The sequence below is a fragment of the Caballeronia zhejiangensis genome (assembly GCF_000698575.1).
In the GTDB taxonomy this organism is placed as follows: domain Bacteria; phylum Pseudomonadota; class Gammaproteobacteria; order Burkholderiales; family Burkholderiaceae; genus Caballeronia; species Caballeronia zhejiangensis.
The window spans coordinates 1-57,671 of the sequence record NZ_JFHD01000025.1; the positions used below are offsets into that span (position 1 = coordinate 1).

At 63.7% G+C, this 57,671-nt stretch carries 50 protein-coding genes and 2 tRNA genes (1 of these 52 running past the window's edge); 27 read left to right on the top strand and 25 right to left on the bottom strand.

Going from position 1 to position 57,671, the window contains the following annotated elements:
* The 3 genes from BG60_RS25195 to BG60_RS25205 all read left to right on the top strand — a co-directional run.
* Positions 1-1,386 (top strand): penicillin-binding transpeptidase domain-containing protein (locus BG60_RS25195; RefSeq protein ID WP_034473174.1); only part of this gene is annotated, 1,386 nt, incomplete at its 5' end.
* A gap of 206 nt (positions 1,387-1,592) precedes the next feature.
* Positions 1,593-2,177 (top strand): ComEA family DNA-binding protein, encoded by a 585-nt coding sequence (locus BG60_RS25200; protein ID WP_034473175.1) that lies wholly within the window; start codon positions 1,593-1,595, stop codon positions 2,175-2,177.
* A gap of 153 nt (positions 2,178-2,330) precedes the next feature.
* Positions 2,331-2,792, top strand: a complete 462-nt coding sequence (locus tag BG60_RS25205; protein ID WP_008349311.1) for a YidB family protein — start codon at positions 2,331-2,333, stop codon at positions 2,790-2,792.
* Positions 2,793-2,855: 63 nt separating this feature from the next.
* Here the strand turns inward: BG60_RS25205 and BG60_RS25210 are convergent, their stop codons facing one another.
* From BG60_RS25210 to BG60_RS25225, 4 genes are all read right to left on the bottom strand, one after another.
* Positions 2,856-4,202 (bottom strand): HipA domain-containing protein, encoded by a 1,347-nt coding sequence (locus BG60_RS25210; protein ID WP_051996632.1) that lies wholly within the window; start codon positions 4,200-4,202, stop codon positions 2,856-2,858.
* A complete protein-coding gene (locus BG60_RS25215; protein WP_008349308.1) occupies positions 4,192-4,509 on the bottom strand; it encodes a helix-turn-helix domain-containing protein in 318 nt (105 codons plus the stop codon). The genes BG60_RS25210 and BG60_RS25215 overlap by 11 nt, the downstream gene beginning before the upstream one ends.
* Before the next feature lie 210 nt (positions 4,510-4,719).
* Positions 4,720-7,317, bottom strand: a complete 2,598-nt coding sequence (gene clpB / locus BG60_RS25220) for an ATP-dependent chaperone ClpB (protein WP_008349306.1) — start codon at positions 7,315-7,317, stop codon at positions 4,720-4,722.
* Positions 7,318-7,491: 174 nt separating this feature from the next.
* A complete protein-coding gene (locus BG60_RS25225; RefSeq protein ID WP_034473177.1) occupies positions 7,492-8,001 on the bottom strand; it encodes an Rrf2 family transcriptional regulator in 510 nt (169 codons plus the stop codon).
* Positions 8,002-8,291: 290 nt separating this feature from the next.
* On the opposite strand from BG60_RS25225, the gene BG60_RS25230 reads away from it, so the two are divergent.
* Entirely contained in the window at positions 8,292-8,837 is a 546-nt protein-coding gene (locus BG60_RS25230) for a group III truncated hemoglobin (RefSeq protein ID WP_034473178.1), read from the top strand.
* 6 nt (positions 8,838-8,843) lie between these two features.
* On the opposite strand, the gene moaE is transcribed toward BG60_RS25230, so the two are convergent.
* From moaE to BG60_RS25245, 3 genes are read right to left on the bottom strand one after another with little or no spacing between them, the layout of a single operon-like run.
* Positions 8,844-9,308, bottom strand: a complete 465-nt coding sequence (moaE, locus tag BG60_RS25235) for a molybdopterin synthase catalytic subunit MoaE (protein ID WP_034473179.1) — start codon at positions 9,306-9,308, stop codon at positions 8,844-8,846.
* Position 9,309: 1 nt separating this feature from the next.
* Positions 9,310-9,567, bottom strand: coding sequence for a molybdopterin converting factor subunit 1 (gene moaD / locus BG60_RS25240; protein ID WP_034473180.1), 258 nt, complete (start codon positions 9,565-9,567; stop codon positions 9,310-9,312).
* Positions 9,568-9,571: 4 nt separating this feature from the next.
* Positions 9,572-10,801, bottom strand: a complete 1,230-nt coding sequence (locus BG60_RS25245) for a molybdopterin-binding protein (protein WP_034473182.1) — start codon at positions 10,799-10,801, stop codon at positions 9,572-9,574.
* A gap of 243 nt (positions 10,802-11,044) precedes the next feature.
* Here BG60_RS25245 and BG60_RS25250 point away from each other — a divergent pair, with 243 nt between their 5' ends.
* From BG60_RS25250 to BG60_RS25275, 6 genes are all read left to right on the top strand, one after another.
* Positions 11,045-11,590, top strand: coding sequence for an NUDIX hydrolase (locus tag BG60_RS25250; protein WP_008349294.1), 546 nt, complete (start codon positions 11,045-11,047; stop codon positions 11,588-11,590).
* A gap of 48 nt (positions 11,591-11,638) precedes the next feature.
* On the top strand, positions 11,639-12,370 hold the full coding sequence (aat, locus tag BG60_RS25255; RefSeq protein WP_008349292.1) for a leucyl/phenylalanyl-tRNA--protein transferase: 732 nt from the start codon (positions 11,639-11,641) through the stop codon (positions 12,368-12,370).
* Between the two features lie 112 nt (positions 12,371-12,482).
* Positions 12,483-13,310 carry an arginyltransferase gene (locus BG60_RS25260; RefSeq protein WP_033536383.1) on the top strand — a complete coding sequence of 276 codons (828 nt, stop codon included), beginning with the start codon at positions 12,483-12,485 and terminating at the stop codon, positions 13,308-13,310.
* A 96-nt stretch (positions 13,311-13,406) separates the two neighbouring features.
* Entirely contained in the window at positions 13,407-14,429 is a 1,023-nt protein-coding gene (locus tag BG60_RS25265; RefSeq protein ID WP_034473184.1) for a quinone-dependent dihydroorotate dehydrogenase, read from the top strand.
* A 113-nt stretch (positions 14,430-14,542) separates the two neighbouring features.
* The gene (locus BG60_RS25270) at positions 14,543-15,343 is read left to right on the top strand and encodes a cystine ABC transporter substrate-binding protein (RefSeq protein ID WP_008349288.1); all 801 of its coding nucleotides are present in this window, start codon (positions 14,543-14,545) and stop codon (positions 15,341-15,343) included.
* 125 nt (positions 15,344-15,468) lie between these two features.
* Positions 15,469-16,128: an amino acid ABC transporter permease gene (locus BG60_RS25275; RefSeq protein ID WP_034473185.1), complete on the top strand. Its 660-nt coding sequence runs from the start codon at positions 15,469-15,471 to the stop codon at positions 16,126-16,128.
* 35 nt (positions 16,129-16,163) lie between these two features.
* On the opposite strand, the gene BG60_RS25280 is transcribed toward BG60_RS25275, so the two are convergent.
* The 4 genes from BG60_RS25280 to BG60_RS25295 form a co-directional block, all read right to left on the bottom strand.
* Positions 16,164-17,156 carry a Gfo/Idh/MocA family protein gene (locus BG60_RS25280; protein WP_034473219.1) on the bottom strand — a complete coding sequence of 331 codons (993 nt, stop codon included), beginning with the start codon at positions 17,154-17,156 and terminating at the stop codon, positions 16,164-16,166.
* Between the two features lie 146 nt (positions 17,157-17,302).
* Positions 17,303-18,055: a FadR/GntR family transcriptional regulator gene (locus BG60_RS25285; RefSeq protein WP_008349281.1), complete on the bottom strand. Its 753-nt coding sequence runs from the start codon at positions 18,053-18,055 to the stop codon at positions 17,303-17,305.
* A 483-nt stretch (positions 18,056-18,538) separates the two neighbouring features.
* Positions 18,539-19,690 (bottom strand): glycosyltransferase family 4 protein, encoded by a 1,152-nt coding sequence (locus BG60_RS25290; RefSeq protein WP_034473186.1) that lies wholly within the window; start codon positions 19,688-19,690, stop codon positions 18,539-18,541.
* Between the two features lie 232 nt (positions 19,691-19,922).
* A complete protein-coding gene (locus BG60_RS25295) occupies positions 19,923-20,456 on the bottom strand; it encodes a GNAT family N-acetyltransferase (RefSeq protein ID WP_008349278.1) in 534 nt (177 codons plus the stop codon).
* A gap of 377 nt (positions 20,457-20,833) precedes the next feature.
* Here BG60_RS25295 and BG60_RS25300 point away from each other — a divergent pair, with 377 nt between their 5' ends.
* The 3 genes from BG60_RS25300 (at position 20,834) to BG60_RS25310 (ending at position 25,081) form a co-directional block, all read left to right on the top strand.
* Positions 20,834-21,862, top strand: coding sequence for a DUF1839 family protein (locus tag BG60_RS25300; RefSeq protein WP_051079023.1), 1,029 nt, complete (start codon positions 20,834-20,836; stop codon positions 21,860-21,862).
* 1,017 nt (positions 21,863-22,879) lie between these two features.
* A complete protein-coding gene (locus BG60_RS25305; protein WP_008349275.1) occupies positions 22,880-23,626 on the top strand; it encodes a Crp/Fnr family transcriptional regulator in 747 nt (248 codons plus the stop codon).
* A gap of 33 nt (positions 23,627-23,659) precedes the next feature.
* Positions 23,660-25,081: an undecaprenyl-phosphate glucose phosphotransferase gene (locus BG60_RS25310; protein WP_034473220.1), complete on the top strand. Its 1,422-nt coding sequence runs from the start codon at positions 23,660-23,662 to the stop codon at positions 25,079-25,081.
* A 69-nt stretch (positions 25,082-25,150) separates the two neighbouring features.
* Here BG60_RS25310 and rpiA read toward each other — a convergent pair whose 3' ends face one another.
* The 6 genes from rpiA to rnr form a co-directional block, all read right to left on the bottom strand.
* On the bottom strand, positions 25,151-25,840 hold the full coding sequence (gene rpiA / locus BG60_RS25315; protein WP_008349271.1) for a ribose-5-phosphate isomerase RpiA: 690 nt from the start codon (positions 25,838-25,840) through the stop codon (positions 25,151-25,153).
* 66 nt (positions 25,841-25,906) lie between these two features.
* On the bottom strand, positions 25,907-26,302 hold the full coding sequence (locus tag BG60_RS25320; RefSeq protein WP_008349269.1) for a SirB2 family protein: 396 nt from the start codon (positions 26,300-26,302) through the stop codon (positions 25,907-25,909).
* Complete coding sequence (locus BG60_RS25325) at positions 26,299-27,135, bottom strand: N-acetylmuramoyl-L-alanine amidase (protein WP_034473221.1); 837 nt, start codon at positions 27,133-27,135, stop codon at positions 26,299-26,301. The genes BG60_RS25320 and BG60_RS25325 overlap by 4 nt, the downstream gene beginning before the upstream one ends.
* On the bottom strand, positions 27,132-28,031 hold the full coding sequence (locus tag BG60_RS37900; RefSeq protein WP_081851883.1) for an HNH endonuclease: 900 nt from the start codon (positions 28,029-28,031) through the stop codon (positions 27,132-27,134). Before BG60_RS37900 ends, BG60_RS25325 begins: the two co-directional genes overlap by 4 nt.
* 22 nt (positions 28,032-28,053) lie before the next feature.
* The gene (rlmB, locus tag BG60_RS25335; protein ID WP_008349264.1) at positions 28,054-28,797 is read right to left on the bottom strand and encodes a 23S rRNA (guanosine(2251)-2'-O)-methyltransferase RlmB; all 744 of its coding nucleotides are present in this window, start codon (positions 28,795-28,797) and stop codon (positions 28,054-28,056) included.
* A 103-nt stretch (positions 28,798-28,900) separates the two neighbouring features.
* Positions 28,901-31,363 carry a ribonuclease R gene (gene rnr, locus BG60_RS25340; protein ID WP_008349262.1) on the bottom strand — a complete coding sequence of 821 codons (2,463 nt, stop codon included), beginning with the start codon at positions 31,361-31,363 and terminating at the stop codon, positions 28,901-28,903.
* Positions 31,364-31,643: 280 nt separating this feature from the next.
* Here rnr and BG60_RS25345 point away from each other — a divergent pair.
* Positions 31,644-31,730: transfer RNA gene (locus BG60_RS25345), tRNA-Leu, on the top strand.
* A gap of 137 nt (positions 31,731-31,867) precedes the next feature.
* Positions 31,868-31,954 (top strand) — tRNA-Leu (locus BG60_RS25350).
* 320 nt (positions 31,955-32,274) lie between these two features.
* Here the strand turns inward: BG60_RS25350 and BG60_RS38810 are convergent.
* A complete protein-coding gene (locus BG60_RS38810; protein WP_008349260.1) occupies positions 32,275-32,532 on the bottom strand; it encodes a helix-turn-helix domain-containing protein in 258 nt (85 codons plus the stop codon).
* 437 nt (positions 32,533-32,969) lie between these two features.
* Complete coding sequence (locus tag BG60_RS25360) at positions 32,970-33,398, bottom strand: hypothetical protein (protein ID WP_034473187.1); 429 nt, start codon at positions 33,396-33,398, stop codon at positions 32,970-32,972.
* Positions 33,399-33,754: 356 nt separating this feature from the next.
* On the opposite strand from BG60_RS25360, the gene BG60_RS25365 reads away from it, so the two are divergent.
* The 9 genes from BG60_RS25365 (at position 33,755) to BG60_RS25405 (ending at position 44,488) form a co-directional block, all read left to right on the top strand.
* Positions 33,755-36,247 (top strand): acyl-CoA dehydrogenase, encoded by a 2,493-nt coding sequence (locus BG60_RS25365; RefSeq protein ID WP_034473188.1) that lies wholly within the window; start codon positions 33,755-33,757, stop codon positions 36,245-36,247.
* Positions 36,248-36,301: 54 nt separating this feature from the next.
* Positions 36,302-37,729 (top strand): 3-oxoacyl-ACP reductase, encoded by a 1,428-nt coding sequence (locus BG60_RS25370; protein WP_034473190.1) that lies wholly within the window; start codon positions 36,302-36,304, stop codon positions 37,727-37,729.
* Between the two features lie 14 nt (positions 37,730-37,743).
* Positions 37,744-38,649: a MaoC/PaaZ C-terminal domain-containing protein gene (locus BG60_RS25375; RefSeq protein ID WP_034473192.1), complete on the top strand. Its 906-nt coding sequence runs from the start codon at positions 37,744-37,746 to the stop codon at positions 38,647-38,649.
* Positions 38,646-39,941 (top strand): acetyl-CoA C-acetyltransferase, encoded by a 1,296-nt coding sequence (locus BG60_RS25380; RefSeq protein ID WP_241484885.1) that lies wholly within the window; start codon positions 38,646-38,648, stop codon positions 39,939-39,941. Before BG60_RS25375 ends, BG60_RS25380 begins: the two co-directional genes overlap by 4 nt.
* 44 nt (positions 39,942-39,985) lie before the next feature.
* A complete protein-coding gene (locus BG60_RS25385) occupies positions 39,986-41,728 on the top strand; it encodes an AMP-binding protein (RefSeq protein ID WP_034473196.1) in 1,743 nt (580 codons plus the stop codon).
* Between the two features lie 17 nt (positions 41,729-41,745).
* Entirely contained in the window at positions 41,746-42,615 is an 870-nt protein-coding gene (locus BG60_RS25390) for a DUF1571 domain-containing protein (RefSeq protein WP_034473197.1), read from the top strand.
* A 194-nt stretch (positions 42,616-42,809) separates the two neighbouring features.
* Positions 42,810-43,052 (top strand): hypothetical protein, encoded by a 243-nt coding sequence (locus tag BG60_RS25395; RefSeq protein ID WP_008349248.1) that lies wholly within the window; start codon positions 42,810-42,812, stop codon positions 43,050-43,052.
* Positions 43,053-43,147: 95 nt separating this feature from the next.
* Complete coding sequence (gene surE, locus BG60_RS25400) at positions 43,148-43,936, top strand: 5'/3'-nucleotidase SurE (RefSeq protein ID WP_034473198.1); 789 nt, start codon at positions 43,148-43,150, stop codon at positions 43,934-43,936.
* A gap of 90 nt (positions 43,937-44,026) precedes the next feature.
* Positions 44,027-44,488 (top strand): DUF2147 domain-containing protein, encoded by a 462-nt coding sequence (locus BG60_RS25405; protein WP_034473199.1) that lies wholly within the window; start codon positions 44,027-44,029, stop codon positions 44,486-44,488.
* Between the two features lie 78 nt (positions 44,489-44,566).
* On the opposite strand, the gene BG60_RS25410 is transcribed toward BG60_RS25405, so the two are convergent.
* The 6 genes from BG60_RS25410 to typA form a co-directional block, all read right to left on the bottom strand.
* Positions 44,567-44,959, bottom strand: a complete 393-nt coding sequence (locus tag BG60_RS25410; RefSeq protein ID WP_008349245.1) for a transposase — start codon at positions 44,957-44,959, stop codon at positions 44,567-44,569.
* Between the two features lie 143 nt (positions 44,960-45,102).
* Positions 45,103-46,200, bottom strand: coding sequence for a cell division protein ZapE (gene zapE, locus BG60_RS25415; protein ID WP_034473201.1), 1,098 nt, complete (start codon positions 46,198-46,200; stop codon positions 45,103-45,105).
* An 82-nt stretch (positions 46,201-46,282) separates the two neighbouring features.
* Complete coding sequence (lpdA, locus tag BG60_RS25420; RefSeq protein WP_034473203.1) at positions 46,283-47,713, bottom strand: dihydrolipoyl dehydrogenase; 1,431 nt, start codon at positions 47,711-47,713, stop codon at positions 46,283-46,285.
* 89 nt (positions 47,714-47,802) lie between these two features.
* The gene (gene odhB, locus BG60_RS25425; protein ID WP_008349242.1) at positions 47,803-49,107 is read right to left on the bottom strand and encodes a 2-oxoglutarate dehydrogenase complex dihydrolipoyllysine-residue succinyltransferase; all 1,305 of its coding nucleotides are present in this window, start codon (positions 49,105-49,107) and stop codon (positions 47,803-47,805) included.
* Positions 49,108-49,191: 84 nt separating this feature from the next.
* Entirely contained in the window at positions 49,192-52,050 is a 2,859-nt protein-coding gene (locus BG60_RS25430; protein ID WP_008349241.1) for a 2-oxoglutarate dehydrogenase E1 component, read from the bottom strand.
* A 334-nt stretch (positions 52,051-52,384) separates the two neighbouring features.
* Complete coding sequence (gene typA / locus BG60_RS25435) at positions 52,385-54,211, bottom strand: translational GTPase TypA (RefSeq protein ID WP_008349240.1); 1,827 nt, start codon at positions 54,209-54,211, stop codon at positions 52,385-52,387.
* A 341-nt stretch (positions 54,212-54,552) separates the two neighbouring features.
* Here typA and BG60_RS25440 point away from each other — a divergent pair, with 341 nt between their 5' ends.
* From BG60_RS25440 to BG60_RS25450, 3 genes are all read left to right on the top strand, one after another.
* Positions 54,553-55,068, top strand: coding sequence for a MarR family winged helix-turn-helix transcriptional regulator (locus BG60_RS25440; protein WP_008349239.1), 516 nt, complete (start codon positions 54,553-54,555; stop codon positions 55,066-55,068).
* A 75-nt stretch (positions 55,069-55,143) separates the two neighbouring features.
* Entirely contained in the window at positions 55,144-56,670 is a 1,527-nt protein-coding gene (locus tag BG60_RS25445) for an efflux transporter outer membrane subunit (RefSeq protein WP_051996634.1), read from the top strand.
* 51 nt (positions 56,671-56,721) lie between these two features.
* Positions 56,722-57,671 carry the 5' portion of an HlyD/EmrA/EmrK family protein gene (locus BG60_RS25450; protein ID WP_008349236.1) on the top strand. Its footprint extends 313 nt past the window's final position, so the window shows 950 of its 1,263 coding nt (coding positions 1-950); the start codon lies at positions 56,722-56,724; the stop codon falls past the right edge of the window.

Sequence of the window (57,671 nt, forward strand, 5' to 3'; positions counted from 1 at the left end):
CGCGTGCGCTCCACGCTCGACGCGCGCCTGCAACGCTTCGCCCGCGATACGCTCGCCCGCACGCTCGCCGAACTGAACGCGCGCGCGCATCCGCGCAATGTGCACGACGCGGCGGCCATCGTGATCGACAATCGTTCGGGGGACGTGCTCGCGTGGGTCGGCTCGGCGGGCGGCCTGTCGAACGCGCCGGAAGTCGACGCCGTACTCGCGGCACGTCAGGCCGGCTCGACGCTCAAGCCCTTTCTGTATGCGCAGGCGATCGACGAAAAGCGCGTCACCGCCGCCACGCTGCTCGACGACGCGCCGCTCGATCTCGCGACCGGCGGCGGCCTCTACATTCCGCAAAACTACGATCACGACTTCAAGGGCTGGGTAAGCGTGCGAACCGCGCTCGGCTCGTCGCTCAACGTGCCGGCGGTGCGTACGCTCGTGATGGTCACGCCGCATCGCTTCGCGAAGACGCTCGTCGCGCTCGGGCTGCCTTTGTCGCAAGCAGGCGATTACTATGGCTTTTCCCTCGCGCTCGGCAGCGCGGACGTGACGCTGGCGACGCTCGCCAACGCGTATCGCACGCTCGCGAACGGCGGCGTCGCACAGCCCTTCTTCGATCTCGCGGACCATCGGCCGGCGCAGGCGGGCACGCGCGTCTTCAGCCCGGAAGCGAGCTTCATCGTCACCGACATCCTCGCGGACAACAACGCACGCACGCGCACGTTCGGCTTCGACAGCGTGCTCGCCACGCGCACCTTCAGCGCCGTGAAAACCGGCACCAGCAAGGACATGCGCGACAACTGGGCGATCGGTTTCACATCGCGCTACACCGTGGGCGTCTGGGTCGGCAATGCCGACGGCGCGCCGATGTGGGACGTTTCCGGCGTGACGGGCGCGGCGCCGGCGTGGAACGCGATCGTCAACTATCTGAACCGGCGATCGGATAGCCGCGCGCCGCAAGCGCCATCGGGCGTCGTGACGACGCGCGTCACGTATCAGAACGACATCGAACCGGCGCGCAGCGAGTGGTTCGTGCGCGGCACGCAGATGAGCGCCATCGGTCTCACGGCGAACGCGGCGCAGGCGGCGCGCGGCGCGAACGCCGACGCGCGGGCCGCACGCATCGGCGCACCGACGGACGGCACGATCTTCGCGCTCGACCCTGACATTCCGCCGGCGCGTCAGCGCGTGTGGTTCACCCGCGTGGACGGCAGCGCGCGCCTCGCGTGGCGGCTCGACGGCAAACCCTACGGTCACGACGCCCGAGCGGCATGGCTGCCGTGGCCGGGCCGACATGTGCTCGAACTGGTCGATGCAAAAGGCGAAGTCGTCGATAAAGTCGGCTTCGAGGTCCGCGGCGCTTTCGCGAAGACGTCCGCGCGCACATCGAAGTGATGCGCGCACGCCCGCTAAAACAGCGACGTCATCCGTGCAGCGTTTTGCAACGTTAAAGATTGTGCGCGGGCGCGGTGCGCGCGGCGGGGTCGTGCACAATGCGGGCGCCATCGTTCGGGACGGTTTTTTGCCCTATCCTTAACGGCATCTTCCCGATTGGCCCGAACTTATCGATTCATCCTTTCTCTCAAGCCTGGAGTGCCGTCATGCTGAAAAAGCTGCTGATGCTGTGCTTTGCGTTCGTGCTGTCGATGGGAGCGGCGTTCGCCGCGGTCGATGTCAATACCGCCGATCAAGCCGCGCTGGAATCGGTGAAGGGTCTGGGGCCGGTGAAGTCGAAGGCGATCATCGACGAGCGCACGAAGAACGGCCCCTTCAAGGACGCCGACGATCTCGCGACTCGCGTCAAGGGTCTCGGCGCCAAATCGGTGACGAATCTGGAACAGAATGGGCTGACGATCGGCGGCTCGTCGCTGCCGCCGACAGGCAAACCGTCGAAGCCCGCGACGCCGTCGACGCAAGGCGGCAGCGCCGCGCCGAACTCGACGGTCAAATCGTCGACCGCGGCCACCGGCGCGACCTCGCCCGCAGCCACGACGGCGCAGACGCCGGCCACGACGCCTGCCGCGCCAGCATCGGGAACGAAGGCGTCGAAAAAATCGAAAAAGGACAGCGTAGCGTCGGCAGCAGCGAGTGCGTCGAGCCCTTCCGCCGCGAGCGAAGCGAAGCCCGCACAATCGAAACGCAGCAAGAAAGATAAGGCCGCCAGCGCCGCGGCTGCCAGTCAGTGATTCTTCGGGGAACCTTGTCGAAGGAAACTTGCCTTCGTATGACCATCGTCGAACGGCCGCTCGCGGCCGATGCCCGCGCCGCCGCGACCGGTTCCGAGCCGAATGCGGCGGCACAGGCGAACCCACCCCGCAACCTCTCGTAGTGAGACCGTCATGAGCCTACTCGATATCCTCGCCTCCACCCTCGGCAATTCGTCGCAACAACCGGGCGGCCAACCGGCTCAGTCCGGCCAGGCCGCGCTGATCGCAGCGGCGCTCGCTTTCGTCAACAGCCAGCCCGGCGGCCTCATGGGCCTGATCCAGCGCTTCCAGCAACACGGCGCGGGCGACGTGGTCCAGTCGTGGATCGGCACGGGCGAGAACAAGCCCATCAGCCCGGACACGCTCACGAACGTGCTCGGGCAGGACAACGTCGGCGCGCTCGCGCAGAAAGCAGGCGTCTCGGGCGACCAACTGTCCGGCATGCTCGCGGCGGTGCTGCCGCATATCGTCGATCGCGCAACGCCGAACGGTGAGGTGCCGCCCGAAGGCCAGCTCGATCTGACCGGCGTTCTGGGCTCGCTTGGCGGCCTCGCAGGTCTTTTTGGCAAGAGCGAAGAGCCCAAGCAAGGCTGAACGCGCTTTCACGCATTGAATCGAAAGCCCCGCCGGCGTTGAACCGAGCGGGGCTTTTGCGTTTCAGGCGGCTGCAAGCTTGCGTGTCATGTCCTCGATGATCGTGTAGCGGATCACACGCAGACACATCAGCTCGCCGCCGAGCGTCGCAGCGAGTCCCGGCCGCTCGGCGAGCAACGCCGCGTTTTTCTCTTCGACGCGCGCGTACAGATCGGCGGCCGCGCGCACGATCGAACCTGCGAGCGCATCCAGCAGCCGTTCGGCCGTCGTCCTGGCGATACCGAGCACTTCGCCCGCCCGCAGCATCAACGCGCGATCGAAGTCGTCGTAGTAGCGCGCGCCGAGGATGTCCCACGCGAACGATGCCCGCTTCGGCCATGCGTCCTTTTGATACGACGGCGTCGCGTATGCGGCTACGCTCAGCAGGTCGTAGAACGGCGCAAGCTGAATACCTTGGCGCGAGACGAGGAAACTCAGGTTTTTCAGATGCGCGTCCGAATTGCCCACCAGCACATTGAACACGAGCCACGAAAAGAGCCGCGTGCGTGCGGACGCCTGATTTCGGCAACGCGCGGCCAGCGTCGCGAGTTGCTCGACGCTGCCCTGCTCGTACTTGAACGTGCGCGCGAGGTCGAGCAACTGGCAAGCGTCGATGCTATGCAGCCGGCGCCATTGTCCCGCCCGCGACTCGCGGTCGAAGCGATCCACGAGATACACGGGAGAAGGCACGTAGCGCCGATGCACGCCCGGAACGCCGAGGCGCAGCTTGTCGGCGAGCTTCATCACGAACCATTCGTTGATGACCGAGTGCGGATAGTCATCGGTGTCCTGATGATTCGGCTTGAGGATATGCGTCGACGGTGTGCGGCCTGCCGGCTCGAACAACGCGTCGTCGCGCAACACCACCGCCAGCTTGTGCTGCGCGCCGGCGAGCGACATGCGTTTGAGTGCGTCGTGCGTGAGCGGCAGGCGGGGCAACGCGTCGATCCGCGCCTGCAACGCTTCGTCGGGCAGCAAGCGCTCGGCGGGCGGTTGCTCGTCGCTTGCACCGGGTGGACGCAGCGTCACCGAACCCGCCGATTCGGCACCGTAGTGCGCGAGCAGCGCGAAGGCATCGGCTTCGTTGCGAATGGCCGCGTCGCGCGCGAGCAGCGTGCGTTGGCCTTCTTCCGGAAGGAGGTTGTCGAAGTACCACTGCACCGAGCGGCGCGTGCTGCCGTCGCACAACGCGTTCGGTTGCAGCGGCAGCGCCGGACTCAGCGGATAACCGTCCACGCTGTCGCGCCACGCCGGCAGATAGGAGAAAGACCAGATGTCGTCGTCGGCGTTGAGCACGCCCACTTCGACGTCGTTGATGCTCGCGATCAGATTGCGGCGGCCTTCGAGCGTCGCGATGGTCTCAGGACTCATCCGCGTCCTCTCGTGCGCGACGACGTTTCTCGGCGCGCTCGACGCGGACGTAACGCTTGACCGCCTCTCCCGCGAAAAGCTCACCCGCTTCGTCCGGGATATCGACCGTCACGCGCACGCCCAAGCCTTCGAGCACTTGGAACAGCTTGCCCCAATGCACGCTCTCAGCGCCCTTCTCGACCTTGCCGAGAAAGCTCTCGCTGACGCCGATGCTGCCGGCCGCATCGTCCTGGCGAAGCCGTTGCGCTTTGCGCGCCGCACGCACTGCGACGCCGATTTCGCTCGCCGTTCGAATATCGATTTCCATAATTTGAATCCGTGCGATCGCAGGGACAAAACCGAGTCATTGTATGAGATCACGATAATCCATGCAAACGAATGGATTTTCATTCATCGCACGTGCTCCGCGCGGAAATCCGTGCGATCGCACGGATTATAGAAACAAAAAAGGCAACGAATCGCTCCGTTGCCTTTTTCGCCCGACCGCCGCCGCGCTACCGCTACGACCGAACCGCCCTCAATGCACCACGCGATCGAACACGAACTGGCCTTCCCGCACATCGACGGGAATGACGTCCTTCGGCCCGAACCGCCCCGCCAGAATCAGCTTGGCGACCGGATTCTCGATCTCCTGCTGGATCGCGCGCTTCAGCGGGCGCGCGCCGAACAGCGGGTCGTATCCGACCTTGCCGATCTGCGCGAGCGCTGCATCCGAGACGTCGAGGTCCATATCGAGCTTGGCGAGCCGCTCGTGCAGACGCGCCAGCTGAATCTTCGCGATGGACTCGATGTTCGTGCGATCGAGCGCATGAAACACGACGACATCGTCGATACGGTTCAGGAATTCCGGCCGGAAGTGCAGCTTCACTTCTTCCCACACGGCGTCCTTCACCCTTTCCTGCGGCTCGCCGACCATGCCCTGAATGACCTGCGAGCCGAGGTTCGACGTCATCACGATCACCGTGTTCTTGAAGTCCACGGTGCGGCCTTGACCGTCCGTCATGCGCCCGTCGTCGAGCACTTGCAGCAGCACGTTGAACACGTCCGGATGCGCCTTCTCGATTTCATCGAGCAGAATCACGCTGTACGGCTTGCGGCGCACGGCCTCGGTCAAATAGCCGCCTTCCTCATAACCGACGTATCCCGGCGGCGCGCCGATCAGACGCGCGACGCTGTGCTTCTCCATGAACTCGCTCATGTCGATGCGGATCAGATGATCTTCCGAATCGAACAGGAACGCCGCGAGCGCCTTGCACAGTTCCGTCTTGCCGACGCCCGTCGGCCCGAGGAACAGGAACGAGCCATACGGACGATTCGGATCCGACAGACCCGCACGCGAGCGGCGAATCGCGTCCGCGACGGCGCCGATCGCCTCGTCCTGGCCGATCACGCGCTCATGCAGCTTCGCTTCGATCTGCAGCAGCTTCTCGCGCTCGCCCTGCATCATCCGCGAAACGGGAATGCCGGTGGAACGCGACACGACTTCCGCGATTTCCTCGGCGCCGACCTGCGTGCGCAGAAGACGCGGACGCGTCGGGTTGTTCTGCTCCTGCGATTCGGCCTGCGTCACCTGCTTCAGACGCGCTTCGAGTTCCGGCAGCTTGCCGTATTGCAACTCGGCGACCTTCTCCAGCTTGCCTTCGCGCTGCAGACGCGTGATATCCGCGCGCACTTTCTCGATTTCTTCCTTCAGTTGCGCGCTGCCCTGCACCGCCGCTTTCTCGGCAGTCCAGATTTCCTCGAGATCGGAATACTCGCGATTGAGCCGGTCGATTTCCTCTTCGATGAGTTGCAGACGCTTCTGCGACGCCTCGTCCTTCTCCTTCTTCACGGCCTCGCGCTCGATTTTCAGCTGAATGAGACGACGATCCAGCTTGTCCATCTCTTCGGGCTTCGAATCGATTTCCATCTTGATGCGCGACGCGGCTTCGTCGATCAGATCGATGGCCTTGTCGGGCAAAAAGCGGTCCGTGATATAGCGATGCGACAACTCCGCCGCCGCGACGATAGCCGGATCGGTGATCTCGACGCCGTGATGCAGTTCGTACTTCTCCTGCAAGCCGCGCAGAATCGCGATGGTCGCCTCGACCGACGGTTCATCGACGAGCACTTTCTGGAAACGCCGCTCGAGCGCCGCGTCCTTTTCGATGTACTTGCGGTATTCGTCGAGCGTCGTCGCGCCGATGCAATGCAGCTCGCCGCGCGAGAGCGCCGGCTTGAGCATGTTGCCGGCGTCCATCGCGCCTTCGGCCTTGCCCGCGCCGACCATCGTGTGAATTTCGTCGATGAAGACGATGGTTTGCCCTTCGTCCTTCGCGATGTCGTGCAGCACGGCCTTCAGGCGCTCCTCGAACTCGCCGCGATACTTCGCGCCCGCGAGCAGCGCGGCCATGTCGAGCGAGAGCACGCGCTTGCCCTTGAGCGTTTCCGGCACTTCGCCATTGACGATGCGCTGCGCGAGTCCTTCGACGATCGCCGTCTTGCCGACGCCCGGCTCGCCGATCAGCACCGGATTGTTCTTCGTGCGGCGCTGGAGAATCTGGATCGAGCGGCGAATTTCATCGTCCCGGCCGATGACCGGATCGAGCTTGCCCGCACGGGCGCGTTCGGTCAGATCGACGGTGTATTTCTTGAGCGCCTCGCGCTGGCTTTCCGCGTCCTGGCTATTGACCTGCGCGCCGCCGCGCACGGCGTTGATCGCGGCTTCGAGCGCACGGCGCGTCAGGCCGTGCTGCTTCGCGAGACGGCCGGCTTCGCCACGGTCATCCGCGACGGCGATCAGGAACATCTCGCTCGCGATGTACGTGTCGTTGAGCTTCTGCGCTTCCTTGTCGGCGGCGTTGAGCAGGCCCGCGAGTTCGCGGCTGACTTGAACATTGCCGTCGGTGCCCTGGACTTGCGGCAGACGGTTGATCGCTTCGTTGAGCGCCGTTTGCAGCGCCTGAACCTGCACGCCCGCGTGCGACAGCAGCGAGCGCGCGGAGCCGTCCTGCTGCGCGATGAGCGCGGCCAGCAAATGCACCGGTTCGATGTACTGGTTGTCGCGCCCGACCGCGAGGCTCTGCGCGTCGGACAGCGCTTCCTGAAATTTGGTGGTGAGTTTGTCGATTCTCATTTTTTAAAAGCTCCGATTCTGAATACGACCAAAATGAGGCGCTTTTTGTCACTTTCAAGCATCGTTTGGGCCGGAAAGTGCTCTTTTTGCTCTTCGACAATGGCGGCAGCCAACCGCCCAGGCTCTGAATTGACCTACGGCGTCCGGGTTTCGTTCAACGCGTGCCGGCTGGAATCACGAAGGCGCGCGAAGCGCCCCGGGCGCACCCACCGCAATCGGCGCGATGCTGACGATGCCGAGCAGAGCCGCCAGATCGTTCGCGGGTTGAGCGAGCTCGCCGACCGTGTGCTTGTCGAGTTCGGCGAGAAAGGCGTCGCGCGCGGCTGCCAGCACGCCGCGCAACCGGCAGGCCGGCTGAATGACGCAGCGCGCGTGCGACGAGGCTTGCCGATCCGCCGGCTGATTCACGAGGCAGCCCACGAGCGCGAAATCGCTTTCGGTTCTGCGCACGATGTCGCCGATCGTGAGGTCGTTCGTCCGCGATGAAAGTTTCAGTCCGCCGTTGCGGCCGCGCACGGTCTCGACCCACCCGAGTTCGCCAAGCTGCTGGACGATTTTCATCAGATGGTTCTTCGAAATGCCATATGCATCCGAGATTTCCTGAATCGTCGAAAGGCCGGAAGGTCGAACCGAGAGATAGAGCAGGACGCGCAGCGAATAATCGGTGTAATCGGTGAGTCGCATGATCTCGCGCGGAGAAAGTGGATGCAAAAGCGCCTCGGGATTTCGACGAAACGCGCGTATCGTCAAGGAGTCCGCGTCAAGACGAGGGACGATGACACGAGCGGACGTGGCTGACTTACCATCGGCGCACCGCTCGCCCGCGTCGTACCAAAATGCACGGAATCCGTACAAGCGTGCTTTTCGTACGGCTTGAGACGCGCGTCGACGAATCGGCCGCATGGATGCGCCATTTTGCGGCATCTTTACATTCTTCGCCGGAAAATATCTGATCCGCCTTCACTGTTTCAAAGATGACGAACACCGAACACCTTTCCGCCGATGCCCCTCGCGAACGCGCACCCAGCGAAGCCAATGTCCGCGCGCTGGTAGAAGCCTTCTATCGGCGCGTCGATGACGATGCGCTCCTCGGGCCGATCTTTTCGCGCGCGCTCGCCGGCCGCTGGGACGAGCATCTCGCCAAAATGACCACCTTCTGGTCGAGTCTCGTGCTCGGATCGAAGCAATATCGCGGCAACGTGCAGGAAGCGCATCGCCCGATCGACGATATCGAGCCGCAACACTTCGCGCGCTGGCTGTCGCTGTTTCTCAACACGGTCGAGTCGCGCTATGAGCCGGCCGCGGCCGTGCAGTTCATGGAACCCGCGCTGCGCATCGCGCAGAGCTTGCAGTTGAGCAAGTTCGGCTGGGACTACGAGATTCCCGTCGAGCAGCAGGAACTCCTCGCGGCGCTGAAGCGGCAGCGCACGGGCGGCGCGCCCGAGCCGCGCTTCCCCGAGCGTCCCGACGCCGAGCCGTTTCCCGCGAAGTTCATCGGCAAGTCGGCCGACGAAAAATGACGCCGGTCAGGTCTGCCAGCGCGCGAGCGCCGTATCGTCGGACTCGCGCGCGTCGACCCAGCGTTCGCCCGCTTCGGTCTTCTCTTTCTTCCAGAACGGCGCCTGCGTCTTGAGATAGTCCATCACGAAGGCGCAGGATTCGAACGCCTCCGCGCGATGCATCGCCGTCGTCGCGACGAGCACGATCTGATCGAGCGGCTTGAGTTTGCCCACGCGATGCACGATCAGCACGTCCGAGCCGCGCCAGCGCTCGCGCGCCTGATCGGCGATCGCTTCGAGCGATTTTTCCGTCATGCCGGGGTAATGCTCGAGTTCCATCGTCTCGACGGCGCTGCCTTCGTTCAGATCGCGCACCGTGCCGACGAAACACGCGACCGCGCCCACTTTCGGATTGTCGGCGCGCAACGCGGCCACTTCCGCGCTGATGTCGAAATCGGCTTCCTGCACGCGGATTTTCGAACGCGTGTTCATCTCAGCCACCCGTCACAGGCGGAAAGAACGCCACTTCGCAACCCTCGGTGATGCGCTGTGACGGACTCGTCATCACGTGATTGCAGGCCATGCGCAATGCACGGCCTTCCGCGAGCGTCTCTTCCCACACGCCGCCGCGCATGCGCAGCCACGCGCGCACGTCGCCGACATTGACCACCGTGTCCGGCACGCTGACCGTCTCGTTCGCGACGCCCAGCGCCTCGCGCACGCTCGCAAAAAATCTCAAATCGATCTTCATTTCTCTACCGCGTCAGTTCTGAAAATGGGATGAAGCGCACGATCTCGCCCGCGCCGATCGCATGATTCGGCGGATTGTCGATGAGACCATCGCCCCAGACGGTCGATGTCAGCACGGCCGAGCTCTGATTCTCGAAGAGATCGAGGCCGCCCGACGCGTTCACGCGCGCGCGCAGGAATTCGTTGCGGCGATCGCCTTTTTTCTGGCTGAAGTCGGCGCGCATCGAATAGACGCGCGGCGCGACGTTCGTCACGCCCGCGAGCCGCAGCAGAAACGGCCGCACGAACAGCAGGAACGTGCAGAAACTCGAAACCGGATTGCCCGGCAAGCCGATGAAAAACGCCTCATCGCCAACCGCGCCGCCGCGCCGCACCGCGCCGAACGCGAGCGGCTTGCCCGGCTTCATCGCGATCTGCCACATCGAAATGCGTCCTTCGGCCTCGACCGCCGGCTTCACGTGATCTTCCTCGCCGACCGACACGCCGCCGCACGTCAGGATGAGATCGTGATCCGCCGCCGCGCGCCGCAAGGTTTCGCGCGTCGCATCGAGCCGGTCCGGCACGATGCCGAGATCCGTCACCTCGCAGCCGAGCTTCGCGAGCAGCGCGCGCAGCGTGAAGCGGTTCGAGTTGTAGATCGCGCCGGGTTCGAGCGGCTCGCCCGGCATGCGCAGTTCGTCGCCGGTGAAGAAGATCGCGACGCGCACGCGCCGCACGACCTCGAGCTGCGCACATCCGACCGACGCCGCGAGCCCGAGCGCCTGCGGCGTCAGGCGCGTGCCCGCGGGCAGGATCACCGAGCCGCGCCGGATATCCGCGCCTTGTTGCGTGATCCACTCGCCCGCCGTGGGCGCCTGCCCGAACGCGACGCGCCCGTCGTCCGACGCTTGGGCCATTTCCTGCATGACGACGGCATCCGCGCCGGGCGGCACCGTCGCGCCGGTGAAGATGCGCGCGGCCGTACCCGCCGCGAGCGGCTCGGCCGCGTGCCCCGCCGGGATGCGCTGCGACACCCGCAACGTGACCGGCGCGCCTTCGCTCGCGCCAGCGAGATCGGCGATGCGAACCGCGTAGCCATCCATCGAACTGGTGTGCATCGGCGGGACGTCGAGCGGCGAGGTCACGTCGGCGGCGAGCACGCGGTTCAGCGCATCGAGCGTGTCGACGCGCTCGCGGGCGTCGACCTGACGCGCGGCGTCGAGCAGACGGCCGAGCGCGTCGGCGGTGGCGAGCATCGGAGGACGGCTTGAAGCGGCTGGCGTGGATGACATGGCGTTCGGTTGGGACGCGCGCGGCGGCCTGATCGTGAAAGGGACATTGCAATTCCGGTCAACTATTGTAGCGAGAAGGCAGGCGTCGCACCTTCGCCGCCGGGCACGCCGGACATGCGCCGCGACCGATACCGCAATCCATTCGCGCGCCTCAAAGCCGCGGCGGTGCGGTGATACACTCGCAGCACACTTCCCACGTCCATTTCCATGAAATTCTGTTCCCTCTGCGGCCACGAGGTCGGTCTCGCCATTCCGCCCGGCGACAACCGCGAGCGCTTCGTCTGCAACAACTGCGGCACCGTTCACTATCAGAATCCGCGCAATGTCGTGGGCACCGTGCCGGTGTGGGACGACAAGGTGCTGCTGTGCCGTCGCGCGATCGAGCCGCGTTACGGCTACTGGACGCTGCCCGCGGGCTTCATGGAAATGCAGGAAACGACGAGCGAAGGCGCCGCGCGCGAGACGCTCGAGGAAGCGGGCGCGCGCGTGGAGATTCAAAGTCTCTTCACGCTGCTCAACGTGCCGCACGTGCATCAGGTGCATCTGTTCTATCTGGCGCGGCTGCTCGATATCGAAGTCGATCCCGGCGAGGAGAGTCTGGAAGTGAAGCTCTTCGAGGAAAGCGAGATTCCGTGGGACGAGATCGCCTTTCCGACGGTCGGACAGACGCTGCGATTCTTCTTCGCCGATCGCGCCGCCGGCAACTTCACGCTGCATACGGGCGACATCTTCCGCACGCTGCGCGACGGCTGATTCCGCCGCTGTCCGACGAATCTCACTGAACGCCGCCCTCCCGAGAACATGGTTCCCTGGCTCGCCGACGACGATCCCTTCCCGCCCGTCGAGCGCGCGCTCGGCGCGGCGAGCGGCGCGCCGGGCCTGCTCGCCGCGAGCGCCGATCTTCTGCCGTCGCGGCTCATCGATGCTTACGGGCGCGGCATCTTCCCGTGGTATTCCGACGGCCAGCCCGTGCTGTGGTGGAGTCCCGATCCGCGCATGGTGCTGTTTCCGGCCGAGTTCAAGGTGTCGGATTCGCTGCGCAAGACCTTGAAGCGCGTGGTGCGCGATCCGGTCTGGGAGATCCGCGTCGACGACGATTTTCCCGCCGTGATGCGCGCCTGCGCCGACACGCCACGCGACGGCCAGCGCGGAACGTGGATCACGTCGGATATCGTGGATGCCTACACGACCTTGCATCGCGCAGGCAACGCGCACAGCGTCGAGACGTGGTTCGACGGCGTGCGCGTGGGCGGACTGTACGGCGTGTCGTTCGGGCGCATGTTCTTCGGCGAGTCGATGTTCGCGCACAAGACCGACGCGTCGAAAATCGCGCTTGCGGCGCTCGTCGGACACTTGCGCCGCAATCAAATTGAGATGATAGACTGCCAGCAGAACACGTCGCATCTGGCGTCGCTGGGCGGCCGCGAGATCGCGCGCCGCGCGTTCGTCGCGCATCTGAGACGGGCGACGGCGGAACCGGCGATCGGCTGGCGCTTCGACAAATCCGTCCTTCTCGACGTGCTGGCACGCTAAACGCTACGCGCGTGATGCCCGAGCGACACATGCAATGCAGCCGCCGCGCGCCTGAAGACGATCTCGCGCGCCGGCCGGCAACGACGAGACGACGCCTGCGAGAGCCGCCAACGTGACACATCCGAACGAGCTGCCGCTGTCACCGCTTTCCGCGCTGCAATTCTATGCAACAGCGCCCTACCCTTGCAGCTATCTGGAAGGGCGTGTTGCGCGCTCGCAGGTGGCCACGCCGAGCCATCTCATCAACTCCGACGTCTACACCGAACTCGTCAAGGCCGGCTTCCGGCGCTCGGGCGTCTTCACGTATCGACCGTATTGCGACGGCTGCCGCGCCTGCGTGCCGGTGCGCGTGCCGGTCGCGCGCTTCGTGCCGAACCGGGCGCAGCGGCGCGTCTGGAAGCTGCACGGCAATCTGATCGCGAGCGTCGCGCCGCTGCATTACGACGAAGAGCATTACGCGCTTTACATGCGCTATCAGTCGGCGCGTCACGCGGGCGGCGGCATGGACCGCGACAGCCGCGATCAGTACGAGCAGTTCCTGCTGCAAAGCCGGATCAATTCGCGGCTCGTCGAGTTTCGCGAACCCGCGCATCCGGGACATCCGGACGAGCCCGGCGAACTGCGCATGATCAGCATGATCGACATACTCGGCGACGGCTTGTCGTCCGTGTACACGTTCTTCGAACCCGATCTGCCGAAGACGAGCTACGGCACCTTCAACATCCTCTGGCAGATCGAGCAGGCGAAGAGTCTCGACTTGCCGCACGTCTACCTCGGCTACTGGATCCGCGAAAGCGAAAAAATGGCGTACAAGGCCAATTTCCGGCCGCTGGAAGGTCTGATCGACGGCCGCTGGACGCTGCTCGATCCCGCGAACACTCACTCCGCGGGCGCGCTGCCGATGCCGGGGCGCATCAACGGCCCGAGCCAGCCGAAATAGCCGCCGAAGTCCCTCCCGCGCGCCCGGACCGGCACGCCGTCCGAAACGGCTAAAATAGCGGTCTTAAAAAAATTCGCCGTCGCCGGCTTTCATTTCGTGTTCAGTTCCCTCTATCCGATCGCGCGTTCGCATCTCTTCAAGATGGACGCGGAAGACGCTCATCATCTGACGCTGCGCATGCTCGGCGCGGCTGGCCGCACCGGGCTCGCCGGCATGCTCGCCAAGCGCGGCCCCGATTCGCCCCGCACCGTCATGGGCATCACGTTCCGCAATCCGGTCGGACTCGCGGCGGGGCTCGACAAAGACGGCGCGTGCATCGACGGGCTCGCGGCGCTCGGCTTCGGCTTCATCGAAGTGGGCACCGTGACGCCGCGCGCGCAACCGGGCAATCCGCGCCCGCGCATCTTCCGGCTGCCCGAGGCGAACGCGCTCATCAACCGGATGGGCTTCAACAATCGCGGCGTCGATCAGTTCGTCGCGAACGTCAAGGCCGCGCATTATCGCGGCGTGCTGGGACTGAACATCGGCAAGAACGCCGATACGCCGATCGAACGCGCCGCCGAGGACTATCTGTATTGCCTCGAGCGCGTCTATCCGTTCGCGAGCTATGTGACGATCAACATTTCGTCGCCGAACACGAAGAACCTGCGGCAGCTCCAGGGCGCGGGCGAACTCGATTCGCTGCTCGGCGCGCTCAAGGAAAAGCAGGCGCGGCTGTCCGATCTGCACGGCAAGCTCGTGCCGCTCGCGCTGAAGATCGCACCCGATCTCGACGACGAGCAGATCAAGTCGATCGCGGGCACGTTGCTGGCTCACAAGATCGACGGCGTGATCGCGACCAACACCACGCTTTCCCGCACCGCCGTGACCGGCATGAAGCACGGCGACGAAACGGGCGGCCTGTCCGGGCGTCCGGTCTTCGACGCGTCGAACGAGGTCATCCGCAAGCTGCGCGCGGAGGTCGGGACCGACGTGCCGATCATCGGCGTAGGCGGAATTTTCTCGGGCGACGACGCGCGCGCGAAGCTCGCGGCGGGCGCGTCGCTGGTGCAGATTTATACGGGGCTGATCTATCGCGGTCCCGCGCTCGTGAAAGAGTGCGTCGAAGCGCTCGCGTGACGCCCCAATCCGGCATATAGACATAAGCAAACGATATTACGCAGCGATTGCGTTTTCACTATGATCGCCGCATCGAAAAAAGACGCTGTGCCCATCAAGAGGAAAACAACACGATGAAACTGTCCACGCTCAAGAAGCTCGTCGCCGCCAGCCTGATCGGCGCGGCATTCACGGCCGTCACGACCGCCGCCCACGCCGAAGATCTGCTCGATCAGGTCAAGCAGCGCGGCACGCTGCGCGTCGGTCTCGAAGGCACCTTCCCGCCGTTCAACTCGAAAGCGCCGAACGGTGAACTGGTCGGCTTCGACGTCGATATCGCCAAGGCCGTCGCGGCCAAGCTCGGCGTGAAGCCCGAGTTCGTCACGACCGAATGGAGCGGCATCATCGCGGGCCTGCAGGCGGGCAAGTTCGACGTGATCGTCAACCAGGTCGGCATCACCGATGCGCGCAAGCAGACGCTCGATTTCTCGCCCGCCTACACGTACTCGAACGCGCAACTCATCCAGCGCAGCGACGACAAGCGCGAGTTCAAGTCGCTCGAAGAACTGAAGGGCAAGAAGCTCGGCGTCGGCCTCGGCACGAACTATATGGACATGGCGAAGTCGGTGCCGGGCATCGACGTGAAGACGTATCCGGGCGCGCCCGAGTATCTGCGTGATCTCGCCGCCGGGCGTCTGGACGCCGCGCTCAACGACCGCCTGATGCTCGCGTACTTGCTGAAGAATTCGCAATTGCCGCTGCGCACCGGCGCGAATGTCGGCGCGGGCAACCCGTCCGGCATTCCGTTCAAGAAGGGCAATCCGAAGTTCGCCAAGGCGATCGACGACGCCATGACCCAGCTCGAAGCCGATGGCACGTTCTCGAAGATTTCGGACAAGTGGTTCGGCATCGACGTGACGAAGCCGGCGAAATAAGACGCGCCGTTTCCGGCGTCGCGAGGGCGGCATCGTAACGGTGCCGCCCTTCTCTTTTGCCGGCTCGGTTTAATATGTGCCGGTTTGTTTCACTTCAGCACCGTTTCAGTCAACGCGTCTCTTAAATGTCCACGACATCCCTGCTCGTTCAATCGGCGCCCGTGCTGGCGCAAGGCGCGCTGCTGACGATCAAGTTCGCGCTCTACTCGATGTTCTTCGGCCTCATCGCGGCCGTCGTACTGGCGTTGATGGGCATCAGCCAGAACCGCGCGCTCGTGGCGATCGGACGCTGCTATGTCAGCGTGATGCGCGGCACGCCGCTGCTCGTGCAGATCTTCGTCATCTACTACGGCCTGCCGAGCCTCGGCATCTCCCTCGAACCGACGCCCGCGGGCGTGATCGCGCTGTCGGCGAACGTGGCCGCGTATCTGTCGGAAAGCATGCGCGGCGCGATTCTCGGCATCCACGCCGGGCAGTGGCTCGCGTCCTATAGCCTCGGACTGTCGCGCGCGCAGACGCTGCGTTACGTGATCGGGCCGCAGGCACTGCGCATCGCGGTGCCGAGCCTGTCGAACAGTCTCATCAGTCTGATCAAGGACACATCGCTCGTGTCGGTCATCACGGTGACCGAACTGTTGCGCAGCGCGCAGGAAGTGATCGCGGCGACCTATCAGCCGTTGCCGCTTTATCTCGCGGCGGCGTTCGTCTACTGGATTCTTTGCAGCGTGCTCGAATTCGTGCAGCGGATTTTCGAGCGGCGTCTCGCGCTGCCGGGGCGGCACTGATCGCAAACAGGCCGCTGAAAAGCGGCTTTTTCGCATTAGTCGGTTTCGAACGGAAACCTGAGATTCAAATCGCGCCGCGCGGCGTCGATGATCGCGATCATCCGCATCGACGTTGCGTGCGGCATGACCGGGCTCTCGGTTTCGCCGGCGCGCAGCAGCTCGCAGAAATGCGCGGTTTCGTAGTTGAGGCCGCCGCCCGAGAACGGCTCGTCGAGTTCGGCCTTTCTTCCGTCCGTATAAGCGATCGTCGCGCGCGATGGATTCCACCAGTTCTCGTGGATCGTCACCGTGCCGAGCGTGCCGCCGATGAGCGCATCGCCGCGGCCTTGCAGATCGAGTCCGCAGAAAAGTTGCGCGATGCCGCGTTCGTGGCGCACGTTCAGGCTCGCGAAGACGTCGACGCCGGTCGCGCCGAGCCGTCCGATGGTCTGCACGGCGAGCGCCTCGCCGAGCCAGTCGACCGCGAGAAACGCCTCGTAAATGCCGATATCGAGCAGCGCGCCGCCGCCCGCGTCCAGCGAGAACGACGGATGATCGAGCGGCACGTTCGCCATCGAGCAGCCGGCCCGAACGAGACCGATTTCACCGATCGGATCGCTTTGCACATGCTCGCGCAAGCGGCGATACAGCGGATAGAACGGCGGCTTCATCGCTTCCATGAACAACACGTTCGCCGCGCGCGCCGCGTCGATCATGCGTTGCAGCTCGCGCGCATTCACGGCCGCGGGCTTTTCGCACAGCACGGGCTTGCCCGCCGCGAACGCGCGCAACGCGTACCCCGGATGGCTGTCCTGCAAGGTCGCGATGTAGAGCGCGTCGATGTTGGCGAGCAGCGCGTCGAAATCGGTGAATGCGCGGGCATCGAATGCATCGGCCAATGCGCGCGCCGGTTCTTCGCGGCGCGACCACACGCCCGAGAGCCGCGCGCCTTCGACGTGCGTGAGACTGTCGGCGAAGCGCCGCGCGATGCGTCCCGCGCCGACGATGCCCCAGCGGATCGTCTTTTCATCGATATTCGTATTGCTCAAGCCTGCCTCCGTGCGCCAGATTCGTCGTGCGACGCATTGTGCCTGATTGCGTCGCATGACGACTGCGCGCGGCGGGCTCAGACGGCAAAAAGCCGGGACATGTCCCGGCTCGATACATTCGATCGTCCGATGCGTTCGAGGACCCGCTACGCACCCGCGGACGCGTTCACGTTCGGCGACGCAGGCTGACTGTTCACGCGCTCCAGCGAGAACGCGCGGCCGACTTCTTCCGCGGCCAGGTCGACGAGCGCGCGCGTCGCGGCTTCGGCGGCGGCGGGATCTTTCGCCTCGATCGCCTCGACGACGCTCTTCTGCGCCGCGAGCGTCGCTTCGCGCACGGACTCGATGCCGTCGACGATCGGATTGACCGTCACCAGCGCGCCGCGCACGATCGCCGTCATCTGACGAAAGAACTGGTTGCCGCTCGCCGCCACGATGCGCGTATGCAGCACTTCGTCAGCCGCCTGATATTCCGGCTCGCCGACCTGCAGACGCGACAGCGTGTCGAATGCATCGCGAATCCCGGCGATTTCGTCGGGCGTCGCGCGCGCGGCGGCGAGCGCTGCGGCGCGCGGCTCGATCAGCATGCGGAATTCGATTACATCGCGTAAAAACGTCTGATCCGGCTTGGCGCGAAAGCGCCAGCTCACCACGTCCTCGTCGATGAGACGCCAGTCGCTCATCGGACGAATGCGCGTGCCGGTTTTCGGCCGCACGTCCAGCATGTGCCGCGCGAGCAGCATCGAGAGCGCCTCGCGCATGACGGTGCGGCTCACGTCGAACTCCTTCGAGAGGATGTCCTGCGGTGGCAGTATCGCGCCATATTTTTGCTCGACGATCCCTGAGACGAGTCCGTCCATGACCTTCGCCACCAGCGATCGCTCTTTGTTGTCATCCATCTCGCTTCTCCCCTTCTCGCCTGTTCCGTAGCCGTGTGTATGAGCGCATCGCTTTCGCTTCCCGGGCTGCGAAAGGCACGACGGGTTCCCGACAGGTCCATTCGTCGTGCTTGATACGTTGCGTCTTCGTTGCTTCGAATGCCAGTTGGGAATTTCCTGACAGGGTAATCCCTCTGGCTTCGACGTCACTGTTTCGTTTTTTACTTCTTACCGCTTCACGTGCATCTCTTGCGCTCGCGCCGCGCGCGCGCAGGCATTCATCAGGGAAACTGAAGAATGGCTGCGTCGCGTCGCGGCGTGTGCGTTCTTTCGCGGCCCGCTGTTGCCATCGGACCGATCATGCACCCATTTGAGCAAGCATCTCGTAGGCTTTCTGTGCGAACGCGAACGGAAGCCGGCTCGCTTTTGCCTTTTGTATGATCGGATGGTTTGGACGAAAGTACCGTGGCGCGGTGCAAGCGGGGCGATTTGTCAGCCCTATGCTTAAATCGCGCCATCTGTCGTTCGGGGTGTGCGCGCGTCGAGATCGATCTGCCGGCGCTTCAATGCTTCGCGCTCCGTAAGCGCTTGCTGATACACCGCGAGGTACTCGTCGCAGACTCTTTCGACGGAAAGCTGGTGCAGGCCGTGACGCGCGCGCGCCGCCAGTTGCCCACGCGCCTGCCGGTCGAGCAGAAGCCAGCGCAGTTTTGCCGCTGCCTGCCCGATGTCGCCGGCAGGCACGAGCAGACCCGCAGCGCCGTCGTCGAGCATTTCGGGGATACCGCCCACGCGCGTCGCGACGATCGCGCAGCCGGCCTCGCGCGCCTCCGCGATCACGAGCGGACTCGGGTCCTGGCGCGAGAGCAGCGCGAATACATCGGCGCTCGCGAAATACGGCCGTGTATCGGCGACGAAACCCGTGAAGTGCGCGTTCTCCGCGATGCCGAGCTCGGCTGCCAGCGCTTCCATCGATCCGCGATCGGGGCCTTCGCCGACGAGATACAGATGCGGCTCCGCCATGAATTCGCGCTCGCTCGCGGACTGCTCGCGCACCTGCGCGAACGCCTGCAGAAGATCCGCAATCCCTTTCCTGCGATACATCCCCGCCACGCAGACGATATTCGGATGCTTGAGCCGCACCGGTTTCGCGGGCGGCCGCGTGATGAGCCGCGGCGCGCCGACGGCGCCGTTGAGCACGGTCGACAACCGCGCCGGCCCGATGCCGCGCGCCTCCAGATCGAGCGCCAGCGCGCGGCTCACGGCCACCATGCGATCGCCCACGCGCACCAGCGCCGCGCTTTTCTGCAGTTCGTGATGCACCGTGGTGACGAGCGCGAAGCGCCGCCGCATGCTGCCGAAACGCGAAATGAGCGCGCCGGTCATCATGTGCGCGTGCACGATGTCGGGATCGAAACGATCGATGAGACGATTGAATCCCGCGATCATCGACGGCACGCGCCACGGTTGCCGCGACTGCTGCAGCGAAACATGCGTGATGCCGTGGCGACGCAAAAGCGGCTCGAAGCCGCCGCCCGACGATGCGACCACGACGTCCTGCCCCATGCGCGCCTGCATGCAGGCGAGATCGACCATCATGTTGACGGTGCCGTTGCCGATCGTCTGCGCGTGATTGGCGAGATGGACTATTCGCATGAGATAGGCTGTTTGTGCGCTCGCCGGCCCATGCCGGCGGCGTCGATCTTATTGTTTCGAGGACGCGTCTCGAAGCGGCCTGCGCCGCGCCGATCGCGTTGTTATCGCGTTGTTATCGCTTTGTTATTGCCTCGATGCCCGGACGGTCCACGCCTTCGATGCTGCTGACTGCCGCGTTGGTTCTTTCGCCGCGCGCGCGGTTGCGGCGCACGCTGCGCGTCTCTGGTGGCGCTTACAGCAACTCGTACGTCGTGGCGTTGTCGCTCGCGGCGAACGGAGCCTTGCTCGCGCCCGATGCTTCGCGCGATTGCCGGCCCTTTCTCGTCAGACCGATGTACGGCATGCCGTGCTCGAGAAACGGCCCTTCGGTCTTGCGAAAGCCGAACGCCTCGTAGAAACCGCGCAGGCTCACCGGCGCGGTCAGCCGCACGCGGCGGCCGGGCCAACGCTCGGCGGTCACCGCGAGCACGCGTTCGATCAGGGCGTGCGCGGTGCCGTCGCCGCGACGCAGCGGGCTCGTCAAGATCTTGTCCACCACGACTTCCGGATCATCCGCGTCGCCCTCGTTGATGCGTGCATAGGCGAGCACGGGCATCGAACGGCTCATGTCCTCGGCGGCGAATACGTGCGTGCCGGTTTCATCGCGACCATCCGGGTCGAGATGGACATGCGACTGTTCGACGACGAACACCGCACTGCGCGCGCGCAAAATCAGATAAAGCTCCCGCGCAGTGAGTTGTTCGAAATCCAGCGTTTTCCAGTTCATCGATTATCTCCATGCTTTACCGGCAATTACCGGCGTTGCGACGATTGAACGTTACGTGCCGACCCGCCTGAATTCAGTGCGCCATCGCACCGACCCATGACGCGCGCGCCTTTCAAATAAGCTCGACCACACGCACAAAGGCGTCCCGGGGAAAAAGACGCCTTTCCGACGATCAATGCGACCGCGCTGCAGCCCGGGTTGCGGGCTGCCGCGCGCGCGTCGCATGGCGTCGATAGCACTCGCGTAATACGGCACCTTCATGGGAAAATCACAATGCATGCCGCCATCGAACGCGATAGAGACGCACGATTAAAAGCACATTCGCTCCATTGCGCACGCGGTATCGAACGCCGGCCTTTCCGGCCCGAGGTCACGGCATGAGCGCGTTCCATACGAGCGGTGTGACGGATTCAGGAGCAAGTCGTTCCCGCGTCGTGTCACTCGATCCCTTGCGCATGCGTGCGCGGCGGCATCACGCGCACGCGCTGCATCGCGGCGAGCGCATCTGGCGTGAAGCGGTCGCGCCCGTCGATCTGTGGATCGAAATTCTGCACGGCAACGGGCTCGAACCGCGCGCTGCGCTCGCGTTCGCCGTCGCTCAGGACTTCGAAGCCGATCAGTTCACGCTCGGCAAGCTGCCGTTCGAAGACATCGAAAAACTCTACGGCCTGCAAGTGCAGGAGCTTTCCGTGTTCGATTCGCTCGAAGAGCGCGCGCTCGTGCAGACGCGCCGCGCGAATATCGTGCTCGTCGAAGTCGATGCATTCTATCTGCCGGACACGCGCACGGCTTCGTATCGCCGCGAACATGCGAAGACGACCATCGGCATCGATGTGATCGATCGCGATGCGCGGCGTCTCGGCTACTTTCATCACACGGGTTATCACCTTCTCGACGGCGAAGACTACGACGGCGTGCTGCGCTCGAATGCGACGCCCGAGCCGGCGCTTTTTCCGCACGTCGAGTTTGTCAAGCGCGTGCGCGAGCCGCTGTCGGGCACGCCGCTCGCGGAAGTATCGGCGGATCTGCTGTGCGCGCATCTGTTGCGGCGTCCGATGCACAATCCGATCACGCGTTGGCGCGCGGCGTTTCCCGAGCATCTCGATACGATGATTGCGCGCGGCGAATCGTATGCGCGTCATTACGCGTTCAACGTGATGAGGCAACTCGGCGCGAACTTCGAATTGCTCGCGCATTATCTGCAGTGGATGCGCGAACAAGGCTTCGACATTCCCGTGCAGACGTATGCGGGCGCGCGCAAGATCGCGAGCGAAACCATGGTGATGCAGTGCCGCCTCGCGCGCGCCCTTTCGCGCGGACGACGAGAGCTGTGCGAGACATCGTTCGACGTGATCGAGGATGCGTACGAACGCGTGATTCCTCCGCTTGCGGATATCGTGTGCTGAACGTTGATGTCGAACCGCGATTCGCACGCGCTTTCATCTCGGCAGCGACTGTTTAAAAAGACACATTTCAACCCTTGTTTCAAGGGTTTTTTCACTCGCTTACGTTCGCGTCTTATGCGGGTTTTTATGACCTCGTGATGTCGCCGCGAGAATTTCTGCGCGCCGGTTTCTCCGCGTTAATGAGTTCCGCATGAGATTGTCCTCGATGAAACATTTCAGGGCATCGCGTGCACGACTGAAATGCGCTGCGCCCGACCATGAATCCGATGAATGACGCGCAAACGTTTCACGGCGGCTAGTCGCGTGCCGAACTCGCGAGAGGGCCGCTACAAGGCCTATGTGGGCTACTCCTCGCCGAAAGCCGCGCTATTGAGGCGCTTATGCGCGAGGAATCGCACACGCAGATTTCACTTCGTGCAACGGGCGCAACGTTTCCGCTTCACGCAACGCCGCGCGGAAGACTTTTCCCGATGCCGGCAAAGCCTTATCCGGCAAGGCTTCGTGGGGACTCAAACAGCGCTCGGATAAACACGCGTTCGCCAGCCCACGGAGCCGATGGAACACGGATGAATCATTTTCCATTGTCCCTACGAAAGAAGGTGGTATGTCGAAGGGATGTCGACCCGTGAGGCCTGTCGCACCGTGGTCAAAAAATCCTCAACCGCCATTCGAGGGGTATGCGCTGATGAAACTCATCGGGGCACGCACGTATTCCTAAGACCACCGATGTTCAAGACTGAAACAAAAACGCAGCGCTGCGCTGCATCACAAAAAGTGCACGAGTTATGAGGCCCCGCCAGCATTGCGATTGCCCGCATTGGCACAGTCCTCGCTAATAGAAGCACGCAACCCAGACCAGTGCGATCAACCAAAAGCAATTCAAGTACGAAACGGGCGGCTACGGGGCTGATGTCATCCTTCCTCGAGGAACCGGCGCAAGCGGCAATCTTCGAAAACGGTCACATCAGTAAATAAAAATTGAAGCGCAACGCGCGAAAGTTACGAGAGAGAACAATCATGCTGACCCTCCAGTCCGACCTGCACGGCAATCATCTGCTTGGCGCGCTTCCTGCGCACGAATGGCAGGCGCTCACGCCGCATCTGGAACTCGTGCAATTGCGCACCGAGCAACTGCTGTGCGACTCCGGCCAACGGATTCACCACGTCTACTTCCCGACGACCGCGATCATCTCGCTGCTGCACACGATGGAAGACGGCGGTTCGGTCGAGATTGCCGCGGTGGGACGCGAAGGCATGACTGGCGTGCCGGTTCTGACCGGCGGCGAAACGATGCCGACCCGCGTGCAGGTGCAATGCCCGGGCTTCGCGTATCGCATGAGCGCGCAAGCGTTGCGCGAGCAGTTCGGCCGCTCGGACTTCCTGCGCCGCCTGATGCTGCTCTATATGCAGGCGCTGCTCACGCAGGTCGCGCAGACGGCGGCATGCAACCGGCATCACTCGCTGAACAAGCAACTTTGCCGCTGGCTGCTGATCGAAATCGATCGCACGGCGTCGAACGAATTGCAGGTCACGCAGCAACTGATCGCGGACATGCTGGGCGTGCGCCGCGAAGGCGTGACCGAAGCGGCGGGCAAGCTTCACGACGCGGGTCTCATTCATCACAGCCGCGGCTGCATCAAGGTCGTGGATCGCGAGGGTCTGGAAGCACGCGCATGCGAGTGCTACGGGCTCGTCAAGCGGGAGTTCGACCGACTACTTCCGCGTCTTCGTGCAACCGAGGCGATATCGGCCTCAAGTGTCTAACGGCTAGGATTAATGCAAGAAAAAAACCTCGATCTGTTCTCATGGCTGGCGCGTGTTCTGGATGTCTGTCTCATCATCGCGGGCGGATTGATCGCGCATGACGTACGCTTTTCGTCGCTGGATTTCGTCAGCGATATCGAAAGGCTTCTGATCGCGTTCAACTCCGCACTCGCCCTCCTGCTCTTCCCTGCTTTCGGCGTGTATGAAACCTGGCGCGGCAAGCCGTTCGCCATGATGCTGGCGCGCGTCACTTTGGCGTGGATGGCGGTCGTCGCGGGCGCCCTGCTGCTCGCCTTCACGCTACATCGCATGGATACGGTGTCGCGACTCTGGTTCGCGTATTCGACGCTCATTTCCGGCGCGCTCATCATCGCTTCGAAGCTGATCGTGTACTCGGCCTTGCGCCTGATGCGCGGCCGCGGCCTGAATCAGCGCACCGTGGCGATCGTCGGCGCGCAGGGTTTCTCGCGGACCTTGCTCGCGCACCTGTGCAGCACGCCCGAACAGGGCTTTACTCCGGTGTGCATTCTCGATACGACCGGCGACGAGGAACTGCACGCGAGCGGCATCAGCGGCATGCCCACGCCGACGACCGCGATCGGCATGGGCGGCAATCGTTTGCCGGTGCTGAACGATTTCGACGAACTCGTCGAAAAGGTGCGCGCCGAGGAAATCAACGAAGTGTGGCTCGCGCTGCCGCTGTCGCAGGAGCACACGATCTACCGCTTCGTGCATGCGCTGCGGCACGATTTCGTGAATCTGCGGCTGATTCCGGACACGCGCAGCATTTCGCTCTTCAATCATTCGATGACGGATGTCGCCGGGCTCGCGACCATCAACCTGACGACGTCTCCGATCAGCACGCTGCAGATGTGGCCGAAGATGCTCTTCGACCGCCTGTTCGCGGCGGCCGCGCTGCTCGCGCTCTCGCCGCTGATGATCGCGATCGCGATCGCCGTGAAGACGACCTCGAAGGGTCCGGTGTTCTTCACGCAGCATCGCAAGGGCGCGGACGGACGGCCGTTTCGCATCTACAAGTTCCGTTCGATGGGCGTGCATCGCGAGCACGGTCAAGTGACGCAGGCGACGCGCAACGATCCGCGCGTGACGAAGGTCGGCGCGTTCCTGCGGCGCACGAGCCTCGACGAGCTGCCGCAGTTCCTGAACGTGCTGTTCGGGCATATGTCGGTGGTCGGTCCGCGCCCGCACGCGATCGAGCACGACGATCTGTACAAGGATCTCGTCTACGGCTACATGTTCCGCTACCGCATCAAGCCCGGCATTACCGGCTGGGCGCAGGTGAACGGCTATCGCGGCGCGACGGAAAAGGTCGAGAAGATGCAAAGCCGCGTGAAGTTCGACCTCTTCTACATTCACAACTGGTCGTTCTGGTTCGACATCAAGATCGTCGCGATGACGATGTTCAAGGGATTCATCGGACGCAACGCGTATTGATCGGCGTAAAAACGCGAAAGGCCCGGCGATTTTCGGATCGCCGGGCCTTTCGCTTGGTGCGCGCGTGACTTACTTGTAGTCGATGCGCTCGACGCCGTTCTCCGTGCCGAGCAGACAGATATTCGCGCCGCGCGCCGCGAACAGACCGACCGTCACGACGCCCGGCCAGGCGTTGATCTGCGCTTCGAGCGCACGCGGATCGGTGATCGACAGGCCCTTCACGTCGAGGATTTCGTTGCCGTTGTCCGTGATGAACGGCGAGCCGTCCTTCGTCACGCGCACGATCGGCACGCCGCCGAGCGCCGCGAGCTTGCGGCCGATCGCCGTGCGCGCCATCGGCACGACTTCGACGGGCAGCGGGAACGTGCCCATCACCGGGACGCGCTTGCTCGCGTCGGCGATGCACACGAACACGTCCGCCACCGACGCGACGATTTTCTCGCGCGTGAGCGCGCCGCCGCCGCCCTTGATCATCGCGCCGCTCGCGTCGATTTCATCGGCGCCGTCGACGTAAATGGACAGCGTTTCGATGTCGTTCAGATCGAACACCTTGAAACCGTGCGATTCGAGCCGCGCCGTGGTCGCGAGCGAACTCGACACCGCGCCGCGATAACGCGCCTTGGACTTCGCGATGGCGTCGATGAAGCAGTTCGCCGTCGATCCGGTGCCGACGCCGATGATCGCGCCTTCCGGCACGTTCGCGTTCACGTAGTCGGCGGCGGCCTGACCGACCAGTTGCTTGAGTTCGTCTTGAGTCATGGGAGCGGTGCTGCTGTATCGGTGAAAACTGAGATTTTATCGGAGCGCGGGCGACGGCCTCGCGGATCATGCCAACGCGTGCAGGAAGCCGAGCGGATCGTGCGTGCGCGCCACCGACGCGATGAACGCGAACACGACGATCGCCAGCACGCCATAAACGGCGCGCGCGCCCTTCGTGCGGCCGCGCTTGAGCGCGAACGTGCCGAGCACGATATAGACGACGAGCCCCGCGATTTTCGCGCCGAGCCACGCAGCGTTCGCCGAAAAGCCGATGATCGCGACCAGCGCGATGGCGCTCGCGAGCAAAAGCGTATCGACGATATGCGGCAGGATTTTCGTCGCGCGCGCGGCGAGGAGGCGCGAATTCGTCAGCATCCAGATCCAGCGCAGCACGAATCCGGCGATGGAAAGGCCGGCGCATGTCATGTGGATCGCGCGCAGTGTCGGAAACCAGTCGTTCATTGTGGGAAGTATTTATCGAGCAGGGCCTGGGCGATCGCGTCGCTTTCTGCATCCGCGTTGCCCGCGTAATCCGACGGGCGAAAGTGCATCTGAAACGCGCTGAAGACGCGGCGGGTTTTGGCGTCGAGCACGCCGTCGGTCGCGACTTCGTAGCCGTAGCGCTTCAGCTTTTCCTGCAGCGCGCGCACGTCCGATGGCGCCTTCGGATCGCGGCCCGCGAGATGCGTGGCAACAGCCGCGTCGTCGGGCCATGCGCCCACGCCGGCGTCGTATAGCGCATGCCACGGGAAAAGCGGACCCGGATCGATCTTGCGTTGCGGCGCGATGTCGCTATGGCCGACGACGCGCGTCGGCGGGATGTGGTAGCGCGCGACGATATCGCGGGAGAGCTTGATGAGCGCATCGACTTGCGCGGGCGGATACGGCTGCCATTTTCCATCGCTCGACGGGCCGATCGGACCGAGATTCACGTTCTCGATGCCGATAGACGACGCGTTCAGCTCCGTCGCGCCCTGCCACGAGCTCACGCCGGCGTGCCAGGCGCGCTTGTCTTCCGGCACCAGTTGATAGACGACCGGCTCGCCTTTCTCGATGCGCGGGGCGTCGGGGACGACGTAGTGCACGCTGACTTCATCGCCGGTCAGGACGGCGAGCGATCCCGCTTCGTCGATCTCCGTGTAGTGCATCACGAGGAAACGGATGCGGGAATCGGCGTTCTTCGCGTGGTACTGCGTGTCGGCGATGTAGGTGGTGCGGTCTTGCATCGCGGTGCAGGCGGTGAGCAGGCATGCGGAGATTGCTGCGACCATGCCCAAAAACTTCGTGCTCGTCATGATCGCTTTTCCCATAGGGAGCGCACTAACATCCAGTGCGTGTGAAGCGCTTCGCTACTCGGCCGGTGTTTGGGATCCTTCGGCAGGCGAAGCACACGTCCCGCCAACCAGCCATACTCGCTATCCGCGAGTTCCGGTGCAACTGACACGGCATGAGTCGCGGGATGGATCGCGATCAGCGCACGGTCATAGAGCGTGTGCAGATCGGCGCGCAGCAGCAGCCCGTTTTCCACGACGTTCGTGTCTTCGCCCATATAGCGGCAGATGTGGGCGGCCTCGAGAACTTCCTCGACCGGACAGCCGCTCAGTACACAACGGCGTTCATATGCTTCAAGCAGTCTCCTACGGAACGCAGGTTGGCCCTGGCGCATGACAATGGCGGCGAACGTCTTCTTGCGCGCATCTTCGATGCTCGCGGGATCGAAAACACCGCTTGCTTCGAGTCGCGCTTCCGCTTCGGATTCGGCTTCCAGTTCGGCTTGAACCTGAGTTCGGTCCGCGCGTCGAAGCGTGAAACTCGCCGGCAACGCGCCCTCATGCGAGACGTAGTCGAACAAGCCTTCGAATTTGAACCCGGCGCCCGCGAACTCGTACTTTTTTGTGCGATAGAACAGCAGCAGTTCCAAATCGCGCGCTCGATGTTCAGCGATCAAAGCGTCGGTGCGCCCGGCGTTCTGTCCTTGCCAGTGCAAGATGTCGCCCTCGAGTGCATCGACATATTGAACTCGGTCCGGCGTTTTGGATCCCGTGACGAACAGCAGAACCGAATCGAAGCCTGCAGGACGAAATACGCCTGTGTTGATCGTCGCGTCCTGCGTATCGAGGATGCCCTTCAACTGCTCGCGGGTGTACACGCTTCCGACCGCGATCAGATCACTAAGTCGCTTCAAAGCCATGAATGACGTTGGACGCTGACCCTTACTTCTTCACCGCCCGCTGCCTCACCGCCTCAAACAAACAAACCCCCGACGCCACCGACACATTCAAACTCTCGACCGTCCCCGCCATCGGGATATTCATGATTTCGTCGCACGTCTCGCGGGTCAGGCGACGCATGCCCTCGCCCTCCGCACCGACGACGATCGCCACCGGACCATCCAGCTTGGTCTCGTAAAGCGATGCCGTCGCCTCGCCCGCCGTGCCGATCACCCAGACGCCCGCCTCCTTGAGTTCGCGCAGCGCGCGCGCCAGATTCGTCACGGTGATATACGGCACGCTCTCCGCCGCGCCGCTCGCCACCTTCGCCGCCGTCGCGTTCAGGCCCGCCGAGCGATCGCGCGGCGCGATCACCGCATGCGCGCCGGCCGCATCCGCGACGCGCAGACACGCGCCGAGATTATGCGGATCGGTGACGCCGTCGAGCACCAGCAGCAAAGGCGTGCCCGAAATGCCATCGAGCAGTTCGGCCAGATTCTGCGCGAGCGGCAGATCGTGCGCGCGCGCCACCACGCCCTGATGCTGGACGTTGCCCGACAGCCCCCAGAGACGCGCTTCATCGGCCGCGATCAGCCGCACGCCCGCTTCCTTCGCGGTCCGCAGAAAGTCCTGCATGCGCCGATCCTTGCGCGTGGGGTCGTACAGCACCTCCTCGATCGACGATGCATCCGCGCGCAAACGTGCGGTCACTGCGTGAAATCCGTATAGAACCTTGAGACGTGACATGACTGATTCGAACCTTCGGTGAAAACTTGAAAAGCACGACGCGGTCCGAAGCACGAAGCATCGGACCGCGCGTATTCGATGGCGGCTGTATTGACGCGCCGCCCTAACGTTTCTTGCGCGCCGGCCGTCCCTGCGATGCCGACTTCGACGCCGCTCCGCGCTTCTTCGCCGCGCCGCCGCGCGGACTCGCCGCAAGCGACGCGCCCTTCTTCGTGCCGCCGCGCGCGCGCGTGCTCGGGGCGTCGTCGTCGCCGAACGGACGGATACGCGGTCCCGCGCCGATGCCGGCAGCCGCTGCATCGCTCGCACCGGTCGACGGACGCGGCGACGGCGGCTTCACCGGCGTATCGCGAACCAGCCGGAAATCGATCTTGCGCGCATCGAGATCGACGCGGCTCACCTGCACGCGCACGCGATCGGACATCCGGTAGCGAATGCCCGTGCGCTCGCCGCGCAGTTCGTTCTTGATCTCGTCGTACTGGAAATAGTCCGAGCCGAGCTCGGTCACATGCACGAGTCCTTCGATGAAGAGCGAATCCAGTTGCACGAAAATGCCGAACGACGTCACGCCGTTCACCATGCCGCCGTATTCCTCGCCGAGCTTGTCGCGCATGAAGTAGCACTTGAGCCACGCTTCGACGTCGCGCGAGGCTTCGTCGGCGCGACGCTCGTTCGACGAGCAATGCAGCCCGAGCTCTTCCCAGATCGCGACGCTGTTGCGAGCGCGGCCACGCGCGGAGTCGTCGGCCTTCTGCAGTTCGCGCGCGGCTTTCGTGAGGCCCGTGCTCAGGAAAACATCGTGACCGACGTCCGGCAGATACTTCTTGCCCTGCAAGATCGCGTAGATCGCGCGATGCGTGAGCAAGTCGGGATAGCGCCTGATCGGACTCGTGAAGTGCGCGTACGCCTCATAAGCGAGGCCGAAATGGCCGATGTTGTCCGGGCTATAGACAGCCTGCTGCATCGAACGCAGCACCATCGATTGCAGCATCTGCGCGTCGGGCCGGTCGCGAATCTGGGCGATGAGGGCGGCGTAATCGCTCGCGTGCGGCTTGTCGCCGCCGGTGAGCGTCAAGCCGACGCCGCGCAGGAACGCGCGCAGGTTTTCGAGCTTCTCTTCCGTCGGCCCCGCGTGCACGCGATACAAACCGGGATGCTTGTTGCGCTTCAGAAAGTCGGCCGCGCAGACGTTCGCGGCCAGCATGCATTCCTCGATCAGCCGATGCGCGTCGTTGCGATGACGCGGCACGATCTGCTCGATCTTGCCCTGCGAGTTCACGACGATATACGTCTCGGTCGTATCGAAGTCGATGGCGCCGCGCTTCTGGCGCGCGGCATGCAGCGACTTGTAGACGCCGTAGAGGTTCTGCAGCTGCGGCAGGATATCGGCGCGCTTCGCCGCTTCCGGACCCTTCGTGTTGGTGAGCACGGCCGCGACTTCGGTGTATGTCAGGCGCGCCGCCGAGTGCATCACGCCGGGATAAAACTGATACGCCTTGATCTCGCCGCGCGCGGTAATGACCATGTCGCACACGAGCACGCAGCGATCGACATCGGGGTTTAGCGAGCACAGGCCGTTCGACAGCTTCTCCGGCAGCATCGGAATCACGCGGCGCGGGAAATACACCGACGTGCTGCGATCGAGCGCATCGATATCGAGCGCTTCGTTCGGACGCACGTAATGCGATACGTCCGCGATCGCGACCAGCAGACGAAAACCCTGACCACGTCCCACGGCGACCGGCTCGCAATACACGGCGTCGTCGAAATCGCGCGCATCTTCGCCGTCGATGGTGACGAGCGGCACGTCGCGCAGATCGACGCGATGACGGATATCCGCCGCGCGCACTTCGTCGGGCAGCTTGGCGGCGGCGGCGAGCGCGGCGTCGCTGAATTCGTGCGGCACGCCGTACTTGCGCACCGCGATTTCGATTTCCATGCCGGGATCGTCGATATCGCCGATCACTTCGACCACGCGTCCGAGCGGCTGCGAATGGCGGCTCGGGAAATCCGTCAGATCGACGGACACGACCTGCCCGACCTTCGCCTTCTTCGGATTTTGCGTGATGAGGATGTCATGCCCGATGCGCTTGTCTTCGGGCACGAGAATCAGCGCGCCGTTCTCGTTGACGAGGCGCCCGATGACGCGCTTGTTGGCGCGATCCGTGACCTCGACGATGTGCCCTTCCGGCCGTCCGCGCCGGTCATAGCCGACGATGCGCGCGAGCACGCGATCGTTGTGCATGACCTTCTGCATTTCGCCATTGGGGAGGAAGAGATCGTCCTGGCCGTCATCGCGGATCAGAAAGCCGAAGCCGTCGCGATGCCCCTGCACGCGCCCCGCAACAAAATTCGACGGATGCGTGAGTTGATAGTGGCCGCGCTTGTCGAGGCGGATTTGCCCGTCGCGTTCCATGGCCGCCAGTCGCTTGAAAAATCCTTCGCGCTCCTGGCGCTTGATCGACAACGCTTCGGCGATGTCGTTCGCGGCATGCGGTGTCTCGCTCGTGCGCAGCACGCCGAGAATTTCTTCGCGGCTCGGAATCGGATACGGATATTTGCTCAAGGGCGTAGTCGTGTTTTTTCTCGTTGGACGGGACTTTTGCGGTGCTTTGCAACCAATAATGCGGTCATCGTTGCGGGTCATTCTAACACCCGTCTTTTAAGCGCCACGGGCGCGAGACGCCGACGCGGCGCGCTTCGCGGCTCGTTACAGGCATCGCATCGAAACGCTTGACAGATGCGTCAGGCTCGCTATAATTGCGTTCTCTGCTGCTGAACACTCAGTCGAACGATCAGTCGAACGATCAGTAAAGCGCAGCAGATTTGAAGTAACACGCACCCTTGCCCAGGTGGCGGAATTGGTAGACGCACTAGGTTCAGGTCCTAGCGGTGGCAACACCGTGGAGGTTCGAGTCCTCTCTTGGGCACCAGATGTTTGAAAAAGCCACCTTCGGGTGGCTTTTTCTTTTTATGCGGAGACCGTGTTTTTGTCGTAGACGAGTCGTATGACTTTTCGATTGACACGGCGCCCGTTCCCGCTAGAATAGCGGGCTTGCTGTACCCCTTGGCCCAGGTGGCGGAATTGGTAGACGCACTAGGTTCAGGTCCTAGCGGTGGCAACACCGTGGAGGTTCGAGTCCTCTCCTGGGCACCAAGGTCCCTCTTTCGCGAGACGCTCGTTCGAGCGCATCGCACGCAAAAACCCCGCGCATCGTCGCGGGGTTTTTTGTTTTCCGCCTTCGCTTTCGGTTCGCAATTCCGTTTCCCATTCGGTCCCCGGATGTCGAATTGAAATCGAAACGAATCTGCGTTCGCCGATTCACCTTCGTGCGGACGCGGCCGCGCGCCAGTCCCCGCGGCGCTGGTTTTCTTCAGCCGCAAGTGCAGCAGCATCGATGCCCCGCTCCGCGCGCAAGCCGACGCGACGGACAACTGCGTTTCTCCGCCACCCGGCTCGCGTCCGACGCGCCTCGCTTATCGCGCTTCGTCGCCCCGAAAGGCAAGCATCCGCAGCAGCGAATTCGTGTTCTGCGGGCGCAATGCGACGAGGCCGTGCAGTTCCCTCCGATAGCGATAAGCCGTCGTCACCGACAAGTTGACCTCGCGCGAAACCTCGACGACCGGCGCGCCATCGTGCAGCAATGCCAGCGCCTGGAATTTCCTCTTGAAGTCGACGCGTCCTCGGACGCCGCCGCCCGGCGACGCCTCGACGACCCGAAACTCCTTGCGCAATTTCCTGGGCGCCGAGCAGTCCAGCGATATGGACCGATAGCTATAGCCGTCCGTGCCGTTGCTGAAGAGATAGAGCTTGCTGTCGAAAACGTAGCTCCGATCGATCGGCGCGGTCTCTCTGTACAGCGAGTTTATTTTTAGCTCGACTCGGTAAACACATTTATTTAGGAACACTTACTCTCCTGTTGCCGATTGTTAACGGCAGGTGATTGCTGCCTACAGGAGACGACTGTAGTTTGCGATCGTCGTGCGCGGGTCTGCAAACCCGATCACGGCATTCCTACGCGTCCTGGCTTCGCCTGAGCGGAGTCAGGACCGATACTCGCTCGCACCCCTCGACCAGGGCAATCGCGGTGCGAGTTCTCGATATTTTTAGCTCGTTTCACCGCCATCCCCACCAGATGTTTCCGAATTGGCGCTGCCGACGTTCCCACGAGCTAGGCATCTCCGTTTCCCTCGAACGGCAGCGGGGGAATCAGTTGCAATCGGCTACCGCAATCGATGACGCCGACGGCAAAATGCCAGACAACGAGCAATAGATTCATCATCGCTTCGGACAGGCCGAGTTCGCACCTGATAGCCTGAATCGGCACGTCCCGCTGCAGAAAAACGAAGGCCAGATACGTGGCAAGCAGTGTCGGCTCACCTCGACTATTCCGATAAACGCCATCTCCCTTTCGCATGGTCGACTTCCGCACGTTATTGAGCAGTTCCAGATCCAGCGGCACACGCAGATAACTGACCTCTCCACTGCAACGGGCCAGCAAATACAGCACATCCCCCGTAAGCAGCATCCAGTCAGAAACACCGATGTCATCAGGAACGGCGCCCATGCTTAGCCTGACTAAGTGATCTCTCGTCTCCATTTCCAAATATGCTCCTATGGCCACCGTACGCGTGGCAGGTGGTCACACTAGAAGCCCTCCGATGTGACCTGCTGTGGCGCATCCCGCGAAGAACGACCCACAGCCCCTTTGACGCCCCGCGTACTGCGGGGTGTCAAGAATCCAATCGCTTTAATTTTGTTTAGTAAATCGAACTAAGCATTCGATTTTGTCGGTGCTAATGCGAAACAAAAGCATAACGCCCGAATCTCGAATCCTTGAAGTGGACACATCCTAAAGAATGAGACTTCCGAATTAGAGTTCTAATCGGTCGTTATGCTCTTGTTTATTCTGTGGCATGGTGTGTGCTCCGAGTGTTCAAATACCGGAGATTCGTGATGCCTGCCCTGTATGTCATCGCTTTCCTCCTGCTCGCCGGCACGCTCGCCTTCCTGCAGGCGCCGGCGCTCGCATGGCTCACCGGGTTCGCGGTCTGGGTCGCCGCCGGCGCGCTGACCGGTTTGACGGGCCCGCTCGGCGCGACGCTGCTCGCGATCGTCTTCGTGCTTCCGGCGCTCGCGCTCACGCTGACACCCATGCGTCGCGCGCTCGTCAGCCGCCGTGTAATCGCCGTGTTTCGCAAGATCCTGCCGGAGATGTCGTCGACGGAGCGTGACGCCATCGAAGCCGGCACGGTCTGGTGGGACGCCGAGCTTTTCTCGGGCCGCCCGCGATGGGACCGCCTGCTCGTACACGGCACGCCGAAGCTCACGCAGGAAGAGCAAAGCTTCATCGACAACGAATGCGCGCGTCTGTGCGACCTGTCGAACGACTGGGATACGACCGCCATCTGGCAAGACTTGTCGCCAGAAGCGTGGGCTTACCTCAAGGAACACGGCTTTCTGGGCATGATCATTCCGAAGCGCTATGGCGGAAAGGCTTTCTCCGCGTACGCGCACTCGCAGGTCATCATGAAGCTCGCGACGCATTCGTCGGCGGCGGCCGTATCGGTGATGGTGCCCAATTCGCTCGGTCCCGCCGAGCTGCTTCTGCACTACGGCACCGAGGAACAAAAAGATCACTATCTGCCGCGGCTCGCGCGCGGCGATGAAATTCCGTGCTTCGCGCTGACCAGCCCATACGCCGGATCGGATGCCGCGGCGATCCCGGATATCGGCATCGTGTGTCGCGGCGTGCATGAGGGCCGCGAGACGCTCGGATTTCGCGTCACGTGGGAAAAGCGCTACATCACGCTCGGTCCGATCGCGACCGTGCTCGGCCTCGCCTTTCGCGCGCTCGATCCCGATCACCTGCTCGGCGACGACGACGCGCCCGGCATCACCTGCGCGCTCATTCCGACGAACCATCCCGGCGTGAACATCGGACGGCGGCACTGGCCGCTCAACGCCGTGTTCCAGAACGGCCCGAACTGGGGTAAGGACGTGTTCATCCCGATGGACTGGGTCATCGGCGGACGCGCGCAAGTGGGTAACGGCTGGCGCATGCTGATGGAATGCCTCGCCGCCGGCCGCGCGATCTCGCTGCCTTCGTCGAACGTCGGCATGGCGAAGCTCGCGGTGCGCGGCACCGGCGCGTATGCCGCCGCGCGCCGTCAGTTCCGCACGCCGATCGGCCGCTTCGAAGGCATACAGGAAGCGCTCGGGCGCATGGGCGGCAATCTCTATGTGATGGACGCGGCGCGGCGTCTTTCCGCGCAGGCCGTCGATCTCGGCGAGAAGCCGTCCGTCATCTCGGCGATCGCGAAGTATCACATCACCGAACGCGCGCGCAAGGTCATCAACGACGGCATGGATGTCGTCGCGGGCAAGGGCATCTGCATGGGACCGTCGAATTTTCTGGCGCGGGCGTATCAGCAGATGCCGATCTCGATCACCGTCGAAGGCGCGAATATCCTGACGCGCTGTCTCATCATCTTCGGACAGGGCGCGATCCGGTGTCACCCCTACGTGCTGAAGGAAATGGCAGCGACGCGCGACAACGATCTGCGCGCGTTCGACGCCGCGTTCTTCGGACATGCGGCGTTTCTGGCATCGAACGCGATGCGCGCCTTCGTGTACGCATGCGGCGGCGGCGTGTTCGTCGCGAAGCCCGCGCGCGCCGATGCGCGTCTCGTGCCGTACTATCGTGCGGCCACGCGTCTGTCGAGCGCGTTCGCGTTGTTCGCCGATGTGTCGATGCTCACGCTCGGCGGCGAGCTGAAACGCCGCGAACGTCTTTCGGCGCGTCTCGGCGACATCCTCTCGCAGTTGTATCTGCTCTCCGCGACGCTCAAGCGTTTCGAGGACGATGGCCGCCCTGAAAGCGATCTGCCGCTCGTGCGCTGGGGCGCCGAAGACGCGCTTTATCAGGCGCGCGCCGCGTTCGAGGGCTTGCTCGCGAACTATCCGAACCGCGCGGCGGCGGCGTTTCTGCGCATCGTCGCGTTCCCGTTCGGCTTGCCGCACGCCCCTAGCGTCGATGCGCTCGGCAACGACGTCGCGATGCTGATGCAAGCACCCGGCGACGCGCGCGAGCGCCTCGTCGCAGGCTCGCACGTTTCGGCGCTCGAAGACGATCCGATCGCGCGCGGCGAAAAGCTGCTCGCGCTCACGCCTGCCGTCGCGGCGCTAGAGGCGCGTCTGCGGGACGCCGTCAAGGCGGGCGCCGCCGCCCCGCTGCCGCAAAGCCCGCCCGACATCGAAGCCTGGTCGCAGACGGCGGCGGCGCGCGGTCTCATCGACGAAAACGAACGCGCGCTGCTCGCCGAATGGGCCGCTCATGCGAAGGAAGCGGTGAAAGTCGATGATTTTTCCGCAGACTTCGGTATCCTCGAAGCATTGCAAAAGCGCAGCGCGGCGCTCGAGCGGCACTTGCCCGAAGCCATTGCCTGAAGCATTCAGGACCAAAGGCACCGCCCCGCGCGCCCGACGACCGATCGACAATCGATGAAAGACCGCTATCTCGACTTCGTCAATTCGCCCTTCGGCACGAGCATTGCACGCTCGCTCGGCCTTCCGCGTCCCGAGGTTTTGCGCCGCCATCGCGCGGATCAGGCCGAATTCGGCGGCATGGCCGCCATCGGCGCGGGGCCGTCGCCCGCGCTCTTCGACGATCTGATGGCCGTGCTGTCGGCGATCGGCATGACGGGCATCGCGCACGAAAGCGCGTCCGGCTGGCTGCCGGTCGCCGCGCGGCACGGCGCGATGAGCGGCCGCTTCGAGCCGCGCTCGCGCGACGCTTCCGCGACCGACCGCGTCGAGGCGCTGATTTTCGATGCGACCGGCATCGGCGAAAGCGCGCAACTCCATTCGCTCTACGCGTTCTTCCACGATGCGCTGCGTTCGCTCGCGAAGAACGGGCGCATCGTCGTGCTCGGGCGTCCGCCCGCCACGCGCTCGAGCGTCCGCGCCGCGACCGCGCAGCATGCGCTCGAAGGCATGGTCCGCTCGCTCGGCAAGGAAGCGCGCAACGGCATTACGTCGAATCTGCTGCGCGCAGCCGATGGCGCGGATGTCGAGTCGGCGCTGCGCTTTTTCCTTTCGCCACGCTCGGCCTATGTCTCGGGCCAAGTCGTGACCATCGATGCGCCCGCCGACGCGCCGCCAAGCTGGGCCAAGCCGCTCGCCGGCAAACGCGCGCTCGTGACGGGCGCGGCGCGCGGCATCGGCGCGTCGATCGCGGCGGTGCTGGCCGAGCACGGCGCGATCGTCACCGGGCTCGATATCGACGCCGCCCGCGATGCGCTCGATCAGACCATGCTCGCGATCGAAGACGCGTCGCCGTCATCGGGCGCGCACGCGGCGCTCGTCGCGGATATCGCCGCGCCCGAAACGCCCGCCGAAATCGCGGCGGCGCTGGCTGCGTCGGGCGGCATCGATATCGTCGTGCATAACGCGGGCATCACGCGCGACAAGACCATCGCGCGCATGACCGCCGACATGTGGGACAGCGTCATCGACATCAATCTGCTCGCGCAGGAACGCATCGACGACGTGCTGCTCGCGCAGAACGTGTTGCGCGCGGGCGGGCGCATCGTCGCGGTGTCGTCGATCAGCGGCATCGCGGGCAATCGCGGGCAGACCAATTACGCGACGTCGAAAGCCGGCGTGATCGGCCGCGTGCACGCGATGGCGCCGTTGCTGCGCGAGCGCGGCATCACGATCAACGCGGTCGCGCCGGGCTTCATCGAAACGCATATGACCGCGCGTATGCCCTTCGGCGTGCGCGAGGCCGGCAGACGCCTCAATTCGATGGGACAAGGCGGCTTGCCCGTCGATGTCGCCGAGACCGTCGCGTGGCTCGCGAGTCCGGGCAGCGCGGGCATCACGGGCAACGTGGTGCGCGTGTGCGGCCAGAGCCTGATCGGCGCGTGAGGAGGCAGAACGCGATGCACGCACCGACCATGCCGCGCGCCCGCACCGTCGTCGTCGAAACGCTGCCGCCGCCCGCGAAGCTCTACGGCCGCGCGCTGCCCGCGCTTTTCCGGCGCGCGCGTGCGCCGGAGCTGCCCGCGTTGCGGCTCGTGCGCCCGAATGTGAGGATCGACGCCGAACAGGTCGGCCGATACGCGCGCGTGTGCGGCTTCATTCCCGAGCACGGCGTGCCGCTCACGTTTCCGCACGTTCTCGCTTTTCCCTTGCATCTGATGATGCTCACCGATCCGTCGTTTCCATGGTCCGCGCTCGGCGTCGTGCATCTGTCGAACAGCGTGCGGCTGCGGCGTCCGCTCGCGGCCGGTCAGGCGTTGCGCATCGAAGTGGAATGCGGGCCGCTCGTGCCGCATCACAAGGGCCAGGCGTTCACGCTGCATACGCGCATCTATCGGCGCGGCGAGGCGGTGTGGGACGGCGACAGCGTGTATCTGAAGCGCGGCGCGCGCAGCGAGCGCGCGGCGCCGTCGATCGAGATCGCCGATGCCGCCGACGTACGCGTGCCGCTGCTCGCGCGCGAAGCGCGCTGGCAGCTTCCGCCGCAACTCGGACGCGACTACGCGAAGGCGTCGGGCGACTTCAATCCGATCCATCTGCACATGCTGAGCGCGAAAGCGTTCGGTTTTCCACGCGCCATCGCGCATGGCATGTGGACGCTCGCGCGCACGCTCGCCGCGTTGCATCCGGTCAAGGCGCTGGCTTCCGGTTACGCGCACGGCGATTTCAAGACGCCGCTATACATTCCCGGCGATGCGACGCTGTGGACCGCCGCGCCCTCGCCCGTCGCGCGCGATTTCGAAGTGCGCGATCTCGCCGGCGACCGGCCGCATCTGCGTGGCCATTTCGAATGGGAGCTGCCATGAGCGAAGCGCGTCGTGTCGCGGTAATCGGCAGCAATCGCATTCCGTTCGCGCGCTCGAACACGGCGTACGCGAGCGCGTCGAATCAGGACATGCTGAGCTTCACGCTGCAAGGACTCGTCGATCGCTTCGACCTGCACGGCATGCGCCTCGGCGAAGTGGCGGCGGGCGCGGTCGTCAAGCATTCGCGCGATTTCAATCTGACGCGCGAAGCCGCATTGTCGACGACGCTCGCGAAGGAAACGCCCGCCTACGACGTGCAGCAAGCCTGCGGCACCGGCCTTGAAACGGCGATTCTGGTCGCGAACAAGATCGCGCTCGGACAGATCGACGTGGGCATCGCGGGCGGCGTCGATACGGCGTCGGACGCGCCCATCGCGGTGAACGAGCGCATGCGCAGAATCCTGCTCGAAGCGAATCGCTCGCGCTCGGCGGGACAGCGCGTGGGCGCGCTCGCTAAACTGCGGCCCGGCATGTTCTTCAGGCCGCTCCTGCCGCGCAATGCGGAACCGCGCACGGGCCTTTCGATGGGCGAGCACTGCGAACTGATGGCCAAGCGCTGGAAGATTTCGCGCGAGGCGCAGGATGCGCTCGCGCAGGAGAGTCATCGCAAGCTCGCGGCGGCGTACGGGCGCGGCTTTTTCAACGATCTGATGACGCCGTACAAAGGCCTCGCGCGCGACAGCACGCTGCGGCCCGACGTATCGCTCGATCAGTTGTCGGCGCTCAAGCCCGTCTTCGATCGCGACGCGGGCACGCTCACCGCGGGCAACTCGACGCCGCTCACCGACGGCGCATCGGCGGTGCTGCTCGCGTCCGAGCAATGGGCCGCCGAGCGTGGCTTGCCGGTGCAGGCGTTCTTGACGTTTTCCGCGACCGCCGCCGTCGATTTCTTCGACAAGCGCGAAGGCCTCCTGATGGCGCCCGTCTACGCGGTCCCGCCGATGCTCGCGCGCGCCGGAATCGCATTGCAGGACTTCGATTTCTACGAGATCCACGAAGCATTCGCGGCGCAGGTGCTGTGCACGCTCGCCGCGTGGGAAGACGACGAATACTGCCGCACCGCGCTCGGACTCGACGCGCCGCCCGGTTCGATCGACCGCGCGCGTCTGAACGTGAACGGCAGCTCGCTCGCGACGGGGCATCCGTTCGCGGCGACGGGCGGGCGCATTATCGGTACGCTGGCGAAGATGCTCGCGAACGCGCCCGCGCGCAGCGACGGCAAGCCGTTGCGCGGACTGATCTCGATCTGCGCGGCGGGCGGACAAGGCGTCGTCGCGATACTGGAGCGGTAGCCGGAAATATCGGCCAAAAAAATACAAGCCGACGGAGACACCACATGAGCCCGGGACAGGCAGCGCCGCGCGGGACTTCCGAGCCGCACGCGACGGACGGCATCTGGTATGCGTCGTATCCGCCGGATGTCGCGCATGAGATCGATCCTTCGCGCTATCGCTCGCTCGCGCATTTCTTCGACGAATGCGTCGCGCGTTTTGCCGATCATGTCGCGTTCGTGAGCCTCGGCTCGGAACTGAAGTTCGCGACGCTCGGCGAGAAGGCGCATGCGTTCGCGGGGTATCTGCAGGGCATCGGCGTGAAGCCCGGCGATCGCGTCGCGCTGATGATGCCGAACACGCTCGTCTATCCGGTGACGCTCTTCGGCACGCTGCTCGCGGGCGCGATCGTCGTCAACGTGAATCCGCTCTATACGGTGCGCGAGCTCGGCCTTCAGTTGAAGGACAGCGGCGCGCAGACGATCGTCGTATTCGAGAACTTCGCCAAGACCGTGCAGGACGCGCGGCCGGGATCGCGCGTAAGGAACATCGTCGTGACCGGGCTCGGCGATCTGCTCGGCGGCGGTCTCAACGTGAAAGGCCGCGCGATCGATCTGATCCTGCGCTATGTGAAAAAGCAGGTGCCCGCCTACGCGCTGCCCGATGCCGTGCGCCTGCCGCAAGCGCTCGCGCTCGGCGCGCGGCGCAAGTTCGAACCGGTGCGCGTCGGTCACGGCGATATCGCGTTCATTCAGTACACCGGCGGCACCACAGGCATCGCCAAAGGCGCGATGCTCATGCATCGCAACGTGATCGCCAATCTGATGCAGGCGCTTGCATGGGCGGGCGCGCGGCTCGTCGAGGGCGAAGAGACCGTCGTCACGCCGTTGCCGCTGTATCACATCTATTCGCTCACGGTGAATGCGCTCGCGTTTCTTGCGATCGGCGCGCGCAACGTGCTGATCGTCAATCCGCGCGATATCGGCAGCCTCGTGCGCGCGCTGCGTCACGAGAATTTCACGGCGATCACCGCGCTCAACACGCTTTACAGCGCGCTGATGGACAACGAAGCCTTCCGTCAGCGCGACTTCTCGTCGCTCAAGCTCGCGATGGCGGGCGGCATGGCGACCCAGCGGGTGATCGCCGAGCGCTTCAGGGCGCTGACGGGCACAACGCTCGTCGAAGGTTACGGCCTGACCGAGTGTTCGCCGCTCGTCGCCGCGACGCCGCTCGATACGCACGGCGACAGCGCTTTCGATGGAACCATCGGCGTGCCGGTGCCGTCCACGCTCGTGCGCCTGCGCCGCGAAGATGGCGCGTGGGCGAACGTCGGCGAACCGGGCGAGCTTTGCGTCCAGGGTCCGCAAGTGATGAAGGGCTACTGGAACCGTCCGGAAGACACGGCGAAAGCCATCGACGCGAACGGCTGGCTCGCGACCGGGGACATCGGCGTGATGGATGCGCGCGGCATCATCCGGCTCATCGACCGCAAGAAGGACATGATGATCGTCTCGGGCTTCAACGTGTATCCGAACGAAATCGAGGACGTGCTCGCGGCGCATCCGAAAGTGCGCGCGGTCGCGGCCGTCGGCGTGCCCGATCCGGTGACGGGCGAGCGCGTGAAGGCATTCGTCGTGCGTCGCGACGACACGCTCACGGTGGAAGAACTGCTGAAGTTCGCGCGTTTACACCTGACCGGCTACAAGGTGCCTGCTTATGTCGAGTTCCGCGACGCGCTGCCGCTCACGCCGATCGGCAAGGTGCTCAGGCGCGAACTGCGCGACGCCGGATCCACATCGCAGGGCTAGCCCTCACGGAGATACCCATGCCGCGCTCGGCTTCCGGCTTCCGGTTCGCTTGTGCGAGCCTGTTGTGTCTCGCGCTCGCGTCTTTCGCGGCACGCGCCGATCCATCCGATGACGTTGGGCGCATCGGCGATCTCGGCGTCGAGCAGCAGGTGCAATGGCTGTCGCGATCGGCGGGAAGCGGCGCGCTCGCCAGTCTCGACGATGCGCAACTCGTCGCCCTCTTCCGCTCGCTCGACGCGCGCACGCTGCCGCGCTATCTGCAAGACGGCTTACGCGATTTCGATTCGTGCGAGTTCACGATGCGCCGCCGCGAGCGCATCAAAGGCAAATGGCCGAAGCGCGCGGATCACATGCTCGTGCGCGTCACGCGCGAGCCGCTGCGCATCTATGCGAAATGGCTGCCGGATGGCGGGCACGCGGGGCAGGAAGTCATCTACGACGATTCGAAGCGTCCCGATCAGCTTTACGGTCATCTCGGCGGCTTTCTGGGCGTCGTGCCGATGTGGGCATCGGTGAACGGCGCGCTCGCCCGCGCGCAGTCGAATCATTCGATCCGCGAGCTCGGCATCGACGCGATCACGCAACGCTTCATCGACGAAGGGCGCAAGTTCGCCGAAGCGGGCATCACGAAACCAACGAACATCGAAGTGAAGAACGTCGACGGACTGCGCGTGATCGCGCTCACCTACGAAACGGTCGAAGGCCAACCCACCTTCTATGCGAAAAAGGAAGTGCTCGGACTCGACCTCGAACGGCCGCTTTTCCGCACGCTGGAGTCGTACGACAACGACGGCGAGATTTTCGAAAGCGTCGTGTTCGAGCGCATCGAGACGAAACCCTTCGACGACCTGACGTTCGACCCGAAAAATCCCGACTATCGCTTCTGATTTCCTTCTGATTTGAAGCGCGCGCTGACTTCGTGACATCCCGTGTAACAACTCGTCGCACCGCGCGGCGCGCGTTTTAAGTTTCGCCTAAGAGTCGGCCGATAACCTGCCCGCACTCCATCGACATCAAGGTCCGCGCGAAGCGTCAAGCCGAAAGCGCCGCACATCGTCATGCAAACCTGAGGACATCGTTCATGAACCTCCGCCGTCCGGCTTCCGCACCCGTGCGAGCCATCAAAAAGCTTCTGAGCCATCACGAAATCGCCACGCTGCTCCTGCTGATGCACGCGCCGATCGATGTGATGGCCGCCACGCCCGATGTCGCCTCGCTGCAGGAATACGGCTATGTCGAGATCGTGTCGCCGGACGCCGGCACCCCGAAAGTGCGCCTGACCGAAGACGGCAACGCCGTGCTGCGCGGGCTCGGCGTCAAGTAAGGCTTCATTTCGATACGGGCCGCGGACGCCCGGGAACGCGAACTCTGTAATAATCGGTCGATACTTTTTCATCACCGACCAAGGAGTGATTCGCGATGTCCGCCCTCTCACCCATCGTGCAGCGTGTGCTCATCACCAACGACGACGGCATCGACGCGCCCGGCCTCGCCGTGCTCGAAGCGGTCGCCGCCGAACTCGCGCACGAAGTTTGGGTCATCGCGCCCGAGCACGATCAGAGCGGCACTTCGCATTCCATCAGCCTGCATTCGCCGCTGCGCATCTCGCGTCAGGGCGAACGGCGCTTCGGCGTACAGGGCACGCCAGGCGACTGCGTCGTGATGGGCGTGCGCCACATCATGAAAGACGCGCCGCCCACACTTGTCCTGTCCGGCATCAACCGCGGGGCGAATCTCGGCGTCGAAACGATGTTCTCCGGCACCGTCGGCGCGGCGATGACGGGCCTCTTGCTCGGCTTGCCGTCGATCGCGCTCAGTCAGGCTTTCACGGACCGCGAGAACGTGCGCTGGGACACGGCGCGCGCGCTGGCGCCGGGCGTGATCCGCCAATTGCTCTCGATTTCCCACGACGCGCCGACGTGCCTGAACGTCAACTTCCCCGATTGCGACGCGTCTGCCGCGGGTCCGCTCACCGTGACGCGGCAAGGCATCGGGCTCGTGGAAGGCATCGACGTGTTGCCGCTCGTCGATCCGCGCGGCATCGACTATCACTGGCTGCGCTTTCAGCGTGGCCCGCGCCCGAATTCGCCCGATAGCGAAACGGCGGTGGTGGCGGCAGGCAGCGTGTCGGTCACGCCGCTCCATTTCGATCGCACCGACGAGCGCACGTTCGCCACGCTCGAAGCGGGTCTTAAACGCGCCGTCTGAGTTTTCGGTCCGCGCGCGTCTAGAACGATTCTTCTCAGACGGGAACGGTCGCTTTCTCGTATGCTCGGCCGTTCACGACAAGGAGACGACATGACCCGTTTCATCGGCTCGCGCGGTGCACGCGTGACGCTCGGCGCGCTGTGCGCCACTTTCGCCGCGAGCGTTTTCGCGCAGGCGACGCCCGTCGGCACCTGGCAGACCATCGACGATCAGACCGGCAAAGCGAAAGCGATCATCCAGATCGCCGACGACGGCAACGGGCAGTTGTCGGGCAAGGTCGTGCGTGGCATCGGCGAATTCGATCATCCGGAACGGCGCTGCACGGCCTGCACGGACGAACGCAAGGATCAGTTGATCAAGGGCATGACGATCATCACCGGCATGCGTCAGGACGGCGACGAGTGGGAAGGCGGCCAGATTCTCGACCCGGACAGCGGCAAGCTCTACAAGTGCAAGATGAAACTCGAAGACGGTGGCAAGAAGCTCGTCGTGCGCGGGTATATCGGCGTTTCGCTGCTGGGGCGCTCGCAAACCTGGGTGCGCCAGCAATAGCTTTATACAAAGACAAAGCCGGTCGAAGACGTCGATCTTCGACCGGCTTTGCTCATCTCGCGAGCACGCTTCGAGCAATCATGCGGCGTGACGATGTTGCGCCTCTTCCGCTTGTGCTTCGGCGGGCAGGTTCGGCTCTTCCGGCTTGAATTCCCCCGGCACACGCATGCGCGATGTCATCAACGCATAGAGCGATTCGCCGGCCGGCCCGAACAACTGCGTCATGACGCGCAGCAGGACGCCCGATTCGTGCCACGCCTTGAAGCGCCGATGGCACGTCTGATACGACGGATATTTGCGCGGCAGCGTGGACCATGACGCCCCGCTGTACATGACCCAGAGCACACCGTTGAGCACGGCGCGGGTATTGGCGAGCGGCCGGCCCCGCAACTCCGAACGCGGACGCAGTTCGGGAAGCAGCGGTGCAACCATCTGCCATTCTTCGTCGGACATGTCGCGATAGGGCTTCACGGTAGTTTCTCCAATTCACTGACTGATAACCGGTATCGACGATACCGAGTACCCGAAAGCCAGCAAATCGGAGTGGTCCGAATCTTGAAATTGCTCGCAAAACCTTATGCCGATTGGCCTACCGCAGATTTTTGATACTCGTATTAGGTCAGCGAAATATCGGTGACGCGGCGCGGCGCCTCCAGATATTCCTTCGACTGCATCTCGACGATACGCGACACCGTGCGCGTGAACTCGTTGGCCATCGGCCCTTCGACGTACAGTTCTTCCGCGGGCACGGCCGCCGACATCAGCAGCTTGACCTTGTGGTCGTAGAACACGTCGATGAGCCAGGTGAAGCGGCGCGCTTCCGATGCCATGCGCGGCGTCATTTGCGGCACGTCCGACAAGATGACCGCGTGAAAGCGGTTCGCCAGTTCGAGATAGTCGTTCTGCGAGCGCGGGCCGCCGCATAGCGTCGCAAAGTCGAACCAAACGACACCGTCGGCTTTGCGCAATGCCTTGATCTCGCGCTTCTCGATGTGCAGGATCGGGCTTTCGTCGGGCACGGCCGCGAGTTTCGCGAAATCCGCACGCAACGCCTCGCTCGCCGACGCACCAAGCGGCGTGTGATACGCCTTCACCGTCGAGAGCGTTTGCCTGCGGTAATCGGTGCCGGCATCGACGTTGAGCACGTCGAGATGCTCTTTGATGAGCTCGATCGCGGGCAGAAGACGATCGCGATGCAGCCCTTCCGGATACAGCGTGTCGGGCTGGTAATTGGACGTCATCACGAACTGCACGCCAGCCTTGAAAAGACGGTCGAGCAGGCGATACAGGATCATCGCGTCGGCAATATCGGAGACGTGAAACTCGTCGAAACAGATCAGCCGATAACGCTTCGCGATGCGTTTGGCGAGTTCGTCCAGCGGATCCGACTGCCCTTTCAGCTCCTCCAGTTCGCGATGCACCTCGCGCATGAATTCGTGAAAATGCAGACGCGTCTTGCGCTGCACCGGCACGACCGCATAGAAGCTGTCCATCAGGAAGCTCTTGCCGCGCCCGACGCCGCCCCACATGTAGACGCCGCGCGGCAACTCGGGACGCACGAGAAACTTCTTGAGCGCATTCGAGCGGCGCGCCTTGTACGCGACCCACTCTTCATAGCACTGTTGAAGACGCGCGACCGCCGCGAGCTGCGCCTCGTCCGATTGATAACCCCGCGTGCGCAGTTCGTTTTCGTAGTATTCGGTGACGTTCATCTTCGGCCGTTCGATGTGACAAAGGCGAGCGGATCAACCCGCTCGCCTTTGTTGTGCTGCCTTACTGCCAAGGCAAACGGTATTACATGTTCAACGCGCGCTTGTCGACGGCGAGCGCCGCTTCGCGCATCACTTCCGACAGCGACGGATGCGGATGGCAGATGCGGCCGATATCTTCCGACGCCGCCTTGAACTCCATCGCCACGACCGCTTCCGCGATCAGATCCGACGCGTCCGCAGCAATGACGTGCACGCCGAGGATTTCGTCGGTCTTCGCGTCCGCGATCATCTTGACGAAGCCTTCGGCACGGCCGATGCCGAGCGCGCGGCCGTTGGCCATCATCGGGAACTGGCCGGTCTTGATCTCGCGGCCTTCGGCCTTGAGCTGCTGCTCGGTCTTGCCGACCCACGCGATTTCCGGTTCCGTGTAGATGACCCACGGCACGCAGTTGTAATCGATGTGCGGCTTCTGACCGTCGATGATCTCCGCCACCGCCACGCCTTCGTCTTCCGCCTTGTGCGCGAGCATCGGGCCGCGCACCACGTCGCCGATCGCGTACACGCCCGGCACGCTCGTCGCGCAATGATCGTCCACGTCGATGAAACCGCGCTCGTTCGCCTTCAGGCCGATGCTTTCCAGACCGAGGTTATCGGTGTTCGGCACGCGGCCGATCGACACGATCAAACGATCCGCTTCCAGCGTCTGCGCGTTGCCTGCGTTGTCCGTGTAAGCGATCGAAACGCCGTTGGCGCTCGTCTTCACTTCGCCGATCTTCACGCCGAGGTGAATGTCGAGACCCTGCTTCTTGAACTGCTTCGCGGCTTCCTTCGCGAGCGACTCGTCCGCCGCGCCGAGGAATTGCGGCAGCGCTTCGAGCACGGTCACTTCCGCGCCGAGACGACGCCACACCGAGCCGAGCTCCAGACCGATCACGCCCGCGCCGATCACGGCGAGCTTCTTCGGCACGGAATCGAACGACAGCGCGCCTTCGTTGTCGGCGATCAGCTCGTTGTCGACCGGAATGTTCGGCAGATGGCGCGCCTTCGAACCCGTCGCGATGATCACGTTCTTCGCCGTGACGACTTCCGTCTCGCCTTCGCCCGACACTTCGATCTGCACGCCGGCCGCGTTCTTCCCGGTGAACTTGCCATGACCCTTGAGCCACGTGATCTTGTTCTTGCGGAACAGGAACTCGATGCCCTTCGTCATCTTTTCGACGATGCCGTCTTTACGCGCGAGCATCTTCGACACATCGAGCTTCACGTCCGACACGCTGATGCCGTGATCGGCCAGATGCTTCGACGCATTCTCGAATTCTTCCGACGACGCCAGCAGCGCCTTCGACGGAATGCAGCCTACATTCAGGCACGTGCCGCCGAGCTTCAATGCGCCTGCCGGGTTCTTCCACTTCTCGATACACGCAACCGACTTGCCGAGCTGCGCTGCGCGAATCGCCGCGATATAGCCGCCAGGGCCCGCGCCGATCACGACGACATCAAATTCTTTGGACATGACTTTCCTTGGTGTGTCTCCGCTTTTGCGGAGCAGCCTCTTGCGATGCGCGCGAGCCTATCGCGCGCATCGAGGCAACTAAGCTTGTATTACAGGTCCAGCAGCAGACGAGCCGGATCTTCCAGCGCGTCCTTCATCGCGACCAGCGACAGCACGGCTTCGCGGCCGTCGATGATGCGGTGGTCGTACGACAGCGCGAGGTAGTTCATCGGACGGATCACGATCTGGCCGTTTTCGACGACCGCGCGTTCCTTCGTCGCGTGCACGCCGAGAATCGCGGATTGCGGCGGGTTGATGATCGGCGTCGAGAGCATCGAGCCGAAAACGCCGCCGTTCGAGATCGAGAACGTGCCGCCGGTCATTTCTTCGATCGACAGCTTGCCGTCCTTCGCCTTCTGGCCGAATTCGGCGATCTTCTTCTCGATGTCGGCGAGGCTCATCTGATCCGCATTGCGCAGGATCGGCACGACGAGACCGCGCGGCGAACCGACCGCGATACCGATGTCGAAGTAGCCGTGATAGACGATGTCGTTACCGTCGATCGATGCGTTCACGAGCGGGAACTTCTTCAGCGCGTGGACGGCGGCCTTCACGAAGAACGACATGAAGCCGAGCTTCACGCCGTGTTCCTTCTCGAAGCGGTCCTTGTACTTGTTGCGCAGATCCATGACCGGCGCCATGTTGACTTCGTTGAACGTCGTCAGGATGGCGTTGGTTTGCTGCGATTCGAGCAGACGCTCGGCGATACGCGCACGCAGACGCGACATCGGCACGCGCTGTTCCGGGCGGTCCTTCAGCCACTGATCGGCCGATGCCGGTGCGCTGACTTGCGGCAGCGACGGCTTCGCGGCGCGCGCGGCGGCCGGAGCCGGTGCGGCGGCGGGCTTGGCCGGTGCGGCAGCCGGTGCGCCGGCTTGAGCGGCGAGCGCGTCGCCCTTCGTGATGCGGCCGTCGCGGCCCGAGCCCGACACCTGATCCGCCGACACGCCCTTCTCGGCGAGGATCTTCGTCGCGGCCGGCGATGCGGCGCCGCCCGCCGATGCTTGCGCAGCAGCCGGAGCCGACGTGGCAGCGGCGGTTTCCGCGACCGGCGCGGGCTTCACTTCGGCGTCGCCGGCAGCGGCGACGGCGGCAGGCGCTTCGCCCGCTTTCGCTTCGGTGTCGATCTTGGCGATGAGTTCGTCGGCGGTGACGATATCGCCGTCGTGCTTGATGACTTGCGCCAGCACGCCGGCCGACGGAGCCGGCACTTCGAGCACGACCTTGTCGGTCTCGATTTCGATGAGGATTTCGTCCTGGGCGACAGCCTCACCCGGCTTCTTCTTCCACTGCAGCATGGTCGCTTCCGAGACCGACTCGGAAAGCTGGGGAACCTTGACTTCTACGATAGCCATTTCTGTATTTTCCTGATGCGTGTCTGTGTGTACGAGCAGCGAAACCGGGGAACGTCCGTTCGCCCGGTTTCGATCAAGCAATGCTTACTTGGCGATGACCTGCGCGCCCTTGAGGCGGCCGAACGCGCCTTCCACGAGCACCTTCTGCTGCTCGTAGTGCTTCGCGTAGTAGCCGACCGCCGGCGATGCCGATGCAGGACGGCCGCTGTAGGCCAGCTTCATGCCTTCGCGCATGCCTTCGCGCAGATGGTGCTCGACGTAGAACCAGGCGCCCTGGTTCTGCGGCTCGTCCTGCACCCACACGACTTCGGTCGCGTTCTCGTACTTCTTGAGTTCCGCGTCGAACTGCTTGTGCGCGAACGGGTACAGCTGCTCGATACGCACGATCGCGACATCGTTGCTCTTCGCTTCGCGGCGATGCGCGATGAGGTCGTAATAGACACGGCCCGAGCACACGATCACGCGCTTGACCTTCTTCGCCTCGATGGCTTCGTCCGTTTCGCCGATGACCGGCTGGAACGAGCCCTTCGCCAGTTCCGACAGATCGGACACGGCTTCCTTGTGACGCAGCAGCGACTTCGGCGTGAAGATGATGAGCGGCTTGCGGAACAGGCGGATCATCTGACGGCGCAGCAGGTGGAAAACCTGCGCCGGCGTCGTCGGCTGGACCACTTGCATGTTGTGATCCGCGCACAGTTGCAGGAAACGCTCGATACGCGCCGACGAGTGCTCCGGACCCTGACCTTCGTAGCCGTGCGGGAGCATCATCGTGAGACCGGAGACACGGCCCCACTTCACTTCGCCCGACGAGATGAACTGGTCGATCACGACCTGCGCGCCGTTCACGAAGTCGCCGAACTGCGCTTCCCACGCGACGAACGTGTTCGGTTCAGCGGTCGAATAACCGTACTCGAAACCGAGCACCGCTTCTTCCGACAGCACCGAGTCGATCACCGTGAACTTGGCCTGGCCTTCCGCGATGTTCTGCAGCGGAATGTACGTGCCGTCGTTCCAGCGCTCGCGGTTCTGATCGTGCAGAACGGCGTGGCGGTGCGTGAACGTGCCGCGGCCCGAGTCCTGGCCCGTCAGACGCACGGCATAGCCCGATGCGACCAGCGATGCGAACGCGAGGTGCTCGCCCATGCCCCAGTCGAGCTTGGCTTCGCCGAGACCCATCGCGCGGCGGTCGTTGATGACGCGCTCGACGAGCGGGTGAACCTTGAAGTTTTCCGGAATGGTCGTGATGCGCTCGGCCAGACGCTTGAGTTCCGCGAGCGGCACCGCCGTGTCGGCCGCGTCGGTCCACTTGCGGTTCAGGAACGGCACCCAGTCGACCGCGTACTTGCTCTTGTAGTTCGAGAGCACCGGATCGATCGTGTGATGGCCTTCGTCCATCGCCTGACGATATTCCTTGACGAAGTTGTCCGCTTCCTCGGCCGTGATGACGCCCTGTTGCACCAGCTTTTCGGCGTAGACGGCGCGCGTGCCCGGATGCTTCGCAATCGTCTTGTACATCAGCGGCTGCGTGACCGCCGGCGTGTCCTGCTCGTTGTGACCGAGCTTGCGGAAGCAGATGATGTCGACGACCACGTCCTTGTGGAACTTCATGCGGAAGTCGATGGCGAGCTGCGTCGCCAGCACGACGGCTTCGGGATCGTCGCCGTTCACGTGCAGCACCGGCGCCTCGATCATCTTGACGACGTCCGAGCAATACAGCGTCGAGCGCGCATCGCGCGGATCCGACGTCGTGAAGCCGATCTGGTTGTTGATGACGATGTGCAGCGTGCCGTGCGTGCCGTAACCGCGCGTCTGCGCGAGGTTCAACGTTTCCATCACGACGCCCTGGCCCGCGAAGGCCGCGTCGCCGTGCACTTGCACCGGCAGCACTTGCAGGCCTTCTTCGTCGCCGCGACGATCCATACGCGCCTTGGCCGAGCCTTCGACCACCGGATTCACGATTTCGAGGTGCGACGGGTTGAATGCGAGCGACAGGTGAACCGGGCCGCCTTCCGTGGCGACGTCCGACGAGAAGCCCTTGTGGTACTTCACGTCGCCGGCCGGCAGGTCATCGACGTGCTTGCCTTCGAATTCGGCGAAAAGGTCCGCCGGCATCTTGCCGAGCGTATTGACGAGCACGTTCAGACGCCCGCGGTGCGCCATGCCGATGACGATTTCCTGCACGCCGTTCTTGCCCGCGTGACGCACGACTTCGTCCATCGACGCGATGAAGCTCTCGCCGCCTTCCAGTGAGAAGCGCTTCTGGCCGACATACTTGGTGTGCAGGAAACGCTCGAGGCCTTCGGCGGCCGTCAGGCGATTCAGGATGTGCTTCTTCTTGTCGTTCGAGAAATTCGGCGTCGAGCGAATCGACTCGAGCTGCTCCTTCCACCAGCGCTTCTGTTCCGGATCGCTGATGTACATGAACTCGGCGCCGATCGTGCCGCAGTACGTGTCGCGCAGCGCCTTGACGATGTCGCGCAGCGATGCCTGCTCGAAACCGAAGTACAGGTTGTTCGCGTTGAACACCTGATCCATGTCGGCTTCGGTGAAGTCGTAGAAGCCGGGTTCGAGTTCGGGAATGGGGGGACGCTCGCGGCGCTTGAGCGGATCGAGATTGGCCCATTGCGTGCCAAGGAAGCGATACGCGCCGATCAGCGATTGGACGTAGACTTGCTTTCGCGCGGTGGTCAGATCACCGGTGCTTTCGCGCGGCAGAAAGGCGTTCGCCTTCGCGCGCTGAGCGAAAGATTCGACGATGGGGCCGTGAGCCACGTCGTTGTGAGCCGTGCCGTCCGAAGCGGGCACGTTCTGCAACGCGTCGAAGTAGGCGCGCCAGGTCTCGGGCACTGACGCGGGATTATCGAGATATTGCTCGTACAACTCTTCGACGTACGGAGCATTACCGCCGAACAGATAAGAGTTCGACTGGAATTGCTTCATCATTTTACGCTCACCTTTCTTCGAGTTTCTCGAGGAAGTGCGGGTTACGAAACCTTCCGCGCCACGGCCTGACCGTTTAGCGGATTGCGCGAATCAAGTCTGCTTGGAAGGACCTAAAAAGCGACAGCTAATCCGAGAAGCATAGCACAGAACGAATAGTCATATGACGTATCGCCGCATGTGCCCTCGCCTCGTCGTCGCCTCGCCATCCTTTACGCAACAAGGATGTGCGGGCTATTCTGAGATAAGCAAGGGTGCGTTGCGAGGCATCGAAGAATGACAAAAGCCGCCCGAAGGCGGCTTTTGTTCCGACGTTGCTCACAGATGCATGCGCAGCTTATTCGGCGTTGGCTTCGCGGCTTGCGCGGCGACGCTCGTGTTCTTTCAGATGACGCTTGCGCAGACGAATCGACTGCGGCGTGACTTCGACGAGCTCATCGTCGTCGATGAACTCGACCGCGTATTCGAGCGAAAGCTGGATCGGCGGAACAAGACGCACGGCTTCGTCAGTGCCCGATGCGCGCACGTTCGTCAGCTGCTTGCCTTTGATCGGATTCACGACCAGGTCGTTGTCACGGCTGTGAATGCCGATGATCATGCCTTCATAGAGCGCATCGCCCGGCGACACGAACATGCGGCCGCGATCCTGCAGCTTCCACAGCGCATAGGCGACGGCAGCGCCATCGTCCTGCGAGATCAGCACGCCGTTACGGCGCTCGCCGACCGAGCCTTCCTTCACCGGCGCGTACGAATCGAAGGTGTGGCTCATCAGGCCCGTGCCGCGCGTGAGCGTCAGGAACTCGCTCTGGAAGCCGATCAGCCCGCGCGCCGAAATCTTGTACTCGAGACGCGTGCGGCCACGGCCATCCGAGGTCATGTCGAGCATTTCCCCCTTGCGGCGGCCGAGCTCTTCCATCACGCCGCCCTGATGCTGGTCTTCGATATCGACCGTCAGGTTTTCATACGGCTCGCACTTCACGCCGTCGATTTCCTGCAGCACCACGCGCGGACGCGACACGGCCAACTCGTAACCTTCACGGCGCATGTTCTCGACGAGAATCGTCAGATGCAGTTCGCCGCGGCCCGACACTTCGAACGTCGTTTCGTCGCCGGTGTCTTTCACGCGCAGCGCGACGTTGTGATTCAGTTCCTTCGTCAGACGATCGCGGATCTGGCGGCTCGTCACGAACTTGCCTTCCTTGCCTGCGAGCGGCGACGAGTTCACGAGGAAGTTCATCGTGAGCGTCGGCTCGTCAACGGTGATCATCGGCAGCGCTTCGGGATTGTCCGGCGAGCAGATGGTCACGCCGATGCCGATTTCCTCGATACCGTTGATGAGCACGATATCGCCGGCCTGCGCCTCTTCCACCTGCACGCGCTCGAGGCCGTGGAACGACAGCACCTGATTGATCTTGCGATTCAGGATCGCGCCGTCCGGACCCGAGCGCACGGCCACCTGCATGCCCGGGCGGATACGGCCACGCGCGACACGGCCCACGCCGATACGGCCGACGTACGAGTTGTAGTCGAGCGACGTGATCTGAAGCTGCAAAGGACCGTCCGGATCGGCCGGACGCACGGGAACGTGTTCGAGAATGGCTTCGAACAGCGGGCGCATCGTGCCTTCGCGGACATCGGGTTCGAGGCCGGCGAAGCCGTTGAGACCCGACGCGTAGACGATCGGGAAGTCGAGCTGCTCTTCGGTCGCGCCGAGCTTGTCGAACAGATCGAAGGTCTGGTTGATCACCCAGTCGATACGCGCGCCCGGACGGTCCACCTTGTTGACGACGACGATCGGCTTCAGGCCGAGCGCGAGCGCCTTCTTCGTGACGAAGCGCGTTTGCGGCATCGGGCCTTCGACGGCGTCGACGAGCAGCAGCACGGAATCGACCATCGACAGCACGCGCTCCACTTCACCGCCGAAGTCCGCGTGTCCCGGCGTATCGACGATGTTGATGTGCGTGCCTTCGTATTCGACGGCGCAGTTCTTCGCCAGGATCGTGATGCCACGTTCCTTTTCGATGTCGTTCGAGTCCATGACCCGCTCGGCGACCTGTTGGTTTTCCCGGAAGGTGCCCGACTGGCGGAGCAACTGGTCGACGAGCGTGGTCTTGCCGTGGTCGACGTGGGCAATGATGGCGATATTGCGGAGGGCGCGAGTCATAGAAAGTGTCTTGGTTGTGCGCCGTAAGAGCGAGTCCCTTCTGTTGCGAGACTCCGTGGCTCGGCAAGCCCCCTCTGGAAAGCGTCATGCAAGCATGACTACGCGGGCCCGGCGCGGTGAGAACCGAAGAGTATAGCACGCACGGATGGCTAAACCTGGCAATAGGACTCAACCCGTAAATCGGGCCAGCAACTGCCGCATGTCCGCGGCGTCGGGTCGCGACGAACCGCAGGCCGGGCGCGGGCGGATTGTTAAGCATATTCAGAAAAGATCCTTGCACGCCGCGAAACGCCTCCCTATAATCCTGCCTAGTCAACTATTGCAATCGCACAAATATTCTTATGAGCGACGCTCCGAAATCCGCGGCGATCGGCGACTACGTGCTCGCCGAGAGCGTCGGCTATCTGATCAGCCGGGTCCGCTCGACCATGTGGAACATGGTCACGCAACACACGACGTCCGAACTGGGCATCACGAGCACGCAGGCAAGCATCCTGTTCATGCTGGCGGTCGGCAAATGCCTGACGGCGGCGGATATTGCCCGCGAATACGGCATCGATGCGAGCGCGGTCACGCGTCTCATCGACAGACTGGAAAAGCGCGGCCTGCTTTCGCGCGTGCGCAGCGAGGAAGACCGGCGCGTCGTGCGCCTCGCGCTGACGGACGAAGGTCACGCGACCGCGGAAAAGATACCCGCCATCTTCACGCGCGTACTGGACAACCTGCTCGCCGGTTTCACGCCGGAGGAAGTCGGCTTCCTGAAAAGCATGCTGCGGCGGATTCTCGCGAACTCGTGCGATCCATCCGTCGCGCCACTGCTGGGCGGCAACGATAAGCCTGGTACGTCATTGCGATGACAAGCAAATTCGTCATCGCAACCCTACAAAAAGATTGCAACGTCCACCTTTAATTTGCATCTCGAGAGACGAGATATGAACCAGCACTTCCTGTCCGCCATGCGCGGCGAAAGCCGTGCGAAGCGCGCCGTCGCCGCCGCGGTGGCCGCGCTCGCGCTCGCCGGCTGCGCGAACTATTCGGGCATTTCGAGCGACAAGCAGATCGCCGCGCCGGAAAACTTCGAGGCCACGCAAAGCGTGCCGGGCCAAGGCGGCCAATGGCCCACGCTCGACTGGGCGAAGCAGTTCGGCGATCCGCAACTGCCGCAACTGATCGACGAAGCGCTCGCCGACAATCCGAGCATCGCGCAGGCGCAGGCGCGCATCGCGAAGGCGTCGTCGTATATCGAGACGTCGCGCTCGGCGCTTTATCCGAAGGTCACCGGCTCGTATTCGTGGACGCGCGAACTCTATTCCGCCAACGCCCTCTTCCCGCCGCCTTATGGCGGGACGTGGTTCAGCGAGAACAACGTGCTCGCGAGCGCGTCGTGGGAACTGGATCTGTGGGGCAAGAACCGCTCGCGCCTCAACATGGCGGTATCGCAGCAGAAAGCCGCCGAAGCCGACATGCAGCAGGCGCGCGTGACGCTTGCGGCGTCGGTCGCGCGCACGTACAACCAGCTCGCGCTGCTCTACGCGCTGCGTGACGTGGCGCAACGCGAAATCGCGAACCGTCAGGACGTCGGACGCATCACGAACGGGCGCGTCGCGGCCGGGCTCGACACCAACGTCGAGCGCCGAACGGCGGAAGGCAACGTCGCGACCAGTCAGACGAACTCGACGGAACTCGACGGCCAGATCGAAACCGTCCGCTATCAGCTCGCGGCGCTGCTCGGCAAAGGCCCGGATCGCGGCCTCAAGATCGCGAAACCCGTGATCGACCCGAACGTTAACGTGACGCTGCCCGACAACGTGCCCGCCGATCTCGTCGCGCGCCGCCCGGATATCGTCGCCGCGCGCTGGCAGGTCGAAGCCGCGACCCACAACATCAAGGAAGCGAAGGCCGAGTTCTTCCCGGACATCAACCTCGCGGCGGCCTTCGGTTTCGACGCGTTCGGCTGGAGCCGCTTCCTGCAGGCGAGCAGCCGCCAGATCCAGGCCGGTCCGGCGATCCATCTGCCGATCTTCGACGCCGGCGCCTTGCGCGCGCAGTTGAAAGGCCGTTACGCGGACTTCGAAGGCGACGTCGCGAACTACAACCAGACGCTCATCAACGCGATGAACGATGTCGCGACCAACATCTCCGCAATCCGCTCGCTCGACAAGCAAATGGCCGACGCCCAGCGCGCGCTCGCGGCGGCGTCGAGCGCGTATCAGCTCGCCGTGATCCGCTACAAGGCCGGCCTGTCGCCGCAATTGCAGGTGCTCAACGCCGACGAAAACCGCCTCGCCAACGAGCAGGCCGTGACGAATCTGCGCCTGAAGCGCACCGATCTGCAGATCGCGCTGATCAAGTCGCTCGGCGGCGGATTCGACGCGACGAGCAGCAATCTCGCGATCGACCGCAGCGGACAAAGTCAGACGACGACGCAGGCGGCCAATCAGGCCACGCCGTCGAACTAAGCGCCCACAAGAACACGCATCGGACCAAAAACGGAATTTTCGGAGTCTTTCATGAGCGACCCTCAACAAAACGCAGCCGCGGCCGCCGCGCCCGCGCCGAAACAGAGCAACGGCAAACGCCGAGCGCTGATGACGCTGATCGTGCTCGTCATCATCATCGCGGCTATCGCGTACGGGCTGTACTACTTCCTCGTCGCGCGCTTCCACGAAGCCACCGACGACGCCTACGTGAATGGCAACGTCGTGCAGATCACGCCGCAGGTCGTGGGCACGGTGATCTCGGTGAACGCCGACGACACGCAGACCGTGAAGATCGGCGATCCGCTCGTCGCGCTCGATCCGGCCGACTCCAAGGTCGCGCTCGATCAGGCCGAGGCAAATCTCGCGCAGACTGTGCGCCAGGTACGCACGTTCTTCGTCAACAACAACCAGTACGAAGCGCAGATCGCGTTGCGCCGGTCCGATCTGTCGCGCGCGCAGGACGATTTGAAGCGCCGCATGCAGGTCGCGCAGACGGGTGCAGTCTCGCAGGAAGAAATCTCGCATGCCCGCGACGCGGTGCGCAGCGCGCAGGCTGCGCTCGACGCCGCCGAGCAGGAGCTCGCGTCGAACCGCTCGCTCACGGCCAACACGACGATCGCCGATCACCCGAACGTGCTCGCCGCCGCCGCGAAGGTCCGCGATTCCTACATCAACTACGCGCGCAACACGCTGCCCGCGCCGGTCACGGGCTATGTCGCCAAGCGCTCGGTGCAAGTCGGCCAGCGCGTGTCGCCGGGCAATCCGCTGATGGCGATCGTGCCGCTCAACGCCGTGTGGGTCGATGCGAACTTCAAGGAAGTGCAGCTCAAGCACATGCGGATCGGCCAGCCGGTCGAGCTGACGGCCGATCTGTACGGTTCGGGCGTCGTGTATCACGGCAAGGTGGTCGGTTTCTCGGCCGGCACGGGCTCGGCTTTCTCGCTGCTGCCCGCGCAGAATGCGACCGGCAACTGGATCAA

Bases quoted from the DNA above. Each gene is read 5' to 3' on its own strand.
- BG60_RS25230 (WP_034473178.1), top strand. From the start codon at position 8,292: ATGACGAACACCGAACACCTTTCCGCCGATGCCCCTCGCGAACGCGCA.
- BG60_RS25225 (WP_034473177.1), bottom strand. From the start codon at position 8,001: ATGCGACTCACCGATTACACCGATTATTCGCTGCGCGTCCTGCTCTAT.
- rlmB (WP_008349264.1), bottom strand. From the start codon at position 28,797: ATGTCACGTCTCAAGGTTCTATACGGATTTCACGCAGTGACCGCACGT.
- BG60_RS25290 (WP_034473186.1), bottom strand. From the start codon at position 19,690: ATGCGAATAGTCCATCTCGCCAATCACGCGCAGACGATCGGCAACGGC.
- BG60_RS25300 (WP_051079023.1), top strand. From the start codon at position 20,834: ATGAGCGCGTTCCATACGAGCGGTGTGACGGATTCAGGAGCAAGTCGT.
- odhB (WP_008349242.1), bottom strand. From the start codon at position 49,107: ATGGCTATCGTAGAAGTCAAGGTTCCCCAGCTTTCCGAGTCGGTCTCG.
- moaE (WP_034473179.1), bottom strand. From the start codon at position 9,308: ATGAACACGCGTTCGAAAATCCGCGTGCAGGAAGCCGATTTCGACATC.
- BG60_RS25370 (WP_034473190.1), top strand. From the start codon at position 36,302: ATGAAAGACCGCTATCTCGACTTCGTCAATTCGCCCTTCGGCACGAGC.
- BG60_RS25245 (WP_034473182.1), bottom strand. From the start codon at position 10,801: ATGCTCGCCACCGCCGACGCGCTCGGCCGTCTGCTCGACGCCGCGCGT.
- BG60_RS37900 (WP_081851883.1), bottom strand. From the start codon at position 28,031: ATGGCTTTGAAGCGACTTAGTGATCTGATCGCGGTCGGAAGCGTGTAC.
- typA (WP_008349240.1), bottom strand. From the start codon at position 54,211: ATGACTCGCGCCCTCCGCAATATCGCCATCATTGCCCACGTCGACCAC.
- BG60_RS25445 (WP_051996634.1), top strand. From the start codon at position 55,144: ATGAACCAGCACTTCCTGTCCGCCATGCGCGGCGAAAGCCGTGCGAAG.
- moaD (WP_034473180.1), bottom strand. From the start codon at position 9,567: ATGAAGATCGATTTGAGATTTTTTGCGAGCGTGCGCGAGGCGCTGGGC.
- rpiA (WP_008349271.1), bottom strand. From the start codon at position 25,840: ATGACTCAAGACGAACTCAAGCAACTGGTCGGTCAGGCCGCCGCCGAC.
- zapE (WP_034473201.1), bottom strand. From the start codon at position 46,200: ATGAACGTCACCGAATACTACGAAAACGAACTGCGCACGCGGGGTTAT.
- BG60_RS25405 (WP_034473199.1), top strand. From the start codon at position 44,027: ATGACCCGTTTCATCGGCTCGCGCGGTGCACGCGTGACGCTCGGCGCG.
- BG60_RS25380 (WP_241484885.1), top strand. From the start codon at position 38,646: ATGAGCGAAGCGCGTCGTGTCGCGGTAATCGGCAGCAATCGCATTCCG.
- aat (WP_008349292.1), top strand. From the start codon at position 11,639: ATGGTTCCCTGGCTCGCCGACGACGATCCCTTCCCGCCCGTCGAGCGC.
- lpdA (WP_034473203.1), bottom strand. From the start codon at position 47,713: ATGTCCAAAGAATTTGATGTCGTCGTGATCGGCGCGGGCCCTGGCGGC.
- BG60_RS25440 (WP_008349239.1), top strand. From the start codon at position 54,553: ATGAGCGACGCTCCGAAATCCGCGGCGATCGGCGACTACGTGCTCGCC.
- BG60_RS25360 (WP_034473187.1), bottom strand. From the start codon at position 33,398: ATGGAGACGAGAGATCACTTAGTCAGGCTAAGCATGGGCGCCGTTCCT.
- BG60_RS25375 (WP_034473192.1), top strand. From the start codon at position 37,744: ATGCACGCACCGACCATGCCGCGCGCCCGCACCGTCGTCGTCGAAACG.
- BG60_RS25365 (WP_034473188.1), top strand. From the start codon at position 33,755: ATGCCTGCCCTGTATGTCATCGCTTTCCTCCTGCTCGCCGGCACGCTC.
- BG60_RS25215 (WP_008349308.1), bottom strand. From the start codon at position 4,509: ATGGAAATCGATATTCGAACGGCGAGCGAAATCGGCGTCGCAGTGCGT.
- BG60_RS25395 (WP_008349248.1), top strand. From the start codon at position 42,810: ATGAACCTCCGCCGTCCGGCTTCCGCACCCGTGCGAGCCATCAAAAAG.
- BG60_RS25305 (WP_008349275.1), top strand. From the start codon at position 22,880: ATGCTGACCCTCCAGTCCGACCTGCACGGCAATCATCTGCTTGGCGCG.
- BG60_RS25275 (WP_034473185.1), top strand. From the start codon at position 15,469: ATGTCCACGACATCCCTGCTCGTTCAATCGGCGCCCGTGCTGGCGCAA.
- BG60_RS25200 (WP_034473175.1), top strand. From the start codon at position 1,593: ATGCTGAAAAAGCTGCTGATGCTGTGCTTTGCGTTCGTGCTGTCGATG.
- BG60_RS25270 (WP_008349288.1), top strand. From the start codon at position 14,543: ATGAAACTGTCCACGCTCAAGAAGCTCGTCGCCGCCAGCCTGATCGGC.
- BG60_RS25205 (WP_008349311.1), top strand. From the start codon at position 2,331: ATGAGCCTACTCGATATCCTCGCCTCCACCCTCGGCAATTCGTCGCAA.
- BG60_RS25430 (WP_008349241.1), bottom strand. From the start codon at position 52,050: ATGATGAAGCAATTCCAGTCGAACTCTTATCTGTTCGGCGGTAATGCT.
- BG60_RS25210 (WP_051996632.1), bottom strand. From the start codon at position 4,202: ATGAGTCCTGAGACCATCGCGACGCTCGAAGGCCGCCGCAATCTGATC.
- BG60_RS25285 (WP_008349281.1), bottom strand. From the start codon at position 18,055: ATGGATGACAACAAAGAGCGATCGCTGGTGGCGAAGGTCATGGACGGA.
- BG60_RS25325 (WP_034473221.1), bottom strand. From the start codon at position 27,135: ATGACGAGCACGAAGTTTTTGGGCATGGTCGCAGCAATCTCCGCATGC.
- surE (WP_034473198.1), top strand. From the start codon at position 43,148: ATGTCCGCCCTCTCACCCATCGTGCAGCGTGTGCTCATCACCAACGAC.
- clpB (WP_008349306.1), bottom strand. From the start codon at position 7,317: ATGAGAATCGACAAACTCACCACCAAATTTCAGGAAGCGCTGTCCGAC.
- BG60_RS25385 (WP_034473196.1), top strand. From the start codon at position 39,986: ATGAGCCCGGGACAGGCAGCGCCGCGCGGGACTTCCGAGCCGCACGCG.
- BG60_RS25250 (WP_008349294.1), top strand. From the start codon at position 11,045: ATGAAATTCTGTTCCCTCTGCGGCCACGAGGTCGGTCTCGCCATTCCG.
- BG60_RS25320 (WP_008349269.1), bottom strand. From the start codon at position 26,302: ATGAACGACTGGTTTCCGACACTGCGCGCGATCCACATGACATGCGCC.
- BG60_RS25295 (WP_008349278.1), bottom strand. From the start codon at position 20,456: ATGAACTGGAAAACGCTGGATTTCGAACAACTCACTGCGCGGGAGCTT.
- BG60_RS25390 (WP_034473197.1), top strand. From the start codon at position 41,746: ATGCCGCGCTCGGCTTCCGGCTTCCGGTTCGCTTGTGCGAGCCTGTTG.